Genomic DNA, 57,380 nt, shown 5'->3' with positions numbered 1-57,380 from the left:
TGGGGATGCAACACTTGCAGACGCCGTCCTTGACAGACTCGTGCATAACTCAATCAGAATAGAACTCAATGGTGAATCCATGCGTAAAACAAAAAAATCTTTACAGACTAAACCCCTTTAAAAGATAATCCACTGCGTGAGGCGTTGAAGTGATCAAATACTCCGGAATCGGTGATCAAATGCCTAACGGAATTAGTGATCAAGTCCTCCGGAATACGCACAAGTAAGCGATTGGGGAAAGCAGAGCCCCATTCACTAAAGACGAGATTACTTGTGATAATGGTGGATGCACGTTCTTAACGCTCAGAAATGATATCATGGAAGTCTTCATCTTGTTGATTACGTAAGGTCTCAAACCAAAGTCATCCACAATAAGCAATGGAATTTTAACAAGATCGGAAAACTTTTTGTCGAAACGCCCTGAGGCTTTCGCAGCCTGGAGTTCATTAAATAACTTGGTTTGAGAGATTCATAGCGCAGTGCGCCAGAGATTGTGCTATATGAGATTTCCCTGTGCCACAGGGTCCTACAATCAGGACAGGAACTTTTTCTGCAATAAAGCGACAGGAGGCAAGCTCTTGTATCTGAGCACGATTTATTTTTGGATTAAAATCAAAATCAAAAGCCTCCAACGTTTTGTCACTGCTGATGTGGGCGTTTCATGCGCGCCCGTAACTTATGGTTTTCCCGACCCAGAAGTTCATCTTGTAATAATAAGAAAAAAACTCAGTATAGGTTAGTTTCCTTTCTATAGATTCCCGATTGCGCTGTTGAAGCTTATCCACAATGTGGGATAATCGTAATTGCTTTAACTGAGCATTGATTTCAGGCATTGGGTGTATCATGAGTCTTTCTCCAGTTAGAACTGGTTCTTTCTACCTGATAGATATGTAATTTTACAATAATCCTTTATATTATTGATTTTTTTAAAACAAAACATAACAATAATATATTATTTTGTTAAATCTAGTTATTTAAATACAAAATTTAGTCATTTATGAGGGGATTTCAGTATCAGTTTTGCCATCTATGATTTCTTGTCTGTATTCTCGTAGTCGACTTTTTATAGCAGATATATTTTCTTTATGTTCTGCCAATTCTTCCTCTTCAAAAATCTTAGCCTGAAAATCATTATTGATACAACGCAAAGTTGCAATGTTAATTGGCCCATTAATCCCACCCGCATTTAATTGAATTGTATGGGCAAGTGTCCAGTAAACAGCAAATATTCCATCTTGGATACTAGGAATTTCTTTTTCCCAGAAAACATCACGTATAAAGGCAAGGAAGGGTTCAGCTAATGCTTGGCCTGATCCCATTGCGACATACCATAAACGGCTTGTTTCCTTGAATTCTGGCTGGAAGTCATTCGATGGGAATTCGCATAAATGTACTTGTTTTTTGCAACAAAAAGCTACTAGAGCTCCGAAAGATCCTTTTACTGCTTGAGTGGAACCGAAGTCTGTTAGAGCCTTTTGAGATAGCTGTCTTCCAACTTCAACATGATCATGCTTAAAGACACCCTGATCCCAAGCATTTTTAACAATTGATTTAAATCGTTGGCCTAGTCCAACTTGTCCAGTGCCTGCAACTATAATTTTATCATTAATTATGTCTATTTTCTTGGTTTGCATCTCAATTAATGGATATTGGCCCATGGCAGAAGTTGCGGAGCTATCTGCCCCAATGACGACGCCATCCTTACAATTTATTCCCACTAGTACAGTCATCTAATCAATCCTTAAATACGCTGTTTTGCTTCATTTCGGGATAAGCTTTATAAATAGCAGATACCAATTGAGAAAATGAAAGTTGGCGAACAAAACTAGAGAGTTTAGCAATGGTACTTTTTGTACTATCATCCAAGGTATCAGAGACTTCTTTTGCCTTTACAGCCCCCTCTTTTGTGAGTCCATATGTTTTCCAAGCAGAAGATTCATGCTCATGTATATCGACATAACCTTCATCTGCCAAAATTTCTAATTCTTGGTATACATTTTTATCAAAAGGCCCATAATCATATGGTGAAAAATCGAATCCATTCTCTGCGCAAAATGGGATTTTTTTTTGGATAAGAAAAAGTAATTTTTGTATCTGAACAGGAGTATAAGAATCCATGTCTGCGGGATATAAAGCTGCAAGCATAAGATCTTTTCGATTCATGAGTCACCATAGTTAGATAAATTAATTTTAAGTATAACTTAAAATAGCCTTTTTGTTGTCAGTAATTTGAATGTGTTGACCATTTGTCAATGGTAAGTAAAAGCTTGTTGAAGTGTATTGATTAAACCATGTGCATAGCGTTATATTGCCAAACTGTCAAGCACTTCAATTTTTTCAAGTAATGGTTGTTCAGAAGTAGGCTACATTTATTTACCAAAATCATCAAAACAATAATCACATATATGAGTTGTTCCGTTATCATCCCATTTATGGACATTTGATGGCAAAATTAAATTATCACATTGGATACAATGGCCTAAGTACCCATGTTCCAAGCATAACTGACATAAATATGCTAATTTATCTAGTTCAAGTATTAATAAAGAATCATTTCCACACTGAGAACATTCACGTAAGTCACTAGTATCAATAGTAGAAAGCTCAACCCCACCCTCACTTTCAGTAAAAATGACGAATTCTTTTATTAGATGAGACATAATATTTGCAAAAATATTATTGTTCAGAATAAATTCAATATTGTTTTCACTTAAGGAATGATCAAACTTTAAATTATCAGGTAGCATGATATTTACAAGTAGAAGCGAAGTAGTTGCGTCTTTAACCAATTGAGATGTATCGAATTCTCCCTCAGAATGAACTAACTTATTTCTTTGATTTATAACACCCTTTCTTAGGGTTTTTTTCAAAACATCTTTATCAATGGTGACGCTGCTCCTAGGAGTATTTTCTTCAGTATCCCATACCTCCAGTCCAGAAAATGATTTAATAATAATTTCTTCTAATCTACCTTCCCATTTTTTTTCTAATTCCCAATATGGTATGGTTTTATCTTTCTTAAATATCTCTTCCCTTCCCCATATATTTAAGGCAGCAGCTACCAATCCAAGCTCGATGCAAAAAGCTGAAAATAGTAATGTATATTTGTACTTATCTGGATCATTTCCTTTTAAGGCCTTATTCATCCAATATAAAGCTTCATTCAGATGAAATTTGAAATTGCTATCTATGTCAAAGGTAATCTTCATTGTCTAAAGCCTCTTTAATTCCCTATGTCTGATTTACAACCTTCCTTTTGAAAATACCATAGGACTTAGGTTAATCTATATTTCAACTAGCACTATCAGTTTGCCCTCTGTCTATTGCGGGTAGGGGGGGCTATTTAGCTGGCGCTCAGATATTCCATGAGTATAGGCATTATATTGCCAGGCAACAAACTGTTGTAATAATCTTGCATTCTCGAGTTTTAAACGCTCATTCTCCTGTTCTAATCTGTTAATCCGTTCTACTGCAACTCTCAACGATGGCGGTAACGATCTTTTTGGGATGCCTTCTTTTAGACACTTTTTACATAAAATATATGCATCAGTGATACGAGAAAATTTTAGTAAGGTTTGTCTTGCTGGTTTCGTACCGATCACTGGTACGCAGGCATCACATAATGCCTCCCATGTTAATTTATCACTCAAACCATCAAGTATTTCTACAACTTGTTCGATGTCTTTATCTGTAAGATGCTTAGCCAAGTCCACCTCCTAGTAGTTTTTGTTTATCTTCAATTAATGGTTGCTCAGGTTCATGCCTCTGAGTTTTAACTTCAATCGCTCGTCGTAAAGGGCTGTGACTTATCAATGAGACTCTTGCTTTGGATAATGGATCACATCGTGAAAAGAAACAGTTTCAGATGTGGTATTTCGGTAGCCATGTGGTTGATTCGCATTGAACCGAATCCCCTCACCCTGACGTAAAGATTTCCATACCCCATTTACTAGGAGCTCCATTGTCCCGTCGACCACAATAACATGCTCAATAACTCCATGCTCGTGTGGAGGTGATAAATGCTCGCAGCCTGGTAATAATTCGATGATGAATAGTTCAAAATTTAATTCATTATCAAAAGGGAACAGTGGCATTATGCGAATTTTTTCATCCAAGACATGAAGCTGTTGGGGCTGGCCTGCACGATAAATAGGACTGTTAAAATCAGTACTAATATCTTCAATAAAAGAAGAAAATGAGGTATGGAAGCCACTAGCAATTTTCCAAAGAGTCGCAATGGATGGACTAGACTCTTCCCGTTCAATTTGTCCTAACATTGCTTTACTTACCCCAGTCTCTAGTGCAGTTTTATCTAAACTCCATCCTCGCTCGCGACGTAATTCTTTTAAAGTTAAAGAGATATGCTTGTTTATATCTTTCACAATTCACCTATATTTAGAAACATCTTGTGCGTTATGACGCACGATGGTATTATAGCTAATTATGCGTTATAACGCACAAAATGTGAAGTCGAAATGTTTGGAGATGCATTATGTCAGAAGAGAAATTTAAAAATAAATTAGTGGCTGTTCTTAATAAAAGTATAGACACAGGTAAAGCAATGAACGCATTAGCTCATATGTGTATTGGTTTAGGTTCCGCCATTGGTAAGGCCGAATGACGCTTAACTGATTACAAAGATGCTGATGGAGGTTCTCATCCATTCATTTCGGAAATACCTTTTATTATTCTCTCAGAGAATTCAAACAAAATTAGGAAGCTACGAAATGAAGCTATTGCAAATCATATCATTTGTAATGATTTTACTGACACGATGACTATTGGTAATTACAAAGAACAGATTGAGAGAACCTTACAAGTAAGCAATGAGGAGCTTATTTATTATGGCATTGTTTTATTTGGAGACTGGGATAGGGTAACTGAGTTGACAAGAAAATTTTCTCTATGGAAATAATTTTAAGTAAGTTATAAGGCAGTATTATTATGAGTAACAATAGGGTACTACCGGATTTGAAAATAAGAATAGCTACATTACGCGATAGGAACGAAATAGAGTCGGTGATGAAGCGTTCTATGGAAATATTGGGTCAGGGGCATTATACACCTGAGCAAGTTCAATCTTCGATGCACTATGTCTGTGTTCCTGACGAACAAATAATTGTAGATGCTACATATTACGTTGTTGAAAATGAACATGGGGTTATGTTGGCTTGTGGAGGATGGAGTTTTCGCAATAAACTGTATGCAGGGCCAAAAAGCGAATCACAAGAAGACGTCAAGTTAGATCCAAAAAAAGATAGGGCACGAATTAGAGCAATGTTTGTGTTGCCAAACATTAGTAGCAAAGGTCTTGGGACATTAATTTTAAAAACGTCAGAGGAAGCGGCCAAAGTTTATGGATTTAGTCGTGGTGCTTTAGGTGCAACCGCATCAGGACTTGCCTTTTATAAGGCGAAGGGGTGGACGGCTATCAAAGAGGATATTGCTATGCTTCCTGATGGGGTTAAACTTAGGATAACTCAGATGGAAAAAGATCTTTAAGATGACTGGGGGTTAGGTTATTTGTTGAGCCATAGCCGGTAAGTGGTGGTGTTGGACTATTTGGGTAATGACATTTGATTGTTATGTTTTAAGCCATCAAAGCAAGTAACATATATTTTTTTTGATGATTGTGGGAGTTATAAAATTAGATGACTGATTCATTGATAAGAATTGCCAAAGAGTTTGATGCAGAGGCCATCGCTTTAGTTCACATTCGTTCATGGCAAAAAGCATATGAACAATATATTCCTGAATCAATATTAAGTCACTTATCAGTATCAGAACGAACCCAACAGTGGTATAGCCTATTACATGAAGGAGTACTAATTCTGGTACTGGAAAAAGATAATCATCTTATTGGTTTTGCGAGTGTCTGTGAGTTTCGCGATGGAAATAAAGGTAATTTATCAGGTGAAATCAGTGCTATTTATTTACATCCAGGTTATTGGCGCAATGGTTTTGGAACAAAATTATGTCAGGCCGCATTGACTGAATTATCAAAAGCTGGCTATAAAGAAGCACTTCTTTGGGTCTTAGAGGATAATACACCCGCACAGATGTTTTATGAAAATCAAGGTTTTCAGGCAACGAGTGAAACAAAATTAGAAGAGTTTTATGATGGAGGCGCATTATTAAGGGAAGTTTTATACAAGAAAGTACTTTAACAGATAACATTCCGGGAAAAACCTTACAACTCCATGTCTACTTCGCGGTTGATTTTTATGGATTGCACTTTTCCAGCGGTAAAGGAGCTAGTTTTTTCTATGGCCTGATTACTTCTATTATATGCAGCAACCAGTTGATTTATGTTCCTGCTATTATCAACGATTGCGGTGTTTTCTCTAATAGCGGTGATTTGGGAATCATTTAGTTTCATGGATTTTAGCTGTGCAATATTGGCAATTCTTTCTGGTATTGTTATTGGTTTGATGGGTGTCGATAGCGTACTTCCAATGTCCTTGTTTACCAATTGTTTTTGGAGTTCTGCAATCCCTTTACTCAAATGAATATCGTTCCAGTCCGTTTTTACTTTTCCTGGTAACATGTTAGGGAATACCGCTCTGGCGTTTAGATTATTTTGTTTATAAGTGACTATTGTTTTTTCAACAGCTTGTTGTGATTTAGCGAAATTCCCATCGTTATCACCTGCAATAATAATTTCTTTTGCATTGTATTTTTTGATGATTGGACTTAGATTTTTCATATTGGAAACGCCAAAGGAACAGAGTACAGTTGCTTTACTGTCTGCAATAGCGATGGATGCGCCTGTTTCAAATCCTTCGGCAACATAAAGTGGAGATCCTTGCATACCTTTTTGAATAATTCCGCAACTACCTTCTATGATTCCTTTTGATAGCTTTGGTTGGTCCATGAATTTATTTTTACTAGCCGTTTTGCTGTCAAGGTAAATTCTTTGAACACCGGTTATTTCACTTTTTTCATTCCGTGCGGCAATGATTAAAGCTGGGATTTTATTGATTTTATCTTCCAGTATTCCATCCTCATTACAATTCCTCCATTGGGAACCTGCAGGCCAAAAACGTACATCTAATTTATCAATAGCATCGATTCCACGATGTTGTTTTAAATATTTTTCAGCTAATGTCCCTTTTGCCTGAACAGAGCTATCCCAGATGCTTTTTGCTGAAATAATTTTGTTTCGCCTTTCCGTGTTGCTAGATTTTTGTAATTCTAGTTGATTAACTTTGGATGGCTTTATTTTATTAAAAGGCGCATCCAATTGATGTATCCCTGCCAAAGTGGCTGTTTGAGAGAGTGCTTCTTTAAAGGACAAATTATCTCTTTTCATAATCGCCTGAATTGGGGCGCCTCCCACCCCGTCACTAAAGTGATGCCACAACCCTTTGTCTTTACCTTTCAAGGTTACAATCAGGCCGCCATCGTAGCGTAATTCCCTAGAATTCTTTGTTCTTGGCTCACCCCAAATTGCTGTATAGGTGTTTTCAGGATTTACCATTAGAGATTCATTAATGATTCGGGCATCCAAAAATTGGGATGATTTTTGTAATTTCTGTAAGACTGGATTGACTGATTGGTCTGATTTTTGGGTGATTTGGTCGGGTTTAAAATCATAGTGAGTTTCCAGATCTTTGTTGATTGTTTTTACCGATACCACATTTAACGGGTATTCTTGTAAAGTCAGCTGATACCCTTTACCTTTTTCAATTTGATTAATGTGAGAACAAAGGGATGACCAGTTCTTTTTCCAGGCTGATACTGCTTTTACAGAATCAGCGTTTGTAATACTAGCATATTGGGTGGACAGTGTGTGTATGACCTCATTGAGATCCTTTATTTCCCGCAGTTTTATTTGATGGTTGCCCGCTTGCGTTAATAGTTTTTCTTTGTTGCCTTTTTCATAAGACAAAATTAAATCAAGAAACGGTGAGTCTTTCAGTTGGTGAGCTAGATAATCGCGTTTGGAGGACTGAGTGATTGCTTCTGAAATCAGCTTGTTATTTTGCAAGTTCCCATTTGCTTTATTACAATGCACCTGCTGCCAGTGCCTGTAAGCCTGAGTACTGGCCATTTTGTAACTCAGAAAGCATCGATAGTCTTTTTTCTCAGCAGAAGATAGGTTGCTTAATCGTTCCAGCCGGTCAGTAACTCGCAGGTATTTACTAATAATTTTCGTATCAAGATGTGCTTCTTTAATAAAGGGATGATGTCCCTTGATGTCGTTTTTAATCTCATTAATGGCGGCGAGACGAGCTTTGAAACTCCCTTTGCTTGCCATAAATTGTTTGATGTTTTCACTGTACTGGTGCTTTTCCTTTTGTACTGTCAGTTTTGCCAAATCCAATTTGAAATAGGCTGCTATTTCAGGAGTGCTCTTGTTTTGCAGTAACTCATTAGCTAGCGCATTACGAGAGGTTAATAATTCGACAGATTTGGGATTTACGCTATTCCCCGTACCTTTTTCTGCTTCTTTAAGACTTGCTGACCAATTCTCCCTAAGTTCCAACTGCAGTGTTTTATAGGCTTTGATGTTATCAAATACCAATCTTCCATCGGCACTTAAGCCATTACGAAATAATCTGTCGCTATGTAATCGTGCATCCTTATGAATGGACATCCATAATGTTTCTGGCTTTTGTTTGAGTTCTTTTGCATGGGTTAAAACAAAAGCGTGTGATGATTTGGCTTCTCTTTTAATTTGAGCTGCGAGCTTCTCTTTCTCTTCACCTTGGGCGTTTAAATACAAAGAAACATTGGTTCGTATCAAATCCCTTGTTGCATGCTTGCCAAGTGATTCCAGTCGAATCTGTGCTTTTTTTATTTCCTTGCCATACTCATGCTGCGGCAATCCAATCCGGTTCAGGTCACCAATGGAAAAATGTTGCAGATAAGGTTTATAACTCTCAAGATTTCGACTTATCAAAAAAGCCACTGCATTTCGTTTGGCTGCAAGTTGTTGTAGATTTATTTTATTCTGGTTTGAAATAGCATTGCCAACACCCTGTTCAAGTTCTTGGACTTTAATATGCTGGCTTCGTTTGAGAATTTGTTGGTTTAAGGTTACATAGTGCCTAACCGTTGATAAATGCTGGCGTTCTGATTCGGGCAGTGAGTGAAACAATTTCGATGTTTGAAAGCGCAGGGCATCGCGCCGATACGTACTGACACTAAAGCCTAAACGTTCTTTGGCAAGGCGATAGAGTTTGTGATCATTGACGATAGTAACCGCTAATTTTGCGGCTTTTCGTTCTTGCCCTTGCTGTTTGTATTGAAGATAAGTTTCTACAGTATGTTCTAAATCCTTCCAGTCTTGTTCTTTAGATAATTTTTTTTCAATGACATTTTGTAAGGCAAAACTGTTTTTATGATCTTTAAAACGCGTCTCATGGGCTTTCAAGGTCTCTGAGCCAACCATATCCATTGAGGAGTACTTATCACTATCATTAATGGTAATGGCTTTGACTAAATGTTCTTTATCGTCAGTGACTACAATCATTTCGCTAATACCCCGTGTTGTTTCCACGTAATAGTTTTGAATGGTCGATGCAAATCGGTTGAAACTTTCAATAAGGCCAAGACCTCTTTTTTTATCTTTTCCCTGAGTGGCATAGGTTGTGAGTACATAGCCATGATCTATATGGCGTAATTCTTTTGCCTGATGAGGTAAGTGAAGGGTTTGATTGTCTTCTGTGGTGATGATGATTGCCTCTTTGGTAATTTGTTTGATGGTTGCCAATTCAGAATTGCGAATACCTCTGTCTTCAGAATTGCGTTTCCATTGGATTTGATCACCTGCCATTAAATTCAGTATTTCCTGGCGATATATTTCGATTGGCCGCTCCAGGTCTTTATTTTCAGTTTTAAATTCAGGCAATGAGGACAACTTGAATGTGATGGTTTGCCCATTTTCACGCTTAAGGGAAAGCGTATTATTTTTCTTGTGTGCATTAGTTACTTGTCCAACGGTTAAATATTCTCCTGCTTTAATGTTGTGTTTCTGGATAGTACTATTAAAACGAATAACATCGTTTTGGTTATAATAAATTGCATTTCGAAGCTTGATACTGGTTAAATTGCGCTCTTTTAATATCGGTTGCAGGTGCTCTTGTCCTGTTAATACACCTTCTTTAATTAATTCATTCCGTAAAATCAGAGTGATATCCTGACGGTTCTTGTGAGTTGGCGCAAAGCACAGTGTGTTTTGCCGTTCTTCTGTTGTTAATGACAACCATTTACTCGCCAGATAGTCCACTCGTTTCAGATAAGTATCCGCTGTTTCTACATGGGTTAATTTTTCAACGGCATCATAGATTTCGCCACGCCCCGCATGAATAGCTGATTCTTTTAATTCCGCATCTTTCTGGCGAAGATTATCTGTCATAGCAACGGTTTTAATCCCATAATCTTGAATGACAGAGAATAATTTCCCGCTGGAGGGGGATGGAAGTTGGGCTTTATCGCCAATGATCTTTAACTGGGTATTAAACTGTTCTGCCAGTTTGATGATTTTATGGCCTTGTGGATTAGATAACATAGAAGCTTCATCTACCACAAAGATTGTTTTACTCAAGTCTTGTTTCTGATTCTGTAATCTCCCCAACTCTCTTGCAAAGGTAGAAGCATTTAACCCCCCTTTATGGCGTAGTTCATTGGCGGCTGCCGAGCCTGCTGTAATACCACGAATCTCATAGCCCTGAAGGGATGCTAATTCGCGGGTTAAACGTAACATCGTGGTTTTACCAGTTCCTGCATACCCTTGAATGGCAATAAATCGGTCTGTTGAGGTTAAAAAAGTGGTCATGGCTTTTTTTTGTGAGGGGGATAAAGCAAATGCCATCTCCTTTTCTTTTGTTTTTATAAAATCACTAACTTTTTGTTTTGAACAAATAGCAGAAACGGCACCTTTGCCATTTTCAATACGCTGGATGGACTCGCTCTCTAGGGTTAGTTGCCAGGGCGTTGTCAATAAGGGCTTTTGTGTGAAAGGATGCTTGGCCGTATACAGGTTTTGATTCGCAATGTGTTCATCAATGGCTTTATTAATTAAGGTTTCATCGATTATCTTGTTGCTGGCGATTACATGTTTAAGTGCTTCTTTTTTAAGTTCTCTTTCCTCAAAGACTGCGTGCTGTTGACTGATTGATTCAATGGCCACATAGACAGATTTTCTGGCATGATTCATTTCAATGTTGTCCTTGCCATAAAAGCGCTCAACAATTTTTTCTTTTAAGGTTTGAAACAGATTTTGCTGCGGCTTATACGATGACGCCACTAATTGATGTGGATCAAAACCCATCTCCTGGCATTCCTTAATGATGTCTTCTTTCCATTGATCATAATCAATGATTACCTTATCCAATTTTGTTTTTTGAGCCGCAATTGAGGATGCTTTGGCACCACTCCAGCCTTTTTCGTCCAATAGTGCGTCGATTCCTACCCTTCGTTTTGAAAAATGAGTTAATACCAGATCAGGCACTCCTTGAATTTCCCATAAGCCATCGCCATCAGAAACCACCTGATAACCAATTCCTTTAGTTAAATTTGCTAATTTGTTGCGAAATTTAAGCCCGCCATAGATATGGTGCTTCATGATTTGTTCAACCACTCCTTTTTGACTATCCATGTCACTGGCAAGTGATCGCCATTTTCCATCTGGGCAGTGAGTCATATTTTGGCCTACAAGGTGCGTATGCGAATTAGGATCATTGGCGCGAGAGCTTGGTTGGCGAAACGTGGCAAAGAGAAAATTTTTGGTATCAATGTATTCTATTTTGCCGTCAACAAGTTGCCTTGCTTGAGCAAACTCTTTTTCCATTTCTTCAACGAACCATTCAACAGCTTTATCAAACACCTCTCCAAGCCGTGGATCAGCCCCACTTTCAAGTAAAATTGAGAAAGATTTTGGGGCAGTCAAGGTCATATCAAAACCAGGGCGATGATGAATACCGTCTTTATCGATTCGACCGAGTTGAGTACCATCCGGTAATGTACCTTTAAGAAGGGCCATCATCTGTTCTTTTTCTACTGTTTGCCCGTGGATCCCAAGAATTTTCGCTCCCTCTCCTAACCAGCGCATGCTTTTAGAATCGTTTTCATAATAATTGACGACATCCAGATAATACGCTGCTGCTCCATCAGCACTGTTTAATGGCTGAAGACTTAACATGCTTACCTCCCGATTTATTCTTATAAAAACTCAACGAGCTCGTTTTCTTCCTCAAGCTTTTTTTCTCTGGCAATTGGTTTTGTGATGTCTTTTTTTGTTGAAGTTGCAGCCTCTAAAGCATCATCATGGGATGATGCAAGGATGGGATCGCTGTAGGTGTCCACCAACTGCTCTACTTTTTGACGAAGCGGATCAGGATCAATGTCTCGTGCAATAAATTCTTCATGAATGAGAGGATAATCAACGTAATTAAGCTTTATTTTTGCTGCAGGAAATTCCCCTTTGACGCGCAAATATCCTTGTAGATCATTAATTACCTGGATTTGGGTTGGTAAAACCAATTGCTTTTCTTTAGTTTGCCGAGATACTGAAATCCCATCACGCATGGTGTTTGCCCCATAACTGATGGACTCATTTACTTCTTCAACTTCGTAAGTACCAATATTGCGGGAGGCGTGCTCCGCATCAGTATGTTCTGGTAAGCGTAGGAACAATCGAGTCGAACACAGATTTGAAAGGGAGGCGGCACCGTCGTTGCCATAGATGGTACGTAACTGGGATGCACCGTGATGGCCTAATAAGAAGCAACCGCCAAATTTGCGGCTTTCTGATTTCACTGCGGCTAAAAAGGGTAAGGCATGCAAGGTAGCCAGCTCATCCAAAATAAACCAAACACGGCGGTTATCATCCGGCGCTAAACTTAAGAGTTCTTTGGTAGCAGTATTAATCCAAGCCGAAATTAGTGGTCTGATGGTTGGGTGTTTGCGCCCATCAGAACTGACAAACAAACAGGAATTATTCTGCTCATTCAAAATCCAGTCGCGAATCGAAAAGATGTCCCCATCATCCTTCAAATACAATAGGGATTTTAAATAAGTAGCCATTACGGTTTTCACGTTTAAAGCGGTTTTTTGTACTTTATCGGATACCAGAGATTCTGATTCAGTATGACGCAGTAAATGATGAATTCGACCTAAGTCTGCTGTGAGCAAGTATTGCAATAACATCAGATTGGAGCGTTTAGGATCATTTTTTAGCTCATTGGCAGTGGAGACGAAAATCATACGCGCGGCTTTAATCCAAAAGGGATCCATGGTGTTATTGATGGGCATCGGCATGATGGCCTCAGCAAGTGCTTCAAGATCTGCTTTGTCTTCGCATTCTGCCCAGACATTCCAGGAATGGCCTCTCGTATCTAAGGGATTTAAAATTACATCTTGATGTTCACGATAAAAACGGGATAAATAAGTTCCTCCTTTATCATAAATAATCGCGCGCTCACCCCTGGCTTGTATTGTCGTCAATAGATCACGAATAGCAACAGTTTTACCAGATCCCGTGGTTCCGACTATTTGTATATGCTGGGTTTCAGAACCAAAGGGCAGAGATACACCACCAATCCGATAAGGAGAAATCCTGCTTGTCTTTTTGATGCACTTTTGTAACGTGTTTTCATCAACTAACTCACTGCCGCGAATGATCTTAGCTTTACTTTGATTTTCCCCTCTTTTTTGCAACCACTTAACCATGACAATTAACATCATGACAGAGGCAAAAAGTGCCTCTATCATGCTCTTAAGTAGAGCTTGTTTTAATTGATTAACAATGCCGATGACCATGGGAGCTTTTACAATTTGCGCTGAATACACTGGATAAGATTCACCCGTTGGCATGCGAACCACTTGCTTGGCTTTGCTCTGTATTAAAGTCATTGCCTGGGCTTTAACCCATTGCTGGCCAATATAACGTTGATACGCACTGGTATTAAAATAAAAAGCTATGACTGAGAAAATAAAAAAAACTATCAGCATAGCAAGGCTTACTTTCTTACCTACCTGTGTGAACATGCGGACATTGTGCAAAAAGATTTGACCGCCGCGAATAAATAATTTTGTAGGATTTACCGCCATCATTGACTCCGAATCGATATAAAAAAAGTGAAAATCAGGCTACAATGAATAAAAAGGAGAAAATCCAATGGAGAAGAACTATAAAGGGCAAGTGATGATACGCTCACTTGATGAATTGTCCCCTGAACAAAGAAAAAAACTGCGTTTGGCATCAATGGGAATCGGTTCTCTTGTTCTTTTAATTGTGGTGTTACTATTTCTTTGTTTTGGTGATTTCCCAAGTAACAAAGGCTCCTTATTTTTTTACTGTACCGATTGGCTCTTATTCCTTGTGTCACCATTAGCGGCTTTTGGGCTTGGTGCCTCTTTTGGCTTTGATTTGATGCTCTCAGATTTAGGTTTTGCATTTTCTTTTGGATCCTACGGCGGTTCATCACTAAACCAGCCGTTTTCCTCACATGAATCGCCCAGCTACCATCGTTCAAATAACTACAGCTCTTCAGTGAGCATAAACCCAAGCTCAGGTCGGCCGATGTCAGGAAGCAGTGGTATGGATACCTCTGGAAACCCTTATGGAACTCGCTCCTGGTAGATATCATTTAACGTCCTTGTTTGCTTGGGCAACTATGACATCCTGCATGACTTGCGATCCATCTTGCACAATACCTTCAACATTCTTGGACATTTCTGACTTGGCGCGTGCAAAATCCTTATCAACGGCACTAACAGAATCTTTATTAACGCCTCCTGCATTGATGTTCTTTGCTCGCTCATTGAAGGTATTGGTATAATCCCCAAGAGCATGATCAACCCCCGCACTACCAGAAACACGACTTTTAAAGGCATCATTTTTTTGGTGCACCTGACTTTCGTTAATAGGATGATTTTTTTGAAATTGGCTGATTGATTGCGCGGTTTTTTCACCAACAAATTGTCTTGCATAAGACTGAGCTAATTCAGGATCGTGACGAATTAGCCATTCTGCCTGTTGCAACCCAATGGTTCCCTGACTATTAGGTGCACGATGATGCGATAACCAATCAATAAATCCTGTTTGCGCATCAAGATTAATCGATGCGGTTTGCTCACTGGATGTGGTTGCTTGTCGGTGATAACTCTCTGATTCGGAAAAACTCGCCACAGCTTCATCTCGATACTGCATAGATTTATCAAAGCCTGCTGAAAAGTTATTAGCCAAGCGTCCACTAAAATCATCAGAAGTGCGGAAATGATCGTCCTTGGTGGCTTGTCTTGCCTCATTCACCACATCTGTAAAATGGTGTTCCTCACTAAAGCGCCGCGCTTCATTCATCAAGCGTGCGTCTTGATGGGATTCTGATTTGTCCCGTTCATGACGCACATTTCCCCCAATCTCAATATTACCCTTTGCCCCAGGTACTGCAGAACCGGTTCCAAAACCAAACGATCCTCCTAAATTAATACTGGCAGCACTTAAAACTTTAGTCGCGTCATCCCGAGAAATATTATGATCGTGAGCAAAGGTATCAATGAGATTGGATATTTTTGATGCCGCGGCATTAAAGCCTGCTGAAGTGGATATTTGGTGTCCCTGCCCACTTTGTTCCCCATGTGATTGCGTTTCACCAAGCTCTGCCAGGCTTCTGAGTGATGCCGCATAGTGCTCTGATGAAGCAATTGATTTATTGAACCCAGCACTTTTAGCACTGTCGGATAATTCAGAAAATGCAGATCGCGTGCTTTCTCCTAATTGAATATTAAGCGGGGTATGCGAGGTCGCAGTTGCCATCGTCAGTGTTTCACTGCCATCACGCGATATTCGCGCAATTGAACCACTATCAAGGCTTGTTTCAATACCACCCAATGATATTCTGGCGTTTTGATCGTTATGAAAAGAACTGCTATTAAACCCATTATGATTAGCAAAACTGGTATTTCCGTAGCTGTAATTTCCCATTTGTGCTTCTTCTGCCGCAGAGGAGGCGGCATTTTGAACAATACCTGTTGGTTGTTGCGTGAGTGATACAAAACTACCCACGTGTCGACTGATTAACATATAACTCAATGTGGTTGTCGCTAAGACTAAGTAGCCTCCCAAGGCAGCCATATTTTCATAGACTTGATTCATGCCTGTTTGGTAGGCCAAAGTAGTCGCCCCTGTTGAAACAAAGGACAATGAAAACTGCGCCAAAATAGTCATGATGTAGTTAATAACAGTAAACATCGGTGCCCATAGGGCAAGCCAGACATACAGTGTTGCGTAAAATTGAAAAAAAGAAATGCCGGAGGGAAAGGGGAAAAAAAACAAGACAAAAATAAAACACCCTATAACAATGCAAAATAAAAGACTTTGCAACATGGGCAACCAATAGGCGGACATTAGTCCAATGTTGCTGAGTGCCGCGGGTATTTTATCCTGTGCTCGACTGGCTGAAAAACTGTCTATGGCCGCTTTTGAATTCACACGTGCGCCCATAGAAAACACGCCATCGCGAATGGCGTTGGCCATCATATTTTGCCGAATAAGTGCTGCGGCATCACCTGACATGGCGGTTAAATGATTATAAGCTTGAGGTAAGTATTTTTCGAAATTAGCTAGGGCATCTGAATGATTGCCAAAAGCAAAACCTGCATACTTAGATTTGGCATCTTCAATCACGCCACTCCAGGCACTGTCTAATAAACTAGCGGCTTCCATACACGATTTAAATGAACCATCGTAAATAAACCCACGAGCAACAGAGGCATTGGATTTAACCAGTTCCCAAATATCTCTTGCTTGATTAATGTCTTTTAAGCCATATCGTCCATACATCACATCATAGAACACGCATTGCTGCATGAACTTTTGCATGTTTGCATTAAACAACGGATCGGTTATTTTTATATTACTTGCTGATAAAAAGAGCTTCGCACCCATGATCATGCCTGTTTGACTGTAATCCATATCGTTAGGTGAATGAAAGAAGAATTCAAAAAGCCGGGTTACTTTATCACTTAGCTGACTGCTTAATCCCCCAACCACACCCAAAATTAATGGCACATTATCGACCGTTAAATCTGGACGCAGAGGATCGGTTCTGTCGTGGATTTGCAAATTGCAGGTAGGTGTTAAAATAAAGGAAATAACAAAAGCATATTTTAAAATATAGAAGAACATACTGCGCACATCACGCTTTACAATAAATTGGCCAACAGTCCAAACCCCACCAATAATCAGTGCTGTTCTAAAAATCCCAAGTATTCCATCATAGTGAAACATAGCTGCGGTGGCGTTATAAAACGCCTTAAGTAACTCACCACCGGTAATCGTATAAATTTGCATCGTAACAGCCATTTCACTCACCTCATTTGATTAGCCCAACTCAAAGACTGAGTGAGCTCTGATGAAAATTCGCCTACAAGCATTTGCTCTATGGTTTGAGTTTCTTGAATCATCTGCATCGCCATGCTCATTCGCTGATGAGCCGTACCTTCCATTTGAACTAGGTCGCGACGAGCCTGGGTGAGATCAGTTTGAAACTCTTTCATTATTGCTTCTGGATATTGCAGAGCTCCTGCTGCTTGTTTAACGAGTTGCAGGTTTTCATTCAAATACTGAAATAAAATATCGATGGCAATGGCTTCTGAGTAACGGGTAGTGTCAATCACTGCGCTGTCCTTCATAAAGGCCATTTGCACGCTGACCATTTTCATCACCGGATATTGGGTGGACTCAATTAATCCTTTAGCGGCCTCACTTTGCTCCATATTGTCTTTAATCTTGCTTGCCATATCCAAAATCAGATCACGCACTTTTGACTCAAGACCATGACTGATATCAATGGTTTTACTGGTTAAGGTGGGTTGTAAGCATTTGACCTTTTCATCACATTGATAGATTTTTACCTCGCCACCGCGTAAAAGAGCGCTGATTAAATTGTTATTACTTACTAAGGAAGCCAGGCGTTGGACATGCACCCCTTCTGCATCGCGAGTCAAAATTAAGGTGCCTGATAAGGTCATCATGAGTTGAGCCAATTCGATATCATCTGCAAATAAGCCGTTTTTCTTTAACGCATTCCACGCCACATTGGTATTATCAACTACCTGCTCATTACTGCTGTTTTCATTAATAACTCTGTCGTAGTCGTAATTACTGGAGCCTTTACCACAGCCTTGTCGTGCCTCGGCCCAGTCTGAAAAGAGATTTTTGGATTGACCGATGGATTGGCAGGCATGTTGTTGTGCAATACGGGTGCGTGGGGCTAAACCCAGTACGGCACTTTCCGCGGTTGCGCACGAGCTGATATTGGTTTGGTTCACCCAGGTAGCCACGTTTTGTAATTTGGTTGCCACATTACCTAAAAGAGGAGTTGCTTGCTCTAGGGCCAATTGGAAGGCAAGACCTTGTGAGTTGTTCAATATATTCTTGGTAAAATCGACAAATTCTTTACCTTTGATGTGAGAAAACCCACCTAACGTGGCATCTATGCCGCCACAGCCTGCGGACACTTTAGGCCAGCTCAAACGCATGATTTGCAGATTACGTACGCTACTTCTAGCGTATAAATTACCGCCAGTATAAAAACCAGCACGCTGCGCTTGGTAAGCATGCGGCTCTGTTACATTCGCGCCCATATTAAGAGCTTTAAAATAGCCAGTTAAATCCTCACCTATTGATTTGCTGTACACTTGTCCGATGCCAAGTGCACCGATTAACCCACAAGACAGAAGAATTTTTTTCATAAAGGCACCTCTTTGTCATGTATCTGGCTAATTTTTAGTAACCGATTGGTTAGTTCGCCTTCATCAATAGTGCCTTCAGTAACAAGACTCGCCACTTGGCTCTTTGGGTTAACCAAAAAAAGAGAAGGATAAACACTGACTTGAAATACCTTCGTTTGTCCTTCATTCATTACCGCATCAGGAAAGGACGGTAAAAAGCCTCCATCAACCGAAATGGCAATTACACTAAAGCCATAGTGTTGACTCAAGCGTTTGAGCGTGGGTGCAAAGCGTTGACAATGAGGGCAACTCGAACTGAAAAAAAAGAAAAATCCTTGTTGTTTGGCAAGGGCATGAAGCGGTGCATTATCAATATCGGCGTATAGGCTTGATGAAAATAACGTTCCTAATATTAGAAAAATAGCTAATTTATTGCGCATTGTAATCCCCCGATTGAAAAGCATTGCTTGCCATTAAAATGTTTTCTTTCAATTCCGACTGGCTGACTAAGCCATAAGCAACTGGCATGGTTTTTTTAGATACTGGATTAAGAGCAAAAACCGCTGGAATGTGTTTAACACCCATCTGAGTTGCCTGACCAGAATCCACTCGTGAATTAGGGAACATTGGGGAGATACGATTCGTCATGGCAATTGGAATAACAGTCGTGCGGTAACTGTTTGCAAAATCACTCACGACTTGAGCCATTCGCTCGCTAAATGGTTCACCACCTTCATAGAAATACAACAAACCTGATGTTTGACTAATTTGAGTAATCGCCTTTTCCTTTTGCATGCTGTTTTGCTGGTTGTAGACATCACGTGCCGCACTACCGCTCGGATTAATAAGACTTTCATCTTGATCTGGATTGATTAGCAGATCGAGCATCCATTTCTCAGAAAAAAGATTTGCCTGCGCCACAATCAAACGTTGTAATCGTCTTGCCCGAGCAATATTTTCAGGAGTTGGATTTAAAATAGCTTGTGCGCGAGCCCGTTGTACCCTATTACCAATCAATTTCCATGTTTTATCAGGATCGGCAGGTTTACTTATATATGAAGGTGCTACTGACTCGGTTTGTGGTTTTTTCTTGGCTTCCTCCTTGGGATCTTTATGCCAATACCAACCTTCCTCATGCTCATTAAGATAAGGCTGCTCGGCGTACAAAAAAGGACTCACGCTAACCAATAAAACAAAAAACCATCTAGCCATTGATGTCTCCTTGATTGTAAAATTGATTAAAGCGCTGGCTTATTCCATTGGCAGTCTGTTGGTAATCCGGTTGTTTTTGTTTATTTTTTACCTCTTCATAAAATTCTGAAAAATCAATGGATTCGAAGTGAATTAATTGCATTTGCTCAGGCGTAATACCCGAGCAATTAGAATATTTATTTTGGCCAAAACCAATATGTAACTGGTCCCGTCTTCCTTGTACTTGAACCATACGGGCTAATTTAGATTGGAAGACACAGTAAGTCTCGTGGTGATCGACACAGACCGAGCCAATAGGAAGTTTTTTGCGTTTAAAACAATATTCACCCGTAGGTACTACCAGTTTGTTTTCTCGAGCTTTTCCCAATTTTTTCTCAGCATCACTACACTGTGCCAGCTCAAGATCCAGACCCCACCCCTTATCACTGCAACAATTTTTAAAATGGAGCATTGTTGTTGAACATTCAAGCAATTGACCTTTGAAAATAAAATTGGCATTGCCATCAAAGTCTTTTGAGGCATCCGATGCGGCGGATAAGGTGGACATTGCTTTTTTAAAATCGTCTTCATTGGCTGGGGTTAGTTCATGTTTCGCGCAATTACCATCCAAACAAAAAGCATCCTCACCACACAACAGTTGGTTGTCAGTACATTGGTTTATCGGGCATTGATACGTTTGCTGATGGGTTGTGCAACGTCCTGCTTCTTCTTTCACACAAGTTGAAGCAGTCTGCTCACATCCTTGATTAACTAGGTTATCGCACGTATTTTGCTCCTGACTACCACCACAGGTGTAGGATGCTCTCTCTTTCCAGCAAGGGCGGGTCAATGGAACATCGCCAATAATCCGTGTTTGATTGGGCTCGGTGCATGTTAGAGGCTCAGTAATATGACACAACCCCTCTTTTTCTTTGTTTTGCAAATGTTGGCATTGGTCGTCCCAATACTCTTTGCTTTCATAAATTTCAACCGTCATCGAAACGGAGTGAAAATAGGGCACTGTGCAGCGACCAAATCGACAATTGCCCACAGACAATGATAGGGTGGGATTGGCGCAAGTAGCCGTTTGCTCAACAACCACTAATTTCTTTTCATCAAGGAAACTGACCTTAACCATGGCGCAATTGACCGGCAATATAATCACAGGTGCTGGTACTGAATTTTTATAAATCGTATAGCAAGGAGCTTTGCCTTGTTGGCAGGTATCCGTATGTCCCAGGTTAACTGAGACCTTAAAAGGGGCATTTCTCATACCTCCTTTTCGCAGGTATAGATTGTAACTTTCTGTTTTGTAGGGTGAAACATCGACCCGTAAGTGCCTTGCACAATGCAATACACCTAATACTTTGCTGGACAGGCATGTTTTTTCCTGCCATGAGTAATGACATTCTTTGGGTTTTAAAGAGCAGGTGGTTTTATCGGTATTTTGGCCGTGCATAATCGCATCTCCATTTTCTGCGATTTGATTTAATTTTTGCATTGATTCCGAGGCAGGATTTACTTGATACAAGGGGCGATGATTAAAACTTTCGCCTACTGCCTTTCCTGCATCATTCTGAGCCACGGCAGTTTGCGAATCGGTTTCAAGACCTGTGCTTGCCTGCGTGACGCCACTATAATAATGTTCTTGCGGCAGATTGGCTTGATAGCCAGGAAACTGGCTCAGATCCAGTGCTTTTAATAAATCAATGGATTGATTGGTATGGCTTGTTCCGGTCTGAACGCCTTCTTGATACGCCTGATTCAAATCAAGTGCAAAAACCTGTGAACAAAGGATTAAAAAAACTAAAACGAAGCCTTTCATCAGATTAACCCCCCTCTTAACCGAAGAATCATTTGATCCAACACGGGGTCTTCTGACTGCTCATCGCCCCTCATTTTTTCTAAGGCGTAATCCAGCGACACATCACCATAAAGACTGTCGTAATTCACCGGTTTGCAATCCATATTGGCAGGACAAGCAGGGGTGTCTTTCACATAAACCACTGCAGGAACCATAGTGATATCAAAGGTTTTAAAAAGAATAGGATCAAGCTGCATCCCAATTCCTGTTTTTTTACTGAGCGTTTGAATAGCCGTCATCGTTTCTTTAAACGAATTATGAATTAGTCCCCGAATCACAGGTGTTGCTCCACTTTTTTTACATTGTAAAAGCCAGGCTTGTAGACTTTTTTCTGGCATTGAAAACGATAAGAACACGAGTACCTGACTGACTTTTTTTAAGTGGGTTACAATGGGTTCCTGTGTTTTTATGACTTGATGCATCTCGCCGGTAAATTCTGCAATTTGACCCGATTTTTCTGAAGTCTCAAGAGACTTACTGATTTGTTTTATTTCATTTGTAAAAGCATTGGCGCGATTTTTTGTATTCACCTCAATAGACGCAATATAGGCTTCATCTTCTGCAAGTGCAGGAAATGACAACAAAAATAATGCAACCAAGAAAGAAGTGTTCATTCGTATTGTTTTCATCACATCTCCTAATCGTTAAAAGGCGCAACAATTGCGTTTGCGCCAGATCAGATACCCAAAATCCTCGCCCTTAAACGGATATTCGTGCCCTGCCTCCCATAGGGTCGTAGCACGCCCAAGGGGATAACAGGCATTAGTAGTCGGTAAAGGATTGACCATTTGATAGCGGTAGCGTGATTTGGGCAAAATAGGGGAATAATGAGTATGACAAATGGATTTTGCGCTGCTTGTCGAATCGTCAAGTCCTACTGTGTCTTCCAATAGTCCCTGGCGATGCAATTTAAAATTCATACGCTCAGACAGTAGGACTGATGCCTGAACCCCGCCAACATGTTCTTGCACATGCCCCGTTAAAGGGTACATGCTTCCCTGAGCTCCTGCGCACCAAAAGAGCTTGTCAATGGCACTGCCCAATAAAGCGGTACTTGAATCAGCAGCGCAAGCCGCTTGTGCGGGTAAACTACCAAACAATACCGCCTCGGGATTAATGATGAAACCTAGCTCATCATCATTCCACATCACATCCAATTCACTCGGATAAGCAATGTCAAAGTCTCCTTTTTCAACACAAATCCCATCAGTTAACACATTCAACCAATACATCAATGGGAACTTGTACCAGTGCACGTGGTAAAATGATTGATTGGATAAATTACTATCTGTTTCCACCGCACCTTTGCGGTAATACTTGCCAAAATTTAAAGAAATCCCCCCTAAATTAACGAGACAAAAAGGAGTTCGAGTTACATCCACTAAATTCACAGGCTCCCAATAACCCATTGTTAATCCCAATCGCGGTATAGGATTTCCTGGGCATTCACAAACAGGCAGTTTGGGGTTTTTAGTGTCTGGCAAATGATTGGAGGAAACGAGATTAGCTTGCCCTAAACTGAACGGGAACAAACATGACCAACAGACATCAGAAATGGGATTTACAAAACGACCATGACAAGATCCTGCTTGGGTCGACCCAGAAGCTAAAAAAGCAATAAGAATAAAAAAGGCTTTCATACACTCACCTCATTAATTTGCAACCGCTTCCCTGCTTGAAAAACACGCACCGGCAAATACTTTATTTGAAATTTGGCAACCAAAAATCCATTTAAATCAAAATAAATAGCTTGCTTTAATTGATTCGCAACTTCCTTTACAGAGCCTGAAGTGAGGATTAATTTTACTTTTTGGTGCTGCGTTAATTCCTGGGTAACCCATGCAACCTGTGCCTCATCATCCCCGTCAAAAAACAGGAGAGTGCTACTCAAGCCCACTCTATCCAGGGGGTTAATTACAGTGCCTTGTTTAACAATCACTTGGCCGTGACTGTCCTTCACATCGTAAGGCACAGCAAGTGATGGATTAAAAAACCACGTTCTATTGTCTTCTGCTCTCGGCAAACGAATAGGTGTTGGGCGTGCCACATGTTCTTTTACCCGTTTTTTAAACTCAGATTGTACGGTCTTCCATTCCCCATTAGCCTGCATCCCCTTCATTTTTTGCTGGATGTACTCTAAAAAATCTATTTCAGCAATTTCAAAGGTTTTGCCAAAGACACCATAGTCTTTAGCCTCTGCAAAAGGGAGATAGAGCATGCAAATAATCAACAGAAGCTTCTTCACGATTTATGCTCCAATTTGATCATCGTCATGAGGGTGGCTGTATAATCAGTGCTGCCTTTAATTACTGCTTCCTTCGGCAATAACACCAACGATTTGGATTGGGACAAATCTTGTAACGCTGCTTCCAAATGATGCGAAAATGCTTTAATCGCTGCTTCTTTCTCAAGGTTTGAATGATTTTTTTGCGCTTCCTCTTTGATAAATTGGGAGGTGATTGACACGATATCAACGGTTGCAATATCTGGCCGTCTCAAAGCACTATAAAAAATCCCATTAACTAAGACGCTGGTAATGAGTGCGGTCAAAAGAGATACTTGAGTTGCCTTAAACATAGCCATACACCTCCAGGGCAACTTTGGAAATGGCATCAGCCAATGGCAAACCTGTTGCCATTAATCGTTTCAAGGCTTCTACTTCTGGGCCTCTTGTGGTGTTTAGGACGCGTGAAAATGGATCGACAATCAAACGATGCACTGTTGAATTCTCTTCACACATCATTAAAAACTCAGAGTATTCATTAGTTATTTTAAGGCTTCGGATTAAACGCTCGCCATAAGCATCCAACTGATTACTCGTTTTTAAAGTGTCAATCGTACTTTTGGAGGCACCTAAAAAGATTTTATAATAGGCGTTGTCGTAACACATTTTGGCAGTTGGATTGTTTTCATAATCATCTAAGCCATGAGTCACTGTAATAAAATTACCACCGTATTTAGGCGCACGCCTATAGCCCTCGTTAACAAAGTTAGCACTGCCACCCGTGCCATTGTCTGAAAGTAATTCGTAGGATTCATCAATCAAGCAGCTTTTGGGAATGTGCTTTGGCGTGTAATACATCGCATTGGTGATTTGATACATTAAGATTTTCAATACAATGCGCTGCAAATCCTTATTTCCATCAAGACCACCCAACTCTAAAATGACTAAATTTCTTTTAAAATCGAGCGAACAAGGCGGTTCAAAATAACTGCCATAACGACCGTTTTTAGTATAGCTATACAACAGGCGCCCAATATTTTGAGAAATAGGATCGTTACTACTTTCTAAGTGATGAGCAATAAGAGTAATAGTTGTAGCATTGTGATGTTGTCGCCACATCGCCTCAATGGCTTTCTCAATATGACTTCGTTCTTCATCACTGACGTTACCTGATGGTCTTGCCATCATACCTACAAGTTGTATTAGCTGATTGTGAACATCTTTAAATGCAGTATCATTTTTGGCTTGTGCATCAATTGTGGAAAAGAGGTTTAGGCTAATTTCGGTGTCATGATTAAAATCAATAAGCTGTCCGTTCAACATCTCACAAGATTTAGCGTATGAACCGCCCACATCAATGATATAAACAAAGCCCCCCTGGGATAACAGACTTTGAATGTAGTCATTCATTAAAAAGGATTTTCCTTTTCCAGGAGGAGCTACAATAGCGACATTATAGTTTCTGACTACGTTGTCAAAAAAATAAATAGCGGTAAATTGCCCCCGTCTTTGTGGATAGACCTGAGCAAATCGTCCTGCCCCTTTCCATTCCCCCTGGATAGGTAATAAGTTAACCGTATTAAAACTGGTTAAAGGTCTTATCCGTCCAAATGATTTGTAATCATCAAACATACCTTCAGCAGGTGCAAAGGGCATGGAGGCTAGAAGTGTTTGTAACTGCAAACCTGTTGGCGTGCGTAAATCAAATTGGTTACCCCGAAATACATCCTTGGCACGTCGTACATCGCGACGGACATTGGCAGGTGTTGTAAACAATAAAACGTTATAATAGGAATCAACCAAAGAATCATCGCCACTGAGCCGCTCTCTTAACTCCTCAATTTCTGCGTATTTTTTGTTAAAATTTTTGACCCATTTGGCAATAAAAGGTTGTTTGGCATTTTGACCTTCATCAGCATACTTGGCATCTAATGCCGCCATCACCTTATCTTTATCTTTAATTCGTATTGCAAAACTAAAAAGAAAGGGACAACTTATTTGCAAAGAGGTATTAAACATTTTTCCAAATAAATCACCCATTTGCCATTGCACAGGGGATTTAGGATATTGCCTGACGGACAAGCATTTAATCACCCTCGTATCTTCTTCTCGCTCAATCTCTATTTGATTGGATTTAACCCGCATACTCGCTTCAATGTCAGTCAGTTGAAAACGAATTTCAGTATTGGTATCGTAATTGGTTTTTTCTTCATACAAGCTGTCGGTTGGAAAGAGCCACTCCCGCTTTAAGCTAATCACTTCTTCAACAGACAGTTCTTTACAAACAATATTGACTGACTTTAGATTGTTGCTGATGTCTTCGCGCAAACTACCAAGCAACAAGCGATCGTCTTCTATAGATTTGCGCGGAATTGAAATACATAAAAATAAACGAAAATCACGCAAGACAAAATTGCTTTCTTTAGTTAATGAGCTGTACACCCCTTTGCGGTAAAATTCAGCTCGTCGGTGTGCCAGGGCTTTTAAAACCTCACTGCCTTGATTGCGTTGATGTTCCATTTCATCAATCATGTGGCCAATTTTAGGCGATGCCCAAAACAAAGCATGAAAACAACTTTCCGGTGGTAAAATATCCGTTAATATACTGGTGAGAATAGTCATGGTTTCTTCACTGGCACCAATCAATGTGGAACATTCAAACATCATATGAGAGGCTTGTTTGTAGGGATAAATGTCGGCTTCCGAATCGTAGACCTCATCTGGCAAATAAGGTGCTAAGCAATATGTATCCAACAGTGCTTCTATTTGCTTTTTATGATGCGCATCAGTCATGCCTAGCTCTTCTCGCAATGTTTCCAGTAACGAGCCTGTTGCATGACTTAAAGTAGTGCTTGTGTTTCTAACTGCGCGACGCGCTTTTTTTAGTGTAGATAACATAGTGGCTCTCCTTATTTTGAAGCCAATTGGGACTGCTGCATCCACTGTCCTTCTTTAACAACGCTGTACACCCGATTGGCTTGATGATAATTGCCATCAGTGTCTTCATAAGGCGCTATCCAAAGAGGCATCACCCCTTCTCCATATCGCACAGGATGACCAGGTCGTCCATCCATCACTAAAGGATTTCGGTTGGGGGTTACTGCCAGGGATTTGCCCTTACCATTTACCATGTCATAAACCTCGTCCATGCGTTTGCACGATCCTCCGCTGGGGGCTGGGCAATCAAAGTCCTCATTCAGTTTGGCGCAGCCGGTCAAAACAACACAGGGCAACAGTAATAAAGTAATTAGAGTTTTCATGTTCGATATGTCCTTAAAACGAGTGGTTTTTATAGAAAAATTGATTAGCAGCTTTTTCTTCAGAAGTCTCAGACTCGACAGGAGCTTCAAAAGCCACTTTGGAATCTTGTCTTTCTTCTGGTTGTTCAGGGGCATTAGTGTCCGTCCCTCCGTCAAGCCAAAATCCTTTAAGAAAAGTCACATCAACTGTAACCATTGGAGGCAATTGAATAATTGGGTGGTACATTTCAGCGCGCTTGATGTTGTACTGTGCATACATTTTGGCTGCACCCGATCCGCCGCTAGAAACAGCCGCTAGGGGAATTTTTCCTGCTTGAATGGTTGATACACTTCCTAGAGGCGAGGTGCTGTAATCAGTGGAATATTGCTGGCCAATATTGCCCATGCTTTCCCAGAAGTTCCCCCAAAAAGCTTTTTTCACCATCGGTTCATCACGCCATACTGCACGCCCACGAATTCCGTTTTTAGAATCTGCAATAATACCCGTGACCTGGATGTCGATACTGGTCCCATTGGAATGAATGCAACTTAATCGTTCGGTACGAAATTTCCCTCGCTCACTGGAAATATCACCAATTACAGAAGCACTTACCATACAGCCTTTAAGCGGTGCCCTGTATTTATTCGGCATCACTCCATCATCGACTATTTGAAATATCATAATGTCCGGGTTGGCCTGGCTTAAAACTCCCGCTGAAACATCAGCCCCTTGTAAAACAACTGCTTTAGCAAAGGTATTAGAGAAGACATAATTATTGGGTGTTTTGATTCGTGGCTTGGATTTTTTATTTAACTTGGCTGTGTATTGAATAAATCCAGAATCTATCTCTATAGAGTTACTCGCTGCCGATTCATCTGCTCGGGGTAATAACCCATTTTGGGGCTCATTGGTTTTTAATGTCCCATTTATTGGGGTAGTACGCTCCATTTGCAGTTTAACTATTTGATGCTTCAGCTCAGAAAGTGTTGATTTCATTTCCGATAGTTCATCTTTTTGCGAAGTAATGAGCTTGCTTTGCTTGTCTTTTTCATCACCTAATGCTTTGAGGCTTTTATCAAAGAGCTCTGATTTTGCAAGCTCAGCTCGCCAGGCATTTTGTGTTTTCTCAATCCAATGGGATTCATTAGTGGCAGTAGATATCGGGCTGGCTAAGCTGTGTTTTTTATAAGCGGGTTTATCAACCTCTCTGGATTTAACTGTCTTGTTTCCCAATAAGGCAAAGCACGCAATCACCAACACTATAACGCCGATAACAATCCCTAAAAAGATCTGTTGTTGTTTTTTAAGTTGAATAGACATGTTAGCTAATCCTGTACAATCGAGTAGTTTCAAACGGCGCTAAATGGGTTTTAGCAAGCGCCACCCCTTTGGTTCCAGGCCAATTAAACCAAGATTCCTTGGCATCAATAGGCTGATTGGTTACGTTCTTTAACTCAAAAATTTCACCCCGCATACGGTTGCCTTTAACCGTCAACAAGCGTTTTAGCTGTGTTTTTTGCGCTTTATATACCGAAGGCTTTTTAGGTATTGTTTGAGTAAAACCTTCTGGCAAATACCCATTAACCAGTGCTCTTAAAAAACCAACCATTACCTTTTCATAACTTGAAGTACGTGGGTCACGGGCACGAATTACAGGGTTTTTATAGGATTTAAAAACGATTGTTTGTGAAGCAATGGGTTTTGGCTCTACACGCACGTTGTAAAAAAAGCCTTTTTCAGTCAGCAAATTGATAGTAAAAGCTCGCGTGTGGTAAAGAGGCGATGGCAAAAAAGTAAGAATACCCGTCGTATCATCAATTAATTTGCAATTCGCCTTCCCATTGCATGCATCAACCAGGGTGTTGCCAGGTGCTTTTATTTGCTGAATGCGATCATCCTCTAACATCAGATTATTGGGTTCTTTAATTGAGGCATTAATTAAAATATCTTCATAATTTCTGACTGTTTTTATTTGAGCACCTTCTGCTGTTGCTATTAATAAGCCTAAGCTGAATATCATTGCCATTTGTTTCATGATTACACCTTCTCAAGATTCGTTAGTTTCAACAGGCCATACTCATAGGAATACCTAATCAAAAAAGTCTCCCGTACATCAGACATCAAATCCGCGCCAACAAAACGCTTCATCTGTCCCATTACTTTTACGCTCAAGTGTTTGATATCAATTTCAAAGGTCGATGGATAAAACACGCTGGATAAATGTTCGTGATTAATTTGTTCGACTTCCTTAACCAATTGCGCCCTGATGTCCCCATACAGTGAGGGAGCTACATAGCCTAAGAGCGCATTAAATTGGTAAGTGGCTGAACTTGAAGTGATATTAAAACGAAGTTGCGTTAAGAAATTGGTCATGTCTCTTAAATAGCCTTCCGAAACACCTGTTCCAGAAAGTGTAAATTCTTGAGATATTTTAGGTGGGATGAAATGGGTTTCATGTTTGCTATGAGCATAATGCAATAAGGCCACAATGGTAATTGATTGCATGAATGTCATAGCTAGCAGCACACTACTAATACCTATGAATAAAACCCTAATCTTTTTTTCCTTCATTAATTCTGATTTTTTTTGTTCTATTTTCATCTGTTACCCCAAAAACGCTCTAATCCATGACGGTGGTGTTGCCCGTAACTTAGGTGATAGAGAAAAGAACCAATAAAAAAGGTGGATATAAAAATAGGGACCTTCATTCCCCTTCATGCGTTTCATCAGGAATAGAAACGCACAGGTTAGAATCAATGAGGTAACAAAAAAACCACAAACAGCCCCAAATACGTAGAGAGTTAATGCTGCTACCATGACCTCATCGAGTGTAAAAATAATCAATCGATAAGGCTCATTAAGATATTGGGGTGTTTTGTATTTTCTCGGATCTTCCATCTTAAACCCCTGCTAGCATTGCAACGACATTTAGAAAAATAGCCATCGCCCCAACGCCGCCAAGCGTTTTAATATTTCGAGTAAACATCAAGGTAACAACAGCCGCTACAGCTTCTCCGACATAAAGATAGGTTTTTATCGAACCATTGTAGGTATCCTTAACTACTTCTTCTGCAGCGGATAAAGCATCCGCTGCAAAGGTTCCTTGAGCCATTATTAGCAAGCAAATAAGTATGAAAATCTTTCCAATGTGAGCATTAATACTGCTTAACACGTTACTTCTGAACTGATTTAATAAAGACATGTTATCCCTCCTTTTTAATGGTGATTGAGGATTGATTGCTGCATTGATGGGCAAAATTTCTTTGTTGGATCAGCCAAACCATCGTGCTTTTCAGATTGAATTTTTTGATAAATTTCATAACGGTGGATTGCTACTGAATTGGGTGCATTAAACCCAATGCGTACCTGATTCCCTTTACAACATAGAACTGTGATAAATATATCTTCTCCAATAACAATGCTTTCACCGACTCTTCTAGTTAAACTCAACATCTTCTTCTCCTTTTTAGTTAACTTTCATATTTAAAATGTGTTTCATTTTCAGTAATTGGGTTTTAGCCACTTCAGGGTTATTGTTTTTGGGAGCTTCATCAGGTACAAAAAATGAACTTCTCTTGGAACAGTTTTTACAAAAATCAATAAATTGGGGTAAGGTTGGCGGTAGTTCCTTATTTTTTCGACATAAATCAATTGCCAGATCAAGAATGTTATCCGCATAGGCAAGTAGTCCTTGTTGCCATTCACCTTTAACAAAAACTAAAAACTCATCGCTTTTAAATTGACTACGCCAAACCTGTCCGTACATAGCTGCAAACCTCAAAAATAATCGATCAATGCGCTTGCGACTTTCCTCGGTAGGCGCTAAGGTCGATGATGTTGTCATCGGCTTCTTCTTCAATTCCTGATTTACATGACTCCCAGAAGCTGTCTCTAATGGGTTGTTTCTTATAATTTGTTTCATGGACTGCATTATTTGTCTCCTGACACGTATCACTTTGAATTTCATCTTTCCAACAATGTTGCGCTAACCAATTGGCAGGATATTTCCAAGCAGCAACCCATTGGCCTTGGCTATGCTGTTGTTGATAAAACTGGATTTGTTGTTGTAAAGCCGAATAAATTTGTATTGGCAACTCAGGTGTGAGATTAAGCGCTTGAAATGCTTCCCATGCTTTTTGCTTTGATTTTTTTAGCGGATACAAATCCCAAAATTTTTCGAATTGTGATAATAAAAAAATATAATAATTATCTTCTTTTAGAGGTGTGTCGGCTTTTGGAGATTTATCTATGCCGGCTTTTAGTGGGTCTGTCTTTGATAAGCCAGTATTTATAAGGCGTTGCTGATTTTTAGCTGGGTCTAGTTGCTGTGTCTGGTTTAGGTCTAGTTTATTTTGGACGGAATAACCCATTGTAGCTAATTCGCATCTTAAAATTAATTTTAAACCTTCGGATTGTGGTGTAATAAGCCCTGCTCGCCCCAAAGCAGATAAGGCACGGCGTATTTGCATGCGTGAATAGCTCTCGCTTTTAATGCCTTGATGCGGCTCAATATAAAGTTGCTCTGCTATCGATTGATAGCTGATTCCGCGCTTTATGCCGACTAATCCTGTTTTGACATCCATATATGGCCTTATCCCTCTTAGGTAAGCCAGTTGCTGAAGGTGTGGCATCCCACATAAAGCAGCAAGTTCTTTGTCATTAATTAAAAAATCCACTATTCACTCTCAATCCGTGTACAAATTCGTTATTATTTTTTTTATATGGTATATTTACTATTAACTACTACTTGAATCGTACGATTCGTGTAAATAATTATTTTAATTTACCACCATTCGGTGCATTGTCAATATATATTTTCACAATATGGGATTAATTGGGTTGGTTAATATGAATATAAAAGAAAAAATTGGTCAAAGAATTCAAGAAGAACGGATAGCAAAAGGATTAACTAGAAAGGCCCTTGAGGAGTTAACTGATGATCTTAAACAATCAAGAATTAGCAATTGGGAGCGAGGTGATAGAACTCCAGGGCCTGAAGAAATAAAACAACTTGCTAGAGCACTAGATATTTCACCTGCTTATTTGATGTGCCTAACCGATGAGAAACGTCCAAAAAAAATTCCAGGATTAGGGTCATTGGTTCCACTGCTCGATCATCATCAAGCCTGCGATCCTAAAGGATTCATTCAAAGGGTTAGGAACGAACATAATTCAGATGAAATAAGCTTTATACCGATTTCTTCTGAGCTTAGTACTCGTCTTGGAGAAAATGCATTTGCTCTAAAAATGAAAGATGAGAGTATGCACCCTGAATTAAGAGTTAATGATATTTTAATTATTGATCCCAATTCTGAACTGCATCCAGGAAGTTTAGTTGCAGCACAGCTTAACGAAGAAAATGAGGTTATTGTACGAAGATATAAACAACTGACCTTATCAAAAGAATTTAATCCATTTGAATTGCGGGTCGAAAATGATAATTGGGGGAATATAAAAATTGATAAAGTAACTGACGCTATAATTATCGGCGTTATTGTGTGTGTTGTGAGGTATACGGGGAGATCTTAAGTGATTCTGCCTATCCTAAATCACTTGGTGGGCATCCCTTCTCACAGCATATATTGTATCGCTTAACGATCGATGAGTCGAGCCAATGAAAATGCTTTTTTCTGCAAAAAATACGACTGAAACCCTTTATATGCTACAATATATGCCAATTATGTCTTGTGAAACCGTTGATGCAACCCAACACTAAAAGTCTCTTTAAATTCGTCGTGTATTTTTTAAATCCCTATTTAAAATGGGTTGTTTTATTCGTATTGGTCGCTATAGCAGCCGGCCTTATGCTGCCAATGGAATCTTATTTTTATAAGAGGCTTATTAATGAACTAAGTCAAGTCAGCACGGATGCGTCCATGGTAAACAAAATCATTTGGTCAACATTGCTCATACTGGTTGCGATGAAACTGCACCTGTCCTGCTGGCGAATTTTTAATGTTATCAAATTAAAAACAGCTGCGACGATAAAAAACAATATAATAAATTATGCTTTTGAATACATCCACAAGCACTCTTTTAATTTCTTTCAAGATAATTTTAGTGGGACGATTGCCAAAAACATCACAGCATTATCCGATAAAATTGAGTCTTTGATTTATGATTATAGTGCGCAAATTATCAGGGGAATAACGCAGACTATTACTGCGTTAATTTTAATGTATTTTATTCATCCAGCTTTTTCAATTATCCTGTTTACATGGGTCTTGTTGTTCACCATAGGCAGTTCATTATGTATAAAAAAAATAAGCGTATTATCGGATGATTATGCAGAGTCTCAATCTGCTGTTACGGGTGAAATAGTAGATTCGGTGGGAAATTTTTCAAACGTTAAAATTTTTGGTGCAGGAGCCTATGAAGCTTCTTATTTACAAAAATCACTAAATATTCTCAAGAAAAAATTTGTCACTAAAGAATGGTTTCTAACCAAACTGTTTATTACGCAGGGTTTTGCCTGGGTTACTTTATTTGGATTGATGCTGTTCATGCTGGTCAAGTTAAAATTAAACCAGCAAATTACTATTGGCGATTTTGTATTGATTTTTAGTTTAACCAATTATGTTGCTGAAAATATCTGGTGGTTAACGGAAACAATTGGGCAAATCAATGATGCTATTGGCACATCGAAACAAAGCCTTCGGGCACTATTTACCCCTATGGAGATCACCGACAAATCGGATTCAAAATCCCTACGGGTCACTAAAGGTGAAATTGTTTTTGATAAAGTGCACTTTCATTATCACGGCAACACTCAGTTGTTTCAGAACAAATCCATTACCATAAAACCCGGATCAAAAGTTGGCTTGGTTGGCTATTCTGGCAGTGGGAAGTCTACTTTTGTTCATTTGATTTTACGACTTTACGATATAATCGATGGCGCCATTAAGATTGATGGCCAGGATATCAGGGACGTGACCCAAAAGTCACTGCATGAGCATATCGGTATGATTCCACAAGACCCTTCATTATTCCATAGAAGTTTAATGGAAAATATTCGTTATGGTAAGGTATCGGCTAGTGATGAAGAGGTAATGACCGCTGCATCCAGTGCCCACGCGCATGAGTTCATAAAAAAATTGCCTCTGCAATATGACTCTTTGGTAGGTGAGCGTGGAATTAAACTGTCTGGCGGGCAAAGACAGCGCATTGCAATTGCGCGGGTTATTTTAAAAAATGCTCCAATATTAATTTTAGATGAAGCAACATCTGCGCTGGATTCAGTAATCGAAAAAGAAATTCAAGAATCTTTATTAGAATTAATGAGCAAAAAAACCACTATCGTCATCGCACATCGGCTATCAACTTTGTTGCAGATGGATAGAATTTTAGTATTTGATAATGGGGTCATTGTTGAAGAGGGATCTCATGACGTGCTTTTAAAGAAAAATGGTCTCTATAAAACCTTGTGGGAAGCACAGGTTGGTGGATTTTTGCCAGATAAGCAATCAGGAAATACGGAATAGTTGCTATACCATGAGGAAAGACTTGTTAATCATCCGTTTTAATTCACCGTTTAAAAGTCTATTAAGATGTCCAGATCCTACAATCATAATGTTATTTTTTCTTAGAGATTTAGCAATAATATACCTATAACTCAAGAAAATTGGTATTTAATTGTAGGGAAGGGAATCAATGCCTAATGAACAATTAATTAGATTTACCCGCGAACTTTTAACGTATAGTGTTGAGGTTTTTTATAAACCATAGAAATGCTTCTTTAACGCGATTATTCATTCGAGGGATAGTACCAAGTGCAATAGAGCACGTTGCATTAACTAACCGCATATGCGCAAAAAGCAAATAGATGGGAAGCAACTTTTCGGTAAGTTCTAATGCTTTTTGTAAATCTTCATTAGAGGACAGCCATCCCTGAAAACAGGTATCATGAAGTATGTGATAGTCTGTGGAGTCCATTGGTACTTTATAGCGATTGCCTGGAATTTTAAGGAAAGCAGCAAGGGAGAAGAATGGATGATTGATAGCCGTTTCACCCAGATCGATAATACTAATTTTTTTTGTGGTGCTACTGAATAACATATTATTCTCGTGGAAATCAGAATGATTAAGACATTCTGGTATCCCATAACTTGAAAGCTCTTGGCATAGTGCCTCGAGACTCATCATTGCATCTTGTAATGTCTTAATCTGTGACGCCTCTAATCCATTAACCGTTAAAAAAGATTCATTGCCAACGAGATCTTGATACAAAGTTGGAAATTGTTTAAGGCGCCAGTCTGGCACACCGGCTTGAATAAACACAGCAACATGTGGCACTGTTGCCCTTTGCATAGCATTGTAAACTTGCAGGCCCTGAACTAACAGATCAATCTTGAGATGCCCATCAAACAAAGTGCGCAGTGTTGCATCTCCGCACTCCTTCATGAAAAAGCAGTGTAAATTTTTGTTCTCTGCAATGACTTCTGGGATATCAGTTATTTTGCATAAGTTGCGGTATTTTTGAAGGATATCAACTTCGATAAATAGAGTGGGTGGCGTTTGCTTAAGATAAAATGGACCTTCGGGTGTGCTAATTCTTAAAACACTTGACCAAGGTGTTTGTACAACAATTTCTGTACCAAGCATATTTGAGCCAAGAATATTTTTTGCCCAAAGGATTATTTGATTATGTGTGTTTTTATTATTAGTCAAAATGGATATCCAATTTGCAATTTGTTGCATCTAAAGTTGCCATCTTCCCAATCGGTAAAACATGTCGGCTTTCTATATGACCATATGAAAACCCGCGGATACATGGCACATTAATTCGCTTACACCAAAAATCAATAATATCTTCTGTTGTTCCAGCTTGGGCTGAAAAATGCCTGGCTGTACATTCAGTGAAAGTTCCAATAACAACGCCTGATACATTGTTTAATATCCCTGCAACATACAATTGCGAAAACATTCCTTCCACAATGTAAGGCTCAATTCCTACATCCTCAATCAATAAAATCTTATTAGAAAAATCCGGTTGATAAGGTGTACCCATGAGATTTAGCAAACACATTAAATTTCCACCGATCAGAGGTGCTATAACGCTACCATGATTAATGGTTGCTCCTCCATGAATGGAATAGCTTTCTTCATTTAAACAGTGGGTTAAAGTACTTAATATCCTACGATCTATTACTCCCTCTTTGATATCACTGCAATTGAAACCTGTAAAAGATATGCCTCCAGTTTTAGAATATATCCCTAGCTGCAAAGCTGTAGCGTCACTATAGCCGATTATTGGTTTAGGGTTCTTGCGAATAACATCATAGTCTAGCAAAGGCAAGGTTCTAATAGAGCAGGTGCCACCATTAGTCGTGATTATAGCTGACACATCCGAGTCTTTGAAAAAATTCATGATATCGTCAGCACGCTGCTCATCTGTTCCCGCAGAAAAAAGCTCAGCCTTTTGAATATTTTTACCAATTTTTATTTTAAATCCTTCTTTTTCAAAGTAAGCAATTGAGGCTTCAAGCAGTCCTGGAGAAAGTGGGCTTGACGGGGCAATGAGGCCAATCGTATCGCCTTTTTTTATTGAGTCTCGATTGTCTGATATCATCTACAAAACCTTTTTCAGGTAATATCGTTTATGCCTCTCTGGGCAACCTTCAAGAATACCAAACACCTCGTATCCTTGTTTCAAATAAAAATCCTTAGCCTGCCAATCAAATGTATCTAAATGCGAAAGGCTAGCCCCCATTGATTTAGCTTCGGCCTCAACTTTGCTCAGCAAAAGGCTTCCGAGTTGTTGGCCACGATGACTCTCCTTGACGAACAAAACATCGATATAGAGCATGCCCCAGCAATATATTAATGAGTTGATCCCTGCTACTACAAGGCTCTCATTCTTTATGTGAAAATTTAAACTGACAAAATCGTTGTCCTGTGTAAACGGAGCGTGGCTTTTATTGAAGGCAACAATTTCATCATCTACAAACTGCGTTTCTTCTTCACTGCTGATAACGATATCGAAGCTCATAATGCCTTCCTAAGAAAAATTCTTGAATGTTCACGCCAATATTTTTTTATCTCGCCCATAGGTTCATAACCATTCTTCAAATAAAATTCTTCCGCTTGAAAGGACCATGTATCAGTTATAGAAAAAACACAGCCATGCTTAACAGCTTCTTGCTCTGCTGCATTTATTAATTTTGTACCATAACCTTGTTTTCTGAGTTTTTCATCAACCTACAACACTTCAACATATACTTGCTCGGTATCAAAATGCGCTTGTATGCCACCGAAAATCTCGCCCAAGTCATTTTTTAAAAACACTGAAAACTCTTTGTCTCTTGGCTCGCCTATTAGGCGTTCATAATGAACAACAAGTCCTTCCACCAAAGCATTATTATCAGCCTGATTGGGGTTGTGATCTACGATTACTTTGTATGTGCTGTTTGGTATTGGCTCTCCATTATGACTATTTTTCTGATTAATCCAATTAGCGATAGACTCCGCAACCTGATTTATTGTCAAACTTGTTGTGTCCAAGGCTTTAACAAATGCTTTGCTATTCCAAGTCACAAGTTGACCCAAAACACTAAAATCCAGTCCATGCCAACAATCATCGAGTAGCACATGCTGCATCCACTGTGGGTCTTGGTGATGCATGCGAAGCCAAGACGACCAATTCAACATGTTTTGATCAAGGCCATAAGTATTACGTTTTTTGAGGCGTTGAATACGTTCGAAATCGCTCACATCCAAAAGACAGAAATTGACTTTATCTATCTGTTTTGCGGAAGGGCATGCCAGTATTTCCCCTAAAACAATTTGACCAAGCAAGCAGGCATCTTTGCCATCGCTAAATAATTTTTGTAGCCACTTCTCGGTGGATTCTTGGCGCCATTTTTTATCGGCAGCGTCGGGCACACCAATATCGTCAAAATCATAAACAGCGATACTATCTCTCAAAAGTTCTTTTAAATTGGGCATTACTGCCGTTTTACCACTGCCACTGGCACCACCTATAAAATATAATTTCATAAAATCTCCCTCGTCTTGTCGGACTGACAAGCTCTCTCTATTGCACCATTCGGTAGAAAAACGGGCTGTAAGTGTTCAAAGCATTGCATCCGATCGTCACCACCTTCATCAGACAGAAAGATGTATTCACAATAGTCGCCGATGTCCTGAATAATACGTTCAAAACGATAGTAGCAAATGGCATCCTGATTTATCTTTGTTTGGCCATAGCCCTGATAAAATAGTGATTCCTCTTCAGTCGCTGTGCGACCGCTGTCCCAAATACCAGCGCCGACAAACATCAAATCACGTTCTTTGGGGGCAAAGATGAGGGTATCCCAGTCAACAATATAAAGAGCTCCTTCTTTATCAACAATCAAGTTCCAGCCATGGATATCTGCATGGCATAAAATATATTCGAGAGGCTGTTTTTGGATCGTGATCGCAAGCTTTTCAGCGCGCTCAACAAGTTTACGTATTTCGCTACTTTTGGATTTCAGGAACAATGCCATTTTTACAGCAACAGGCTCTTCAAAAACCTCATTTTCAATGCGCATAAGAAATGCTTTGACGGTTTCTCGCCATTTGGAAGAAAATACTTCCCGTGGTGTGCCACTTGTTAGGGCGTTTGGAATATCGGTGCTGTGAAGCTTTTTAATGGCCGCCCCAAATTGAACCCACTGATCTTCTGATAGTTTGGCTTCTACGCCATTACGACCCTCGACATAAGGGTAGAGAATCGCCTTGAAGGATGCCAAGCTTGTCCAAAGTTGCCTTGTCTTGGTTGCAAGAGGCGGGATCACTTGCTTGATACCCAAGTCAGCAAGATATTTAGGAGCTGAAACTGAAGCATCAATAAATTCACCGCGTCGTAACTTTAGAAAGTAATCCACTTGGCTGCTTGTCGTGACCTGGTAAACAGCTGTATTGAAATCAGCGCCAAGAGGCAGAAACGCTATCTTTTCCACAGTCAATCCATACGCATCCCGTAAACACGCAATGATTTTTTCATCTTTAAGGTCAGGTTTTATTAGCATCGTCTTTGTACCCCAATATCAGCACTCATGCTTTCCTCGAATAAATATTGTTTTTAAACAGAGGTTCAAACCCAAGTTTTTGATAGACCCCAAGCCCTGAATCGGATGATTCTAAAAAGCAATGGTATGCGCCTAATCTTTTGGATTCTGATAGCACATAACGCATGAGCGCGCTAGCATATCCTTTGCCTTGAAACTCAGGGAGGGTGCCCACATCGTCTATCCTTGCAATGGTGTTGTCGTGCATTGATAGGGTAATTGATGCGATTGGTTTTTCCTGTTTGTATAAGCTGAAATGGCGAAGATTAATATTCTTTTTTAAGGCACTTTCATGGGTGGTTGCATAGATCGAACAAATTTCAAAAGTAGATTCAAATGCGCCTATCAATGGCATCATCCAGTCATTTAATTGATCATCATTCGCTTTGATAATAGTTTCATCATCAAAACTCGCAGTTTGGGCAAATGAAAATTTATCTAAGTCCACAACCATTGAAACTGATTTGCATTTCTGGGGATAACCCATTGTGGTTAAAACATCTGCCATTTGAGGCGTGCACAATTCTTGTGGAATGATCACATCAAAAGAAAGGTTATTCTGGTCGAAAAACTCCTTTCCTTGGATTAAGACTTTATCCAGAGCGTTTGTGTTTTTTGTAATGTAAATAAAATTTAGTTCGGCGCCACCGGTCATGTAGGCATGAGCGCCGTCGCCTGGATCCATGCATTTTGAGGAAATGCCTCTGAAAAAATAATCCTCGGCTTGGCGGTATAAATTTATTAATGGAGCGTTCATATGCCACTCCTATTTTTTGATTCAAATGCGTAAATAACCCAGTCCTCTCCTTTAATAGTTGCCTCAGTTTTAGCAGGTGTTACTGAAATGAATTTTTTAATTGCCTGCAGCCAAAATGAACAGGCTATGTGATTGCCCACTAATACTCTGACTTGCCATTGGCCTTTAAATTGCTCCCATATCTTAAGAACTGCTGCAGTACCAACACCCTGTCGCTTGTATTTTTTCATGACAAAAAATTCAGAAATATCCCAAACCGTCGTATCATCCGAGATAGGGGATCCCTTTTGCACCAAAATAAACCCGGCTATTTTTTTGTCAACGTAAATCAAATAGGGAAAGCGAGTAGACTCTGTCCAATACAAAGGCAGGCGCTCATATCCATAAAAACCATCATCACCAATATCAAAGTCACAAAACTCTGTGAAGTCGTAGGCGTATAACTCTAATAGATTCGCCAACAATGGCTTCTGCTCTATGGTGGCTTTAATTAGTTCTACTTGCATGCTGTACCCCCATTTCGTCAATGAGATTCAAATATTTTTCTATCAAATCTTCGACCGTGTTTATCGAGAAGCTGGGGCAATAACGCGGGTATTCGCGACCTAAGCCACAGGAACGTTTTTCTAAAAGTTCTATGTCATATTCAATCATGTCCTCTATATCAAATTTATCGCCATACTTTTCTTCGCTATGAACCCCAAGGCCTCCATCATAAAGCGACCCATTGGGTAAACGTATAAGAACGTGCCAGCACTCATCAGATTTTTTAACCATAATAAACACGATATTTACTTTTTCAGTAAATATCAGATTCCATAGCTTGAAAAAAGCATTGGCAAATGGACCGCATGGACCAGAATTAATGGCAGGTTCACCAAAATTATCACCGGCTATTTTGACGTATCCATAGAGTTTGTTTATTTCACCAGATAGCTCACCAAGATAGGTGTCGAGGGTTTTAGTATTTGAATCTTTATCCATCAATTACATCCTCAATAATTCTTTTTTGTATAAGTGCCTCAGGGCTGTTTTTATCTGCTATCTGGCATAATTCAAAAGTTGCCTTCCATAAGGTCCAGGCTTTTGCGCGAAGCCAAGTGTCCTCATCAAAATCCATCTCTTGGACAAAGATGTCGCGTGCCTTTCCTTTAAGGAAAGTCCATGCGATCACCAGATCGCAAGCAGGATCACCTAAAGCCACACCGCCAAAATCGATAATAGCGGATAGTTTGCTATTTTTAAGCAGCATATTACCGATCGCAAAATCGCCGTGAATCCATACAGGAGGTTTATCCCATTTTGTCTTGTAGGCACGTTCCCACAGATCTATCGCTTTACCCTCTTTGATAACAGTTGATAGCTCTGAAATTTGTTCTCGGGCACCTTTATCGTAAACACTGACATGATCGCCACGCCACCAATTATGCTGGCCTGGAGCCGGTCCATCGACATCATCGATGTTTTGTAACTCTTTTAAAAACCTTACTAAATCAAATGCAAGCTTTTCTAGGCAATCATGATCCAAAACGAGAAGGTTAATACTCACTCCTTCCAGCCATTTGTAAATGGAGAATGGGTATGGATAATCTTGTGAAGCAGCACCCATTTTAATTGGAACAGGAATACTGACCGTTAAGTGGGACACTAGCTTCGGTAATAAGGCTTGTTCTTTAGGAACTTTCAAAGCATAAGATTCCGCAGTTGGCATGCGGATTAACATGTCCGGCCCTAAACGATAGGTACGATTATCATGCCCTTGTTTTTCAACTGATGTAATGGGTAAATGAGCATATTCTGGAAATTGCTCAGCTATGAGCTTATGCGCAAGATCAGGTGTGATGTTGAATGGTTGATCGGCGTTGGTCATAACACTACCTCCATCACGGTTACAGGATTCGATTTAAACTCATCCATGCCGATTTTTTTCCAACCTAGGTGAGTGTAATAGTCAGTAATAGTTGGATCAAATGTAAAAAGATATAATTTTTGAAATCCTAGCTCAGCGGCTTTGTTTGTGATGGCATCAATTAACATCTTGCCGATCCCTTGTTTTTGATATTTTTGATCAACCACCAAATCACCAATCCAAGGTCCTAAATCTGGCCGAATGCCACCATTTAATTCCAATGTGCAAGAACCTACAGGAATTTCACCATCTAGTGCAATGTAAGTCAGTGGCATATCTGGTTTCAGCTCTTCATAATACAAAGATTCAATTTCTTCAATTACAATCTCTGGCATCCAGATTTTACCTAAAACCTCATGCCATATTTCTGCGCATCTTGGTATGCTCGCTGGGTGGTTTTTAAGTAGGTCAATAGTGATCATAATTTACCTTCAATAATTTTAATGACTTCATGCATGATGGTTTGTAAGCGTAGAATCGTGGCTAAAGTTTGATTCACTTGTTCAATGCCCATGGCTTTATGTTCAGAATTGCCAGAAACACAGGAGCGTTCGATGTTATAAACCAACCAGCCAATCCAACTAAAAGCGCCATAACAAGCAGCGACAACATGATCCTTATTGATAACGCCACCAGCTTTTTGGTATGCCTCAATCATTTTAAAAAAGAGATCCTTGTCAAAGGTACTTGTAATTCCGCTCCAATAAAATGCTGTGTTGATAATGTCATAAGTGGGATTGATTTTGCAGGAAGATTCCCAGTCGATTAGGATTGGATTATTGCTACTGTCCCACAAAACATTCTTCTGATCCAAATCACCATGGCTGACGATAATATGTGTTTTTAGTGTCGGTATTGAATTTTGATAAGCTTCATTAGCCGCCAATATATTTTTCTGATTTTTCCGTAAATTTGCAGCAAAAGGGCACACAAACTTTACAGCCTTGTCAAATAGTTCAAGAATCTTTTGGTTTGTGTGAGTATAAAATTCTGGCTGGGTGATTTCAGGTTCATCCAAATTAAGACAGTGCATTTTGGCGAGGATAGTGGCTATTTTTAGGGCGTGATGTTCTGAAACGGCGTGTTGATCTAATGCTTTTGCATTAACCCATGGGTACACTAGAAAACCAGTTCCGTCTATCATAAAAAGATATTTGCCAGATTGTGCAATTGCACAGATGCCTGGGATGTCATGGGCTACAAAGCGTGATGCAAGTCTTTCGCTCAATTCATAATTTTTAATGACTTGCTCATTTTTCAGATTAATGTCTTTTGATAGCTGCTTTACCGCATAAGAGCCTTTATCTGTATCAAGACGCCACATTATGTGGAGTAAGCCGCCGTGTACTCTTGTGGGCACTTGAATGGGCGCCCCAAGGTTAAAATGATGGCAAATTGCTTTGATATGATTATTATTCACAGACAGATAACGTCTAATCAATAAATGATGTGGTTTACCAGCGCCAGAAACATCGCCAGACATTACAAAGTCAGCAATATGCTCAAACCCCGCCCTCATGTAGACCTTTTTTGCTCTAGGATTATCGCTAGCAGGGTCGATTATAAATGTATCCGCTGATACGTCGAAGTCTTTTCTGAAAAAATCAAGAAATTCTGATAATGTTTGGGCGCCATAGCCTTTGCCAAAATAATTTTTATTCCCGATCATGTAATCGATACCGTAAGTATGGCCTGTTTTTGAAAGGTGATTTAATTTAATGTCATCAATATGATCTTCTGCTGTTTCTTGGATAGTCATCAGCATTGCGAATGGATGACCATCACAGCTTGCTATCCAATAAACATACTTGCCGTCTGCATAAGATGAAGGTGTAATACGTCCATCAATAAAATTTAAGATCATCCTTATGCCCCTGTGTGTTATCCCAGAACTCTTGAACGTTAGGTTCTGCAAGCCAGGCAAAAATTGTATCGATATCACTTGCATTGACTTTTTTAAACTGTAGGTTCATTGTTTTTTCTCCAGATACAATTTCATCCCTTCATGGCTAGCTTCAAAACCCAATTTCTCATAGAATTTTTTTGCTCTTAAGCGTTTTTTATTGGTTGTTAATTGAATAATTGAGGCGCCTTTGGATTTCCCATAATTGATTGCAGCATTCATCATCCATTCACCAATTTTTTGACCTCTAAATTGTTCAGAAACCCTTACAGCTTCAATCTGCATTCGAGTTTGGCCGGTAAAAGTAAGTGATGGCATGATCGTTAAATGGCACGTCCCGATAATTTCATCGTCGTTTTCTACAATCATCAAGTATTGATTAGGGTCAATGTCTATCTTGTAGAACGCATCAACGTAGCGCTGATCTAACACTGACTGCTTGTTTTCTCGTGTTTTTCCAAGCTCATCTTCAAGGAGAAAAGTCACAATCAAAGGCAGATCATTTATATTGGCTTTGCGGTATCTGATGTTTAGTGGATCAGATTTATTGCTCATGTGTTCCACCGTTGTTATTTTTTAACTTGAATGCATATTCTAAAATGTTTGCTGCTGCCTGAACTGCGGACAAAGCACTGACATCTAATTCCAACAAATGTGGATGGTCTACGTGAATGAGTTGCTCTCTTTGATGTACATCTTGAGGATCAACTGATTTCCATCGCGCTCTTCTAGAGGGATCTGTAATACGTCTTAGATTTTCTTCTTCTGAGATAAGTAATTTTACAGGAATAAAGATCGAGTTGCGTTTTAATGCCATTGTTTCTACTTGTATGTAGCAATCCCGATCGCCTTCATTTTCATATAGGCAATTGGTTAAAACGTAATTGTGATTTTGCTCCATAGCGATGAAATCAAAAATAGCAGTGCGAATGCGCCCTATGGCATCCCATCCAAACTCAGGGATTTTGCTAAAGCCGTCGTAATTTAGCAATGCAAAAATTGGATTGTTGATGAGTTGATTATCGCAAACAATAAATCCATTTTTCAGCAATTCTTGGCTAATTGTATATTTCCCAGTGCCAGGATGGCCAAACAAGTAGATAATGTAAGTGCTTTTTTGTTTTATCATCCATAGTTCATTTGTATCTGGTTGCAAGCCGATTTTCTTAAAACCTGCTTTTTCATAGGCTCGAATTGCCGCAAGATTGGTACTTTCAGGATCAGCAAAAATATGGGTATATGAAGCCGCATATTGGTTTAAGAATGCTGTAATTGCAGATGCACCAATGCCACGGTTCAAATAATCTGTCTCGCCTATCAACACATCGAAGGCCGCAAGACATTGAGGCAAGCCTTGAAGTGATTTTGAGCGTGGAAAATCATACGCATTATAGAGTTGAATATAGCCCACAGGTTTCTCATCAACACAGATAATATAAGGGTTAATGGGTTTAGGAGTACCATGAACCAGCTTATACCCTTTGACATAATCGGCATATTTTTTAGAAATCAATTCATTCGTCCAATGGACATCCTGATCCCACCATGTTTTCACATGCTCTGCTTCAAGCCACTTCAAAAGTAGGGAAAAATGTGATTCAGTTAGTTGCGTGAACGTAATCTTCATAAGCTCTTTTATCTCTTCAACTCATATTCAAACTATAAAATAGGTCAAAAATTGGCCTATCTTGTTTTTTACTACAGCCAACTATTGTATCATGAGGCCTTATTCAAGTTGAAACTTAATAGACAGTAGAAAACAATAAACATGTCCTTCTGATTTAACCGGTAAAATAGCATTAATTACAGGCGCATCTAGTGGATTTGGAGAATAGATCGAATGAACAATAAAGAACATAAGCTTGGTTTGCCATTAGAATATCAACAAATGCCTGAATATTTTGATGCGCATAATATAAGTGAACAGACGGAAGCTAAAAATGCTCTAATAGTGAAATTACTAAAAGAGCAGAAAGTTAAAACGGTTCTGGATATGACCTGTGGCACCGGATCACAAGTGTTTTACTTGACCGTTCGAGGCTATGAAGTCGTTGGTAGTGATTTCAGCCCTGCTTTACTTGATAGAGCACGAAGCAAAGCAAAAGAAATGAATCGTAATATTATTTTCATTGACGGTGATATACGGAAAGTGAACGCTGGAAAATTCGATGCAGTTATTACTATTTTCAACGCCATTGGCCACCTAACCAAAGCGGATTTTGAAAAAGCACTACAGAATATACACGCCAACCTCAAAGTTGACGGCATATATATTTTTGACATTTTTAACCTACAAGCCATTACTGATAACATCATTGATGATTTTGCGATGGATATTGAGAACATTGTTAATGGCGTCAAAATCCGCAACATTCAACATTCTGAGATTGACAGAGAACATGGTCTTCTAACCTCCCATGACCACTATACCATTTCTAAAGAAAAAGGTGAGCCAAAAATACACACAAATAGCTTCAGCCTGCAAATTTATAGTGCCGAAGAATTGCAGACAATGCTTGAGCACAATGGGTTTAAAGTCATAGGGCAATATGATATGGATGGAAATGATTTTGTGGCAGAAAAAAGCCTGAATATCCTAACCGTAGCGAGGAAGAAAAAGGCATGATAGCTACACGTCTACAACAACTTGTAAAGGTAATAACATTTGCCAAAAAGCAAATGAGTTTATTTTTATAACCTCCGTTCGGAGTTTTTTAGATCCAGGGAAAAATCTCTAAGAAGCTCCAAAAATTCATTTCTTCAGAACTATTTCAATCCTACTATTTTTATAGTAGTATCTACTAAAAGAATAGTAGATTATGTTCTATTTAGTTTTTGGAGAAAAATATGTCCACCAAAAAAGGGTCGCAAACTTTTGCCCATGATCGCCTCCTTACAGAGGTAGAGCTTGAATTAATGAATATCATTTGGAACCTTAATAAAGTAACTATTAAAGAGGTTGTTTCACATTTGTCTAAAGAAAGACCTTTAGCATATACCACTGTAGCAACGGTAGTAAAAGTACTTGAACAAAAAGGATTTCTTGAATGCCAAAAAAACTCTTATGCTCATGTTTTTGTTCCTATTGTTACAAAGTCTGACTATGAAAGTACGTGTATTGATCACATGGTAACCAATGTTTTTGATGGTGAACCTGCCGCACTGGTGCAACGACTTTTGATGGCCAAAAAGTTACAGCATGACGACATTCAAGCCATTGAGGAAGCGCTGAAACAATTGGTAACTTCCGAACAACAAATAGAGGTCTAGTTATGTTATTCCTAGAAATTTTATTGAGTATTCATTGCTTACTTTTAGTAAGCTCATGGCTGATTGGTGGTCATTGGCTTGCGAATCAGCCGTCATTTAAACTCAAATTGGCCCGCTTGTTATTAGTCAGCTGTGTGATTTCCCCATTAATTGTTCATTGTATAAACACCACCCAAAACCCTGAACGGCATCACTATACATCCATTGATGCTTTGCAAGAGTATGTGAACCACCCCATCTTAAAGGCTAAACCTTCGCAAGAAATTCCTGAATCAGAAACCACTTTTTCAGTAGTCAATACGAGTTATTTTCAGCTCTTTTATATACTGTTTTTATTGCTCGTCTTGTTTCGAGGTTACAAGGTAGTATTGAGTTTAAGTCGCTTAAAGACTATGCTCGCTGAAGCAATTCCCTATCGAACTTCTGGTAAACTGGCTATTAAAGTCTCTGACCGTTGCCATATTCCGTTCTCAGTCGTTTTATTTAACAAAGCGTATATCGTATTACCCGTATCCCTACTTTCTTCTTCTAAGAACGTGAAGATTGCGATTGCTCATGAAGGCCAACACCACCGTAATGGTGATTGCCTATGGGCCTATTTTATCGAGATTGTGCGTATCATTTTTTTTGGCAATCCAGGTGTTACCCGATGGGGCGGTATTTTAAGCGAATTACAAGAATTTTCATGTGATGAAGTATTGGTTGCCCAGCCAAAAATTTCGGCGCATGACTATGGCCACTGTCTGTTTGATGTTGTTCAGACAGTATCTCAATGTTCTCTGTCATCTAACCGAGAAATTGCATGCACGGTGGGTATGGCTTTGGGCAAAGACAACGAAGACTGTACTTTTATCATCAGGAGAATTTCAATGTTATCAGCTTATCCACTTAAACCATCTAAATCCTTATTGTTAGGGGTTGGATTTGTGGGGTTTTCTATTTTGGCACCAATCTGTGTCGCCTATTCAGCAGTAGGATCATTGACCGGTTCTAAGGCAAAAGAAATCGATACGTCCCATTTAGATCCTAAAATGCAAAATATTGCAGAACAAGAAATTAAAACGGCGGTGGAACAATATCATGCTAAATCGGGGGTTATTGCAATCGTCAATGCAAAAACCGGTGAACTCATTGCATTTGCTGAGTCCAGTAAGAATAAAAATAAGAACAGTTGGAAGTCACGTGTTTTTTCACCTGGCTCCACGATAAAACCCTTTATTGCAGCCGTAGCAATCGATTCGGGCCATAGCTCTGAAACAAAGACCTATGATTGCCATTCACCTTATCAGATAGAGGGAAAAACATTTACAGACTACAATCCCAATATTGGTTCTGCTTCCTTAACAGAGGCTATCGCACAATCAAGTAATGTATGCCTTATTAAAGTTTCTCAAGATACTGGAGCACCAGTAATTCGTAAAAAATTAGCTGAATTTGGTTTTGACATGAACACCTGGTGGCAAGCAAATCAAAGTGATGAATTGCAACTTGCAATGGCTTCAATTGGTGAGAATATACCGGTCACGATTGACTCGTTAACAAAATCCTATGCCATTCTTGCTAACAAAGGACGTCCATTCAAAGAAGGAGAGGCACCAGTTATTTCAGAAACAACAACACGCTCAATAAATCATATCCTTGAGAATGTTGTCACAAATGGCACTGGAAAACTCGCTGCGATTCCTGGTGTTAGCGTAGCTGGTAAGACAGGAACAGTTGCAGAAAGTATTAATTTTGCTCAGGGTAAACATCTTGCCTTGTTTGCTGGATATCTACCGGTTAATGCGTCACGTTACGCTATGGTGGTCGTGATTGAAGACGGTCATTTAAGCAAAAATGGCAAAAACTTGACCTCCGGTGGTGAATTGGCTGCTCCGGTATTTCGTAAGGTTGCAATGAATAGCCTAAGTAGTCCCAAGCTATAAATCACCTATGGGTGCGACAGCGCAGCTCGTACCCATATTGATATAAATTAAAATGATGTTGGAGTTGTTATGAAGAAATCAAGCGTACTTCTATGTATGACACTATTATATTGTAGTACTACTTGGGCCCAAAGCACTTGCTTTCTGGTACAGGAAAATCAAACCGTGCTAAAGCACGAAGGTAGGGATTGCAATCAACGCTTTTCACCAGAATCAACCTTTAAAATTGCCTTGAGTCTTATGGGTTTTGATTCAGGAATATTAAAAGATAAACTTCATCCAGAATGGCCGTACAAAAAAGAATATGAACTTTATCTCAATGTATGGAAATATCCTCATAATCCGCGTACCTGGATAAGGGATTCTTGTGTATGGTATTCGCAAGTTTTAACGCAACAATTAGGCATGACCCTATTTAAGAATTATGTTGATGCATTTCACTATGGCAATCAGGATGTTTCCGGCGACAAAGGTCAGAATAATGGACTAACCCATGCCTGGCTATCAAGCTCGCTTGCTATCTCACCCAGTGAACAAATTCAGTTTCTACAAAAAATAGTCAATAAAAAATTACCTGTGAGCCCAAAAGCGCTCACTATGACTAAAGACATTTTATATATTCAAGAATTAGCGGGTGGATGGAAACTATATGGAAAAACGGGTAATGGTCGACAGTTAACAAAGGATAAAAGCCAAAAACTACCACTACAACATGGATGGTTCGTGGGTTGGATTGAGAAAGACGGTCGTGTGATTACCTTTACGAAACACATTGCGGACAGTAAAAAACATGCAACATTCGCCAGTTTCAGAGCGAAAAATGAGGCACTGAATCAATTATTTTACTTGATTAATGAATTGGAACAATAATACATGAAATTCAAAATAGCTCTATTAATAGCGCAGGCTCTTTTCCTATTTTGCTATCAGATTTTTAGTTACGCCAATGAAATAGCAATTACTTTTGACGATTTACCTGCTTCAATAGAAGAATCTATAGAGGAACAAGCTCAAATAAATCAGAGAATAGTAAATGCACTTATCAAATATAGAGTACCTGCAATTGGATTTGTGAATGAAGGGAAACTCTACGGCACTAATGAAACTCAAGAAAAAATAAATCTCTTAAAATTATGGGTAGATAACGGATTTAATTTGGGAAATCATACCTATTCGCATCCGTCCTTAAGCAGCCTCACACCCAAGAAATTTAAAGCCGAAGTGATTAATGGCTCTAAAATATCCAAACAATTAATGCAAAGTGCCGGTAGGCAGTACCACTACTTTAGACATCCCTACCTTGATACGGGTAAAACATTAGAGATTCGTTCTAAATTTGAATCGTTTTTAAAAAATGAGGGATATCTGGTTGCTCCAGTTACTATAGACACTGATGACTGGAAATTTAATCAGCAATTACATGAGTTCCCTCAGAATAAAAACAAAATCATTCAAAGTTACCTGAAGCATACCCGTGCAAAATTTGCCTTTTATGAAAGCGCATCCAAGCAAATATTTGGTAGGAATATTAATCAGATTTGGCTTCTGCATGCCAATCTTATTAATTCATTGGCCATTGAATCGCTCTTAACTATAGCAGAAGAATACGATTATCATTTTATCAGTCTTGATGATGCGTTACAGGATAAAGCCTATCTGTCCGCTGATGCCTACTATGCCCCTTTTGGTGTTTCCTGGCTTTATCGATGGGATTTTACCCGGGGGAAAGTGGTTGATTGGTCTAAAGATCCTGAACCTGATAACAATCCATTTATCACCACTAATACCATTAAATTTTATGATAAAGACCGCAAGCGCCTTATTCCAGTTAAAATTTATGTGAGTAATGAATCACAAGGGAAAGCAAATGCAGGCATCCTTAAACTACCCGTTGCCATCATTAATCACGGATACACAGTACGCAATACTGAATATTCATTTTTAGCCAATGCACTTGCAGCAAACGGTTATTTTGTTGTAAGCATCCAGCATGACTTAAAATCAGATCCTCCATTAGCTCAAACCGGCAATCTATTTGAGCGACGGAAACCCTTATGGGAGCGAGGAAGTTCTAATATACTTTACGTAATCAAAGAGCTTAACCGCATCAACCCCAGTTTAAACTTGTCTAAAGTGACATTAATTGGCCATTCTAATGGTGGTGATATTGCCATGCTCTTTGCAAGCAACTATCCTCAATTAGTGGAAAAAATTATATCGCTGGATAGCTTGCGCATGCCTTTTCCACGCACCGGATTAACACCTATTTTATCGCTACGTGGAAATGATACTAAAGCAGATGAAGGTGTACTGCCTCCTAAAAAGTCATTAAAACAATTAGCCATAACAATTATCCCACTACTTGAGGCTAAACATATCGATTTATGTGATCGTGGTTCAGAGGTAACTCAGCAACAAATTAATGATCTGATTATAAAGTTCTTACGAGACTAGTATATGAAAAAAATACTCGCATGTTTCAGTTTAGGCTGGTCCTTAAACCTTATGGCAGCAACTGACATATCGGCCATGAAACAAACCGATATTCCAGCAAAAAAATCCTCGAATGAATTGTTTTTACATCATACTTTAACCAAAGAGTTTCCTTCCAAGATCAATGGAGTCAAATATAATTTATACATCAGCCTCCCCAAAGAATACACTTCGAACAACAAAAGCTACCCAATTATTTACTTATTAGATGCTGACTACAGCTTTGCATTAGCGAAACAAATTAGTGAGCATTTATCTGATAGAAATAGAATCAGCGACTCCATTATTGTTGGGATAGCTTATGCAAATCCTAATGAGTATAAGAAAAATAGAACCAGAGATTACACACCAAGCTATGTTAGCTCAGGGGGCTATGGATCTGAATATCAAAAATACTCGGGTGGTGCCGAATCATTTTATCGATTTATTCATTCAGAACTTATTCCATATCTTCACCAGACATATAGAGTCAATCAAAACGCTACTTTTGTCGGTCATTCTTATGGTGGATTATTTGGGGTTTATTTATTAGTCCATCATCCTGAAGTATTTAATCATTACATCATCGTCAGTCCATCTCTCTGGTATGATAATCATTTGGTGTTAAAATCAGCCCAAAGAAAGCGGGATTTTAATCTACTTCAGAAAACCCGCGCTTGCTTTATTATCGGCGACCAAGAAAATAAAGGCGATTACCACATGATAGATGATTTAAAGTTATTGAACGAAACAATCATGAGCAAACCCCACAGAAATCTAAGCACTGTTTTTAATATTCTAAATGATATGGATCACGATACTGTTTTTCCAGGTGCTTTAAGTCAAGGCCTCCTCAAGTCTTCGTTTGACTCAGATAAGCGAGTAAAGGGATGAGTATTTTTTTAGAAACAAAACGACTAGTCCTTAGAGCACCAGAGTTATCTGATTTAGATGAGTTAGTAACATTGCGATCTGATTTTGAAGTAATGAAATACACTGGCGAAGGTGGGGCTCAAACAAAAGAGCAAGTGGAGGATTATTTGAATTTTGCTCTGTCCTACCAAAAAAAACATGGCATGGGATTTTATTTGGTATTCGAAAAAGAAAGCGGCAGTTTTGTAGGGGAGGCTGGTTTGTTTCATCTGTTATTTGATGACACCCAACCCGAGATTGAAGTCGGCTATCATTTACACAAAAAGTTCTGGGGAAAAGGTTATGCCACCGAATTAACAAAAACTCTAGTCCATTGGGGGTTTCAACATTTATTAATTAATAAGCTTGTTGCAGCCACTTATCCGAATCAAACTGCCTCTCAAAAAGTATTACAAAAATCTGGCTTTAATTTTAGAGGTAAAAAACAAACCTCCGATGGTATGGAGTTATTCTGGTACGAAATCTATAAGAGTGATGGCGTTGAGACTACGCACCTTCAGCTCCATAGACCAACTGCAGCAGATGCATTACTCTTACGTGCTCTTTGGCAAGACAAGCAAGTACGGCAATTTCTTGGTGGTGTAGTCTCAAATGAACTAATCGATGAAAAAATTGTTTCACTTCAAAGACATTGGGACCAACATGGCTTTGGGCAATGGTCTGTTATTGATAAAAAACAGGAGCAAGTCATCGGTATTTGTGGGCTGCATCATTCTGAAGATGGCATTGAACTTTCTTATATGTTTTTTCCTGCATCATGGGGAAAAGGACTAGCCAAAGAAGCAACATGTGCAAATCTGGATTATGGGTTTAATCAACTTAACCTGGATAAGGTCATCGCTATTACTCAGGAAGCTAATACGAACTCATGTTGCCTACTCGAGAGTATTGGTATGCGTGCTATTGATAGATTTAGACGTTTTGATACGGTTCAACTCCTTTATGAGATAACGAAAAATGAATATACAAGATAATCAAATTGCTAAACGCCTTACCAACTATAGTACCATTTCTACTGAATTGGCACTATTAAGTGACCATCGTCTCTTAGCGCTTCTTGAAAGTGCCACAACAAGTGATACGAGTACTGGCTGTACCACCGTCTCCTTGGAAATTGCCGGTACACCTATTTTTGTTAAGAAAATACGTCTAACAGACACTGAGCGACAATCTAAAAACATTAGGTCAACAGCAAACTTATATGGGTTACCATCTTACTGCCAATACGGTATGCCTGGCTCTATAGGCTCTCCGGGATTTGGTGTTTGGCGCGAACTTGCCGCGAATATAATGACGACTAATTGGGTGCTCTCAGGCGAGTGTCATAACTTTCCCCTACTGTATCACTGGCGCACTCTACCAAAACCAACTCCAAACCCACCGACTGCTGAGCAGCTAAATGAACTGGAGCGTAACACTGAATATTGGGAAGGATCGTCAGCGGTGCGTACACGTCTTTTTGAAAATTTAACAGCGTCAGCCGATATTTTATTGTTTCTTGAGCAATTCCCATCAAACGTACACGAGTGGCTACGAAAACAAATGGCTATTGGCGGCAAGGCTGCAGAGTCAGCATGCGCAATGGTGGAAAAGAATCTAAGAGAAACGACTTCTTTTATAAACTCACGTGGTTTATTGCATTTTGACGCGCATTTTTGGAATGTGCTGACTGATGGCCATAGTTTGTATTTTGCTGACTTTGGTCTGGCAACATCTAATCGATTTGAATTGTCAGAAGCCGAATTGGATTTCCTCAAGAGTCATCATAATTATGATAAGTGTTATACAGCAGCTCATTTAGTTAAATGGATATTAATGGAATTATTTGGAATAGAGAACTATAGCTCTACATTAGATGACTATGCTTGTGGAAAGGGAAAGCCTCTTGCGCCAACTATTGAAACAATAGTAATGCGTTATTTACCTATTGCGGTTGTGATGCACGAGTTCTTTCAAAAACTCAAAGAATCTACAACAACACCATATCCAACTGCTGAGCTTGAGCGAGTTTGTGCAAATATCAAAAACTTTTGAACATAGGTGTACCTAAGTGTACTGTGAATGAAATGATACCAAACAATCTGAAGAAAGAAGTTATTCAATGGGCTTGCAAATACCTTGTATCTCATGGTTATAAACTAAAAAGCAGTCTGCCAGAAATTGTGCAAAACACACCTTGGTCTTATGTCGTTCGTTTTGCAACATCTGAGGGTTGCATTTATTTGAAACACACGCCAGAATTACTTGCCTTGGAGCCAGCCATTATCCAAACATTGCGTGTTCAATTTCATGCCCCTGTTCCAAAAGTTATCGCACGCAATACTGAAATACATTGTTTTTTAATGAAAGATGCAGGTAAATCATTAAGAGAAATTCTAAAACAGAAATTTGATGAGGCGTTGCTTTGCAAAGCTATTGACCAATTTACATCACTTCAAATCGCTGTTGCAGGAAGCGTAGATGTTTTTCTTGATATTGGGGTTCCCGATTATCGACTAGATAAATTGCCTGGTTTATACAAAGAATTAATTTCAAAAAAAGATTTATTGACTGCGGAAGGACTGTCTGAAGTAGAAATTAGCCAATTAGAGGAACTACTTCCAAAGGTTTCTAGTTTGTGTAAAAAATTATCTGACTATTCTATCAAACAAACTATTGTTCAGCCTGATTTTAATGACAACAACACCCTCATAGACGATGTATCAAACATCACGATTATTGATTTGGGTGAAATAGTAATCTCGCATCCATTTTTTTCGCTACTAAACTGTTTGGAACAAATAAAAAAACATCATGGACTAACAGATAACGATGGTACGTATCTGAGGATTAAGAATGCTTGTTTTAACAATTATATAAACTTTTTTGAATCCAAAGAGCATTTGTTAGATGCTTTTATGACGGCACAATTATTAAGTAGCGTTTATGGGATATCGTACCAATATAGATTTATGTTGGCGTGTGGCAAAGAGCAACTTATATCATTCCAGCATTGGAAACTTAAGAATTTATTGAAAGAGTTTATGGCCAGATGTGTTGCGACTGCAGGGGATTGTCAGGTTTGAATTACAAGGTGTAAGAAAAGGGCACTGCTGCTTCAAGGTTGATTGAATGGTTCTTTATATGCATCGGGGAGTGAGGATTCTGCTAATGAGTCTAAATATAAAGAAGTATAGGAGTAATTTCTGTTAAGGAGGACTAAATATAATACTCACACTCTTTTTTCAGAAAGCTAAGACTATAAAAATCAATGCCTGAATTTCGGTCGCGGATTTTTATAAATTCCCTATAGTTAGCAGACTTTCTAACTTATAAACTGAAATTGAATGAGAATAAAATGTTATCTGATGACCTAAAGCAAGAATTTTACAAAGCACTATTAGAAAAAAATACCGAATATGAGGGTGTTTTTTATGTGGGTGTTAAAACAACCGGTATATTTTGCCGTCCTACCTGCCCCGCTAGAAAGCCAAAGTATGATAATTGTGAATTTTACCGCACGGCCCATGAAGCGCTTCTTGCTTCATTCAGACCTTGTATACGCTGCAAACCACTCTCTCACCCTAACCAGGTTTCAGATAGTGTTAAAAAACTTGTTGAAGCCGTAGAAGAAAATCCAGAAAAACGATGGAAGGACCGTGATTTCGAAACCTTGGCTATTGATGCGTCTACAGCTCGTAGACAATTTAAAAAGCGATTTGGTATGACCTTTGTCGAATATGCCCGAGCAAGACGTATGGGAATTGCAATGAAACAAATACGCGAAGGTGAAACAGTGATTGAAACACAACTTAATGCAGGTTACGAATCCAGCAGTGGCTTTAGAGACGCTTTCTCTAAAATCATGGGTGCTGCACCTACTCATTTAAGCAAACACTTAAATATACTAAAAGCCTCCTGGTTAGATACTGCTCTAGGCCCTATGATCGCTATTGCTAATGATGAATCCTTATATCTTTTAGAGTTTGTAGATAGGCGGGGATTGGAGCGTGAAGTAGAAAGGCTTAGAAAAAGAACCAAATCTGCAATTATACCAGGGTCAACAAAACCCATTATCTCTATTGAAACAGAATTAAAACTTTATTTTGAGGGAACATTAAAAGAATTTAAAACCCCCATCAATCTTTTAGGCAGTCCTTTCCAAAAACTAGTATGGCAAGAATTAACTCAGATCCCTTATGGAGAAACAAGAAGTTACTCAAAGCAAGCAGTAAATATGGGAAAACCTACAGTATTCAGAGCGGTTGCCAACGCAAATGGTGCGAATCAATTGGCCATAGTTATCCCCTGCCATCGGATCATTAATCTTGATGGAAGTCTCGGCGGGTATGGAGGCGGCATTGCTAGAAAAAAATGGTTAATTGAACATGAAAGGCTGAATAAATAATGAATACTATTCTCACAATAAAAAAACAATTATTGCAATCCGCTTCCGTTTCAAGCGAAAAACATGCGACCTTTTATAAAACAGGAGCTGGACATTATGCAGAACACGATCAATTTATAGGCGTCAAAGTTCCCACATTGCGTCAAATTGCTAAAACATATCAAAATTTACCACTTGAAGACATACAAACTCTTCTTGAATCCCCTTATAATGAAGAAAGATTACTTGCCTTATTCATATTGATAAGCCAGTACAAAAAAGCAGGGAAGCAGACTAAAGAAGAATTATATCAATTCTATCTGAATAACCTAAACCATATAAATAACTGGAATCTTGTAGATGCCTCAGCACACTTAATTATTGGTGCCCATCTTCTTGAAGGCAATAAAGAAATACTGTTTACTCTTGCGAAGTCAAAAATACTTTGGGAAAGGCGCATTGCTATTGTTTCAACATGGTACTTTATCCGTTATGCTGATTTAGCGTGTACCTTTAAATTGGCAACGTTCCTCCTTAATGATCAACATGATTTAATTCATAAAGCCGTGGGTTGGATGCTGAGGGAGGCCGG

The 57,380-nt window shown here is 39.2% G+C and carries 58 protein-coding genes and 2 pseudogenes (1 of these 60 only partly in view); 18 read left to right on the top strand and 42 right to left on the bottom strand.

The genetic code is table 11. From position 1 onward, the window contains the following. On the top strand, positions 1-121 hold a 121-nt coding region (locus Lwor_RS13990; protein WP_238584598.1), incomplete at its 5' end, for an ATP-binding protein. A gap of 78 nt (positions 122-199) precedes the next feature. Here Lwor_RS13990 and Lwor_RS14275 read toward each other — a convergent pair. The 7 genes from Lwor_RS14275 to Lwor_RS00885 all read right to left on the bottom strand — a co-directional run bounded on the left by Lwor_RS14275 (position 200) and on the right by Lwor_RS00885 (position 4,382). Further along, positions 200-469 (bottom strand): ATP-binding protein, encoded by a 270-nt coding sequence (locus tag Lwor_RS14275; RefSeq protein ID WP_115090916.1) that lies wholly within the window; start codon positions 467-469, stop codon positions 200-202. Continuing rightward, complete coding sequence (locus tag Lwor_RS14270) at positions 447-650, bottom strand: ATP-binding protein (protein ID WP_115090917.1); 204 nt, start codon at positions 648-650, stop codon at positions 447-449. Before Lwor_RS14270 ends, Lwor_RS14275 begins: the two co-directional genes overlap by 23 nt. 345 nt (positions 651-995) lie before the next feature. Then, positions 996-1,730, bottom strand: coding sequence for a hypothetical protein (locus tag Lwor_RS00905; protein ID WP_058491875.1), 735 nt, complete (start codon positions 1,728-1,730; stop codon positions 996-998). 4 nt (positions 1,731-1,734) lie between these two features. Next, positions 1,735-2,163, bottom strand: coding sequence for a hypothetical protein (locus Lwor_RS00900; RefSeq protein WP_058491873.1), 429 nt, complete (start codon positions 2,161-2,163; stop codon positions 1,735-1,737). Between the two features lie 206 nt (positions 2,164-2,369). Continuing rightward, positions 2,370-3,209, bottom strand: coding sequence for a hypothetical protein (locus Lwor_RS00895; protein WP_058491867.1), 840 nt, complete (start codon positions 3,207-3,209; stop codon positions 2,370-2,372). A 111-nt stretch (positions 3,210-3,320) separates the two neighbouring features. Continuing rightward, positions 3,321-3,707 carry a hypothetical protein gene (locus Lwor_RS00890; RefSeq protein ID WP_058491865.1) on the bottom strand — a complete coding sequence of 129 codons (387 nt, stop codon included), beginning with the start codon at positions 3,705-3,707 and terminating at the stop codon, positions 3,321-3,323. A 102-nt stretch (positions 3,708-3,809) separates the two neighbouring features. Beyond that, positions 3,810-4,382, bottom strand: coding sequence for a helix-turn-helix domain-containing protein (locus tag Lwor_RS00885; RefSeq protein ID WP_058491863.1), 573 nt, complete (start codon positions 4,380-4,382; stop codon positions 3,810-3,812). Between the two features lie 110 nt (positions 4,383-4,492). Here Lwor_RS00885 and Lwor_RS00880 point away from each other — a divergent pair. The 3 genes and pseudogenes from Lwor_RS00880 to Lwor_RS00870 all read left to right on the top strand — a co-directional run bounded on the left by Lwor_RS00880 (position 4,493) and on the right by Lwor_RS00870 (position 6,167). Beyond that, a pseudogene (locus tag Lwor_RS00880) lies at positions 4,493-4,915 on the top strand (DUF2000 domain-containing protein). A gap of 29 nt (positions 4,916-4,944) precedes the next feature. Next, positions 4,945-5,502: a GNAT family N-acetyltransferase gene (locus Lwor_RS00875; protein ID WP_058491861.1), complete on the top strand. Its 558-nt coding sequence runs from the start codon at positions 4,945-4,947 to the stop codon at positions 5,500-5,502. Between the two features lie 149 nt (positions 5,503-5,651). Next, on the top strand, positions 5,652-6,167 hold the full coding sequence (locus Lwor_RS00870; RefSeq protein WP_058491859.1) for a GNAT family N-acetyltransferase: 516 nt from the start codon (positions 5,652-5,654) through the stop codon (positions 6,165-6,167). 23 nt (positions 6,168-6,190) lie between these two features. Here the strand turns inward: Lwor_RS00870 and traI are convergent, their stop codons facing one another. Both traI and traD read right to left on the bottom strand, forming a co-directional pair. Beyond that, complete coding sequence (traI, locus tag Lwor_RS00865; RefSeq protein WP_058491857.1) at positions 6,191-12,148, bottom strand: conjugative transfer relaxase/helicase TraI; 5,958 nt, start codon at positions 12,146-12,148, stop codon at positions 6,191-6,193. Between the two features lie 20 nt (positions 12,149-12,168). Then, the gene (traD, locus tag Lwor_RS00860) at positions 12,169-14,058 is read right to left on the bottom strand and encodes a type IV conjugative transfer system coupling protein TraD (RefSeq protein WP_238584591.1); all 1,890 of its coding nucleotides are present in this window, start codon (positions 14,056-14,058) and stop codon (positions 12,169-12,171) included. A gap of 67 nt (positions 14,059-14,125) precedes the next feature. On the opposite strand from traD, the gene Lwor_RS13635 reads away from it, so the two are divergent. Further along, a complete protein-coding gene (locus Lwor_RS13635; protein ID WP_058491852.1) occupies positions 14,126-14,590 on the top strand; it encodes a hypothetical protein in 465 nt (154 codons plus the stop codon). A gap of 3 nt (positions 14,591-14,593) precedes the next feature. On the opposite strand, the gene Lwor_RS00850 is transcribed toward Lwor_RS13635, so the two are convergent. The 19 genes from Lwor_RS00850 to Lwor_RS00760 are packed head-to-tail and all read right to left on the bottom strand — an operon-like array spanning position 14,594 to position 31,879. After that, positions 14,594-17,314 (bottom strand): conjugal transfer protein TraG N-terminal domain-containing protein, encoded by a 2,721-nt coding sequence (locus Lwor_RS00850; RefSeq protein ID WP_058491850.1) that lies wholly within the window; start codon positions 17,312-17,314, stop codon positions 14,594-14,596. A 5-nt stretch (positions 17,315-17,319) separates the two neighbouring features. Beyond that, the gene (locus tag Lwor_RS00845) at positions 17,320-18,705 is read right to left on the bottom strand and encodes a conjugal transfer protein TraH (RefSeq protein ID WP_058491848.1); all 1,386 of its coding nucleotides are present in this window, start codon (positions 18,703-18,705) and stop codon (positions 17,320-17,322) included. Next, positions 18,702-19,124: a type-F conjugative transfer system pilin assembly thiol-disulfide isomerase TrbB gene (gene trbB, locus Lwor_RS00840; RefSeq protein ID WP_058491847.1), complete on the bottom strand. Its 423-nt coding sequence runs from the start codon at positions 19,122-19,124 to the stop codon at positions 18,702-18,704. The genes Lwor_RS00845 and trbB overlap by 4 nt, the downstream gene beginning before the upstream one ends. Next, positions 19,114-19,896: a type-F conjugative transfer system pilin assembly protein TraF gene (gene traF / locus Lwor_RS00835; protein ID WP_058491846.1), complete on the bottom strand. Its 783-nt coding sequence runs from the start codon at positions 19,894-19,896 to the stop codon at positions 19,114-19,116. Before traF ends, trbB begins: the two co-directional genes overlap by 11 nt. After that, on the bottom strand, positions 19,889-21,700 hold the full coding sequence (gene traN / locus Lwor_RS00830; protein ID WP_058491845.1) for a type-F conjugative transfer system mating-pair stabilization protein TraN: 1,812 nt from the start codon (positions 21,698-21,700) through the stop codon (positions 19,889-19,891). Before traN ends, traF begins: the two co-directional genes overlap by 8 nt. After that, positions 21,700-22,368, bottom strand: coding sequence for a type-F conjugative transfer system pilin assembly protein TrbC (gene trbC / locus Lwor_RS00825; protein WP_058491844.1), 669 nt, complete (start codon positions 22,366-22,368; stop codon positions 21,700-21,702). The genes traN and trbC overlap by 1 nt, the downstream gene beginning before the upstream one ends. A gap of 15 nt (positions 22,369-22,383) precedes the next feature. Continuing rightward, complete coding sequence (gene traU / locus Lwor_RS00820; RefSeq protein WP_058491843.1) at positions 22,384-23,379, bottom strand: conjugal transfer pilus assembly protein TraU; 996 nt, start codon at positions 23,377-23,379, stop codon at positions 22,384-22,386. After that, a complete protein-coding gene (gene traW, locus Lwor_RS00815) occupies positions 23,376-23,984 on the bottom strand; it encodes a type-F conjugative transfer system protein TraW (RefSeq protein ID WP_058491842.1) in 609 nt (202 codons plus the stop codon). The genes traU and traW overlap by 4 nt, the downstream gene beginning before the upstream one ends. Further along, positions 23,981-24,322 (bottom strand): TrbI F-type domain-containing protein, encoded by a 342-nt coding sequence (locus Lwor_RS00810; RefSeq protein ID WP_162262290.1) that lies wholly within the window; start codon positions 24,320-24,322, stop codon positions 23,981-23,983. The genes traW and Lwor_RS00810 overlap by 4 nt, the downstream gene beginning before the upstream one ends. Then, the gene (gene traC / locus Lwor_RS00805; RefSeq protein ID WP_058491838.1) at positions 24,309-26,861 is read right to left on the bottom strand and encodes a type IV secretion system protein TraC; all 2,553 of its coding nucleotides are present in this window, start codon (positions 26,859-26,861) and stop codon (positions 24,309-24,311) included. Before traC ends, Lwor_RS00810 begins: the two co-directional genes overlap by 14 nt. 11 nt (positions 26,862-26,872) lie before the next feature. Beyond that, complete coding sequence (traV, locus tag Lwor_RS00800) at positions 26,873-27,223, bottom strand: type IV conjugative transfer system lipoprotein TraV (protein WP_058491836.1); 351 nt, start codon at positions 27,221-27,223, stop codon at positions 26,873-26,875. 13 nt (positions 27,224-27,236) lie between these two features. Further along, positions 27,237-28,523, bottom strand: coding sequence for a TraB/VirB10 family protein (locus Lwor_RS00795; RefSeq protein WP_058491834.1), 1,287 nt, complete (start codon positions 28,521-28,523; stop codon positions 27,237-27,239). Between the two features lies 1 nt (position 28,524). Beyond that, positions 28,525-29,238 (bottom strand): type-F conjugative transfer system secretin TraK, encoded by a 714-nt coding sequence (traK, locus tag Lwor_RS00790; RefSeq protein WP_058491832.1) that lies wholly within the window; start codon positions 29,236-29,238, stop codon positions 28,525-28,527. A 2-nt stretch (positions 29,239-29,240) separates the two neighbouring features. Beyond that, positions 29,241-29,804: a type IV conjugative transfer system protein TraE gene (gene traE / locus Lwor_RS00785; RefSeq protein ID WP_058491830.1), complete on the bottom strand. Its 564-nt coding sequence runs from the start codon at positions 29,802-29,804 to the stop codon at positions 29,241-29,243. A gap of 3 nt (positions 29,805-29,807) precedes the next feature. Further along, positions 29,808-30,101, bottom strand: coding sequence for a type IV conjugative transfer system protein TraL (gene traL / locus Lwor_RS00780; RefSeq protein WP_058491829.1), 294 nt, complete (start codon positions 30,099-30,101; stop codon positions 29,808-29,810). A gap of 1 nt (position 30,102) precedes the next feature. Then, a complete protein-coding gene (locus Lwor_RS00775; RefSeq protein WP_010947806.1) occupies positions 30,103-30,405 on the bottom strand; it encodes a fimbrial protein in 303 nt (100 codons plus the stop codon). Positions 30,406-30,419: 14 nt separating this feature from the next. Further along, positions 30,420-30,656 carry a carbon storage regulator CsrA gene (csrA, locus tag Lwor_RS00770; protein WP_010947807.1) on the bottom strand — a complete coding sequence of 79 codons (237 nt, stop codon included), beginning with the start codon at positions 30,654-30,656 and terminating at the stop codon, positions 30,420-30,422. 13 nt (positions 30,657-30,669) lie between these two features. Further along, entirely contained in the window at positions 30,670-30,969 is a 300-nt protein-coding gene (locus Lwor_RS00765; protein WP_058491827.1) for a hypothetical protein, read from the bottom strand. Positions 30,970-30,994: 25 nt separating this feature from the next. Then, the gene (locus Lwor_RS00760) at positions 30,995-31,879 is read right to left on the bottom strand and encodes a Vir protein (RefSeq protein WP_083501545.1); all 885 of its coding nucleotides are present in this window, start codon (positions 31,877-31,879) and stop codon (positions 30,995-30,997) included. Between the two features lie 172 nt (positions 31,880-32,051). Between Lwor_RS00760 and Lwor_RS00755 the strand changes: the two genes are divergently transcribed. Then, positions 32,052-32,732, top strand: coding sequence for a helix-turn-helix domain-containing protein (locus tag Lwor_RS00755; RefSeq protein WP_058491823.1), 681 nt, complete (start codon positions 32,052-32,054; stop codon positions 32,730-32,732). A 170-nt stretch (positions 32,733-32,902) separates the two neighbouring features. Then, positions 32,903-34,684, top strand: coding sequence for an ABC transporter ATP-binding protein (locus Lwor_RS00750; protein WP_058491821.1), 1,782 nt, complete (start codon positions 32,903-32,905; stop codon positions 34,682-34,684). 208 nt (positions 34,685-34,892) lie between these two features. Here Lwor_RS00750 and Lwor_RS00745 read toward each other — a convergent pair whose 3' ends face one another. The 14 genes and pseudogenes from Lwor_RS00745 to Lwor_RS14025 all read right to left on the bottom strand — a co-directional run bounded on the left by Lwor_RS00745 (position 34,893) and on the right by Lwor_RS14025 (position 45,449). Next, positions 34,893-35,900, bottom strand: a complete 1,008-nt coding sequence (locus Lwor_RS00745; RefSeq protein ID WP_083501555.1) for a phosphotransferase — start codon at positions 35,898-35,900, stop codon at positions 34,893-34,895. Continuing rightward, positions 35,863-36,771, bottom strand: coding sequence for a S66 peptidase family protein (locus Lwor_RS00740; RefSeq protein WP_058491817.1), 909 nt, complete (start codon positions 36,769-36,771; stop codon positions 35,863-35,865). The genes Lwor_RS00745 and Lwor_RS00740 overlap by 38 nt, the downstream gene beginning before the upstream one ends. Next, positions 36,772-37,191 (bottom strand): GNAT family N-acetyltransferase, encoded by a 420-nt coding sequence (locus Lwor_RS00735; protein WP_058491815.1) that lies wholly within the window; start codon positions 37,189-37,191, stop codon positions 36,772-36,774. Next, a pseudogene (locus Lwor_RS14265) lies at positions 37,188-37,388 on the bottom strand (GNAT family N-acetyltransferase); the annotation flags it as partial. The pseudogene Lwor_RS14265 and the gene Lwor_RS00735, both read right to left, overlap by 4 nt. Positions 37,389-37,400: 12 nt before the next feature. After that, positions 37,401-38,198 carry a DEAD/DEAH box helicase family protein gene (locus Lwor_RS00730; protein WP_058491813.1) on the bottom strand — a complete coding sequence of 266 codons (798 nt, stop codon included), beginning with the start codon at positions 38,196-38,198 and terminating at the stop codon, positions 37,401-37,403. Then, the gene (locus Lwor_RS00725; protein WP_058491812.1) at positions 38,195-39,214 is read right to left on the bottom strand and encodes an aminoglycoside phosphotransferase family protein; all 1,020 of its coding nucleotides are present in this window, start codon (positions 39,212-39,214) and stop codon (positions 38,195-38,197) included. The genes Lwor_RS00730 and Lwor_RS00725 overlap by 4 nt, the downstream gene beginning before the upstream one ends. A gap of 25 nt (positions 39,215-39,239) precedes the next feature. Beyond that, positions 39,240-40,010 (bottom strand): GNAT family N-acetyltransferase, encoded by a 771-nt coding sequence (locus Lwor_RS00720; RefSeq protein WP_058491809.1) that lies wholly within the window; start codon positions 40,008-40,010, stop codon positions 39,240-39,242. After that, on the bottom strand, positions 40,007-40,516 hold the full coding sequence (locus Lwor_RS00715) for a GNAT family N-acetyltransferase (protein ID WP_058491807.1): 510 nt from the start codon (positions 40,514-40,516) through the stop codon (positions 40,007-40,009). The genes Lwor_RS00720 and Lwor_RS00715 overlap by 4 nt, the downstream gene beginning before the upstream one ends. Continuing rightward, on the bottom strand, positions 40,497-40,994 hold the full coding sequence (locus tag Lwor_RS00710; protein ID WP_058491805.1) for a hypothetical protein: 498 nt from the start codon (positions 40,992-40,994) through the stop codon (positions 40,497-40,499). Before Lwor_RS00710 ends, Lwor_RS00715 begins: the two co-directional genes overlap by 20 nt. Next, positions 40,987-41,880 carry an aminoglycoside phosphotransferase family protein gene (locus tag Lwor_RS00705; RefSeq protein ID WP_058491803.1) on the bottom strand — a complete coding sequence of 298 codons (894 nt, stop codon included), beginning with the start codon at positions 41,878-41,880 and terminating at the stop codon, positions 40,987-40,989. Before Lwor_RS00705 ends, Lwor_RS00710 begins: the two co-directional genes overlap by 8 nt. Further along, the gene (locus Lwor_RS00700; RefSeq protein WP_058491801.1) at positions 41,877-42,341 is read right to left on the bottom strand and encodes a GNAT family N-acetyltransferase; all 465 of its coding nucleotides are present in this window, start codon (positions 42,339-42,341) and stop codon (positions 41,877-41,879) included. The genes Lwor_RS00705 and Lwor_RS00700 overlap by 4 nt, the downstream gene beginning before the upstream one ends. After that, entirely contained in the window at positions 42,338-43,783 is a 1,446-nt protein-coding gene (locus Lwor_RS00695) for a GNAT family N-acetyltransferase (RefSeq protein WP_238584590.1), read from the bottom strand. Before Lwor_RS00695 ends, Lwor_RS00700 begins: the two co-directional genes overlap by 4 nt. 105 nt (positions 43,784-43,888) lie before the next feature. After that, complete coding sequence (locus Lwor_RS00685) at positions 43,889-44,377, bottom strand: GNAT family N-acetyltransferase (RefSeq protein ID WP_058491799.1); 489 nt, start codon at positions 44,375-44,377, stop codon at positions 43,889-43,891. Beyond that, a complete protein-coding gene (locus tag Lwor_RS14025) occupies positions 44,367-45,449 on the bottom strand; it encodes a GNAT family N-acetyltransferase (RefSeq protein ID WP_083501542.1) in 1,083 nt (360 codons plus the stop codon). Before Lwor_RS14025 ends, Lwor_RS00685 begins: the two co-directional genes overlap by 11 nt. Positions 45,450-45,662: 213 nt before the next feature. On the opposite strand from Lwor_RS14025, the gene Lwor_RS00670 reads away from it, so the two are divergent. From Lwor_RS00670 to Lwor_RS00620, 11 genes are all read left to right on the top strand, one after another. After that, positions 45,663-46,448, top strand: a complete 786-nt coding sequence (locus Lwor_RS00670; RefSeq protein ID WP_058491798.1) for a class I SAM-dependent methyltransferase — start codon at positions 45,663-45,665, stop codon at positions 46,446-46,448. Positions 46,449-46,669: 221 nt separating this feature from the next. Further along, positions 46,670-47,092 (top strand): BlaI/MecI/CopY family transcriptional regulator, encoded by a 423-nt coding sequence (locus Lwor_RS00665; RefSeq protein ID WP_058491797.1) that lies wholly within the window; start codon positions 46,670-46,672, stop codon positions 47,090-47,092. Positions 47,093-47,094: 2 nt separating this feature from the next. Beyond that, positions 47,095-49,017 (top strand): M56 family metallopeptidase, encoded by a 1,923-nt coding sequence (locus Lwor_RS00660; RefSeq protein ID WP_058491796.1) that lies wholly within the window; start codon positions 47,095-47,097, stop codon positions 49,015-49,017. A 69-nt stretch (positions 49,018-49,086) separates the two neighbouring features. Continuing rightward, positions 49,087-49,887, top strand: coding sequence for a class D beta-lactamase (gene blaOXA, locus Lwor_RS00655; RefSeq protein WP_058491795.1), 801 nt, complete (start codon positions 49,087-49,089; stop codon positions 49,885-49,887). A gap of 3 nt (positions 49,888-49,890) precedes the next feature. Next, positions 49,891-51,471 (top strand): alpha/beta fold hydrolase, encoded by a 1,581-nt coding sequence (locus Lwor_RS00650; RefSeq protein ID WP_058491794.1) that lies wholly within the window; start codon positions 49,891-49,893, stop codon positions 51,469-51,471. Between the two features lie 3 nt (positions 51,472-51,474). Beyond that, positions 51,475-52,383 (top strand): alpha/beta hydrolase, encoded by a 909-nt coding sequence (locus Lwor_RS00645; protein ID WP_058491792.1) that lies wholly within the window; start codon positions 51,475-51,477, stop codon positions 52,381-52,383. Then, positions 52,380-53,396 carry a GNAT family N-acetyltransferase gene (locus tag Lwor_RS00640; protein ID WP_058491786.1) on the top strand — a complete coding sequence of 339 codons (1,017 nt, stop codon included), beginning with the start codon at positions 52,380-52,382 and terminating at the stop codon, positions 53,394-53,396. Before Lwor_RS00645 ends, Lwor_RS00640 begins: the two co-directional genes overlap by 4 nt. Beyond that, on the top strand, positions 53,380-54,456 hold the full coding sequence (locus Lwor_RS00635; protein WP_058491784.1) for a hypothetical protein: 1,077 nt from the start codon (positions 53,380-53,382) through the stop codon (positions 54,454-54,456). The genes Lwor_RS00640 and Lwor_RS00635 overlap by 17 nt, the downstream gene beginning before the upstream one ends. Before the next feature lie 32 nt (positions 54,457-54,488). Then, positions 54,489-55,487, top strand: coding sequence for a toprim domain-containing protein (locus tag Lwor_RS00630; RefSeq protein WP_058492203.1), 999 nt, complete (start codon positions 54,489-54,491; stop codon positions 55,485-55,487). A 272-nt stretch (positions 55,488-55,759) separates the two neighbouring features. Beyond that, on the top strand, positions 55,760-56,809 hold the full coding sequence (locus Lwor_RS00625; protein ID WP_058491782.1) for a bifunctional transcriptional activator/DNA repair enzyme AdaA: 1,050 nt from the start codon (positions 55,760-55,762) through the stop codon (positions 56,807-56,809). Continuing rightward, a protein-coding gene (locus Lwor_RS00620) for a DNA alkylation repair protein (protein WP_065235824.1) crosses the window boundary here: on the top strand, positions 56,809-57,380 show its 5' portion. 157 nt of this gene lie beyond the right edge of the window; only the first 572 of its 729 coding nucleotides appear in the window; its start codon is at positions 56,809-56,811; its stop codon lies off the right edge, out of view. The genes Lwor_RS00625 and Lwor_RS00620 overlap by 1 nt, the downstream gene beginning before the upstream one ends.

Origin of the sequence: Legionella worsleiensis (assembly GCF_001467535.1) — a bacterium.
Lineage (GTDB): Bacteria > Pseudomonadota > Gammaproteobacteria > Legionellales > Legionellaceae > Legionella > Legionella worsleiensis.
The sequence above is the reverse complement of the archived record's forward strand: the minus strand, read 5'-3'. Positions and strand labels throughout refer to the sequence as shown.

Coding starts and splice junctions, on each gene's coding strand:
- Lwor_RS00870 (WP_058491859.1), top strand. CDS start 5,652: ATGACTGATTCATTGATAAGAATTGCCAAAGAGTTTGATGCAGAGGCC.
- traF (WP_058491846.1), bottom strand. CDS start 19,896: ATGGCTAGATGGTTTTTTGTTTTATTGGTTAGCGTGAGTCCTTTTTTG.
- Lwor_RS00875 (WP_058491861.1), top strand. CDS start 4,945: ATGAGTAACAATAGGGTACTACCGGATTTGAAAATAAGAATAGCTACA.
- Lwor_RS00705 (WP_058491803.1), bottom strand. CDS start 41,880: ATGACCAACGCCGATCAACCATTCAACATCACACCTGATCTTGCGCAT.
- Lwor_RS00715 (WP_058491807.1), bottom strand. CDS start 40,516: ATGCAAGTAGAACTAATTAAAGCCACCATAGAGCAGAAGCCATTGTTG.
- traL (WP_058491829.1), bottom strand. CDS start 30,101: ATGGAAGATCCGAGAAAATACAAAACACCCCAATATCTTAATGAGCCT.
- Lwor_RS00725 (WP_058491812.1), bottom strand. CDS start 39,214: ATGCTAATAAAACCTGACCTTAAAGATGAAAAAATCATTGCGTGTTTA.
- traV (WP_058491836.1), bottom strand. CDS start 27,223: ATGAAAACTCTAATTACTTTATTACTGTTGCCCTGTGTTGTTTTGACC.
- Lwor_RS13635 (WP_058491852.1), top strand. CDS start 14,126: ATGGAGAAGAACTATAAAGGGCAAGTGATGATACGCTCACTTGATGAA.
- traE (WP_058491830.1), bottom strand. CDS start 29,804: ATGAAAATAGAACAAAAAAAATCAGAATTAATGAAGGAAAAAAAGATT.
- Lwor_RS00650 (WP_058491794.1), top strand. CDS start 49,891: ATGAAATTCAAAATAGCTCTATTAATAGCGCAGGCTCTTTTCCTATTT.
- Lwor_RS00795 (WP_058491834.1), bottom strand. CDS start 28,523: ATGTCTATTCAACTTAAAAAACAACAACAGATCTTTTTAGGGATTGTT.
- Lwor_RS00850 (WP_058491850.1), bottom strand. CDS start 17,314: ATGGCTGTTACGATGCAAATTTATACGATTACCGGTGGTGAGTTACTT.
- Lwor_RS00660 (WP_058491796.1), top strand. CDS start 47,095: ATGTTATTCCTAGAAATTTTATTGAGTATTCATTGCTTACTTTTAGTA.
- Lwor_RS00845 (WP_058491848.1), bottom strand. CDS start 18,705: ATGAAAAAAATTCTTCTGTCTTGTGGGTTAATCGGTGCACTTGGCATC.
- traI (WP_058491857.1), bottom strand. CDS start 12,148: ATGTTAAGTCTTCAGCCATTAAACAGTGCTGATGGAGCAGCAGCGTAT.
- csrA (WP_010947807.1), bottom strand. CDS start 30,656: ATGTTGAGTTTAACTAGAAGAGTCGGTGAAAGCATTGTTATTGGAGAA.
- traD (WP_238584591.1), bottom strand. CDS start 14,058: ATGGCGGTAAATCCTACAAAATTATTTATTCGCGGCGGTCAAATCTTT.
- Lwor_RS00630 (WP_058492203.1), top strand. CDS start 54,489: ATGATACCAAACAATCTGAAGAAAGAAGTTATTCAATGGGCTTGCAAA.
- Lwor_RS00670 (WP_058491798.1), top strand. CDS start 45,663: ATGAACAATAAAGAACATAAGCTTGGTTTGCCATTAGAATATCAACAA.
- Lwor_RS00745 (WP_083501555.1), bottom strand. CDS start 35,900: ATGCAACAAATTGCAAATTGGATATCCATTTTGACTAATAATAAAAAC.
- blaOXA (WP_058491795.1), top strand. CDS start 49,087: ATGAAGAAATCAAGCGTACTTCTATGTATGACACTATTATATTGTAGT.
- Lwor_RS00895 (WP_058491867.1), bottom strand. CDS start 3,209: ATGAAGATTACCTTTGACATAGATAGCAATTTCAAATTTCATCTGAAT.
- Lwor_RS00685 (WP_058491799.1), bottom strand. CDS start 44,377: ATGAGCAATAAATCTGATCCACTAAACATCAGATACCGCAAAGCCAAT.
- Lwor_RS00810 (WP_162262290.1), bottom strand. CDS start 24,322: ATGGCTATGTTTAAGGCAACTCAAGTATCTCTTTTGACCGCACTCATT.
- Lwor_RS00625 (WP_058491782.1), top strand. CDS start 55,760: ATGTTATCTGATGACCTAAAGCAAGAATTTTACAAAGCACTATTAGAA.
- Lwor_RS00740 (WP_058491817.1), bottom strand. CDS start 36,771: ATGATATCAGACAATCGAGACTCAATAAAAAAAGGCGATACGATTGGC.
- Lwor_RS00730 (WP_058491813.1), bottom strand. CDS start 38,198: ATGAAATTATATTTTATAGGTGGTGCCAGTGGCAGTGGTAAAACGGCA.
- traN (WP_058491845.1), bottom strand. CDS start 21,700: ATGAAAGGCTTCGTTTTAGTTTTTTTAATCCTTTGTTCACAGGTTTTT.
- Lwor_RS00700 (WP_058491801.1), bottom strand. CDS start 42,341: ATGATCACTATTGACCTACTTAAAAACCACCCAGCGAGCATACCAAGA.
- Lwor_RS00765 (WP_058491827.1), bottom strand. CDS start 30,969: ATGTACGGACAGGTTTGGCGTAGTCAATTTAAAAGCGATGAGTTTTTA.
- trbC (WP_058491844.1), bottom strand. CDS start 22,368: ATGAAAACAATACGAATGAACACTTCTTTCTTGGTTGCATTATTTTTG.
- Lwor_RS00750 (WP_058491821.1), top strand. CDS start 32,903: ATGCAACCCAACACTAAAAGTCTCTTTAAATTCGTCGTGTATTTTTTA.
- Lwor_RS00640 (WP_058491786.1), top strand. CDS start 52,380: ATGAGTATTTTTTTAGAAACAAAACGACTAGTCCTTAGAGCACCAGAG.
- Lwor_RS00735 (WP_058491815.1), bottom strand. CDS start 37,191: ATGAGCTTCGATATCGTTATCAGCAGTGAAGAAGAAACGCAGTTTGTA.
- Lwor_RS00905 (WP_058491875.1), bottom strand. CDS start 1,730: ATGACTGTACTAGTGGGAATAAATTGTAAGGATGGCGTCGTCATTGGG.
- traK (WP_058491832.1), bottom strand. CDS start 29,238: ATGAAACAAATGGCAATGATATTCAGCTTAGGCTTATTAATAGCAACA.
- Lwor_RS00710 (WP_058491805.1), bottom strand. CDS start 40,994: ATGGATAAAGATTCAAATACTAAAACCCTCGACACCTATCTTGGTGAG.
- Lwor_RS00665 (WP_058491797.1), top strand. CDS start 46,670: ATGTCCACCAAAAAAGGGTCGCAAACTTTTGCCCATGATCGCCTCCTT.
- traC (WP_058491838.1), bottom strand. CDS start 26,861: ATGTTATCTACACTAAAAAAAGCGCGTCGCGCAGTTAGAAACACAAGC.
- Lwor_RS00775 (WP_010947806.1), bottom strand. CDS start 30,405: ATGTCTTTATTAAATCAGTTCAGAAGTAACGTGTTAAGCAGTATTAAT.
- Lwor_RS00900 (WP_058491873.1), bottom strand. CDS start 2,163: ATGAATCGAAAAGATCTTATGCTTGCAGCTTTATATCCCGCAGACATG.
- Lwor_RS00720 (WP_058491809.1), bottom strand. CDS start 40,010: ATGAACGCTCCATTAATAAATTTATACCGCCAAGCCGAGGATTATTTT.
- Lwor_RS00695 (WP_238584590.1), bottom strand. CDS start 43,783: ATGATCTTAAATTTTATTGATGGACGTATTACACCTTCATCTTATGCA.
- Lwor_RS00755 (WP_058491823.1), top strand. CDS start 32,052: ATGAATATAAAAGAAAAAATTGGTCAAAGAATTCAAGAAGAACGGATA.
- Lwor_RS00645 (WP_058491792.1), top strand. CDS start 51,475: ATGAAAAAAATACTCGCATGTTTCAGTTTAGGCTGGTCCTTAAACCTT.
- Lwor_RS00635 (WP_058491784.1), top strand. CDS start 53,380: ATGAATATACAAGATAATCAAATTGCTAAACGCCTTACCAACTATAGT.
- traU (WP_058491843.1), bottom strand. CDS start 23,379: ATGAAAGCCTTTTTTATTCTTATTGCTTTTTTAGCTTCTGGGTCGACC.
- trbB (WP_058491847.1), bottom strand. CDS start 19,124: ATGCGCAATAAATTAGCTATTTTTCTAATATTAGGAACGTTATTTTCA.
- Lwor_RS14025 (WP_083501542.1), bottom strand. CDS start 45,449: ATGAAGATTACGTTCACGCAACTAACTGAATCACATTTTTCCCTACTT.